This window comes from Deminuibacter soli (genome assembly GCF_003412455.1).
GTDB lineage: Bacteria > Bacteroidota > Bacteroidia > Chitinophagales > Chitinophagaceae > Deminuibacter > Deminuibacter soli.
The window spans coordinates 1-57,671 of record NZ_QTJU01000016.1; the positions used below are offsets into that span (position 1 = coordinate 1).

42 protein-coding genes (1 of these 42 running past the window's edge) are annotated in these 57,671 nt (G+C 47.1%); 26 read left to right on the plus strand and 16 right to left on the minus strand.

Features of this window, described 5'->3' with window-relative positions; all coding sequences use genetic code 11:
* Positions 1–150: 150 nt before the first annotated feature.
* Positions 151–411, minus strand: a complete 261-nt coding sequence (locus DXN05_RS23490) for a hypothetical protein (RefSeq protein WP_116849761.1) — start codon at positions 409–411, stop codon at positions 151–153.
* A gap of 203 nt (positions 412–614) precedes the next feature.
* On the opposite strand from DXN05_RS23490, the gene rpsA reads away from it, so the two are divergent.
* Positions 615–2,513 (plus strand): 30S ribosomal protein S1, encoded by a 1,899-nt coding sequence (gene rpsA, locus DXN05_RS23495; protein WP_245975290.1) that lies wholly within the window; start codon positions 615–617, stop codon positions 2,511–2,513.
* Positions 2,514–3,054: 541 nt separating this feature from the next.
* Positions 3,055–4,365, plus strand: a complete 1,311-nt coding sequence (locus DXN05_RS23505; protein WP_116849818.1) for a cryptochrome/photolyase family protein — start codon at positions 3,055–3,057, stop codon at positions 4,363–4,365.
* A gap of 40 nt (positions 4,366–4,405) precedes the next feature.
* On the opposite strand, the gene DXN05_RS23510 is transcribed toward DXN05_RS23505, so the two are convergent.
* A complete protein-coding gene (locus tag DXN05_RS23510) occupies positions 4,406–5,293 on the minus strand; it encodes a 1,4-dihydroxy-6-naphthoate synthase (RefSeq protein ID WP_245975291.1) in 888 nt (295 codons plus the stop codon).
* Positions 5,294–5,301: 8 nt separating this feature from the next.
* On the minus strand, positions 5,302–5,970 hold the full coding sequence (gene mqnB / locus DXN05_RS23515; protein ID WP_147314072.1) for a futalosine hydrolase: 669 nt from the start codon (positions 5,968–5,970) through the stop codon (positions 5,302–5,304).
* 84 nt (positions 5,971–6,054) lie between these two features.
* On the opposite strand from mqnB, the gene DXN05_RS23520 reads away from it, so the two are divergent.
* The 4 genes from DXN05_RS23520 to fabD are packed head-to-tail and all read left to right on the plus strand — an operon-like array spanning position 6,055 to position 8,518.
* Positions 6,055–6,462: a 6-pyruvoyl trahydropterin synthase family protein gene (locus DXN05_RS23520; RefSeq protein WP_116849764.1), complete on the plus strand. Its 408-nt coding sequence runs from the start codon at positions 6,055–6,057 to the stop codon at positions 6,460–6,462.
* 26 nt (positions 6,463–6,488) lie between these two features.
* A complete protein-coding gene (locus DXN05_RS23525) occupies positions 6,489–6,908 on the plus strand; it encodes a 6-pyruvoyl trahydropterin synthase family protein (protein ID WP_116849765.1) in 420 nt (139 codons plus the stop codon).
* Between the two features lie 60 nt (positions 6,909–6,968).
* Complete coding sequence (folE, locus tag DXN05_RS23530) at positions 6,969–7,565, plus strand: GTP cyclohydrolase I FolE (protein WP_116849766.1); 597 nt, start codon at positions 6,969–6,971, stop codon at positions 7,563–7,565.
* Between the two features lie 59 nt (positions 7,566–7,624).
* Positions 7,625–8,518, plus strand: a complete 894-nt coding sequence (gene fabD / locus DXN05_RS23535) for an ACP S-malonyltransferase (protein ID WP_116849767.1) — start codon at positions 7,625–7,627, stop codon at positions 8,516–8,518.
* A 112-nt stretch (positions 8,519–8,630) separates the two neighbouring features.
* Here fabD and DXN05_RS23540 read toward each other — a convergent pair whose 3' ends face one another.
* The 3 genes from DXN05_RS23540 to DXN05_RS23550 all read right to left on the minus strand — a co-directional run bounded on the left by DXN05_RS23540 (position 8,631) and on the right by DXN05_RS23550 (position 10,756).
* A complete protein-coding gene (locus DXN05_RS23540; RefSeq protein ID WP_116849768.1) occupies positions 8,631–9,083 on the minus strand; it encodes a GNAT family N-acetyltransferase in 453 nt (150 codons plus the stop codon).
* 42 nt (positions 9,084–9,125) lie between these two features.
* Positions 9,126–9,569, minus strand: a complete 444-nt coding sequence (locus tag DXN05_RS23545) for a DUF2147 domain-containing protein (RefSeq protein ID WP_116849769.1) — start codon at positions 9,567–9,569, stop codon at positions 9,126–9,128.
* A gap of 191 nt (positions 9,570–9,760) precedes the next feature.
* The gene (locus DXN05_RS23550; protein WP_116849770.1) at positions 9,761–10,756 is read right to left on the minus strand and encodes a beta-ketoacyl-ACP synthase III; all 996 of its coding nucleotides are present in this window, start codon (positions 10,754–10,756) and stop codon (positions 9,761–9,763) included.
* Positions 10,757–10,896: 140 nt separating this feature from the next.
* On the opposite strand from DXN05_RS23550, the gene ruvA reads away from it, so the two are divergent.
* Together ruvA and sov are read left to right on the plus strand one after the other, a co-directional pair.
* On the plus strand, positions 10,897–11,505 hold the full coding sequence (gene ruvA, locus DXN05_RS23555) for a Holliday junction branch migration protein RuvA (RefSeq protein WP_245975292.1): 609 nt from the start codon (positions 10,897–10,899) through the stop codon (positions 11,503–11,505).
* A 40-nt stretch (positions 11,506–11,545) separates the two neighbouring features.
* Entirely contained in the window at positions 11,546–18,829 is a 7,284-nt protein-coding gene (sov, locus tag DXN05_RS23560; RefSeq protein ID WP_116849772.1) for a T9SS outer membrane translocon Sov/SprA, read from the plus strand.
* A 109-nt stretch (positions 18,830–18,938) separates the two neighbouring features.
* On the opposite strand, the gene DXN05_RS23565 is transcribed toward sov, so the two are convergent.
* Positions 18,939–19,727: a class I SAM-dependent methyltransferase gene (locus DXN05_RS23565; RefSeq protein WP_116849773.1), complete on the minus strand. Its 789-nt coding sequence runs from the start codon at positions 19,725–19,727 to the stop codon at positions 18,939–18,941.
* A gap of 190 nt (positions 19,728–19,917) precedes the next feature.
* Between DXN05_RS23565 and DXN05_RS23570 the strand changes: the two genes are divergently transcribed.
* Positions 19,918–21,291 (plus strand): hypothetical protein, encoded by a 1,374-nt coding sequence (locus tag DXN05_RS23570; RefSeq protein WP_116849774.1) that lies wholly within the window; start codon positions 19,918–19,920, stop codon positions 21,289–21,291.
* Between the two features lie 67 nt (positions 21,292–21,358).
* Here DXN05_RS23570 and DXN05_RS23575 read toward each other — a convergent pair whose 3' ends face one another.
* Genes DXN05_RS23575 through DXN05_RS23585 form a run of 3 tightly spaced genes read right to left on the minus strand, consistent with a single transcriptional unit; the run spans position 21,359 to position 23,953 of the window.
* Positions 21,359–21,856 (minus strand): PaaI family thioesterase, encoded by a 498-nt coding sequence (locus DXN05_RS23575; RefSeq protein WP_245975293.1) that lies wholly within the window; start codon positions 21,854–21,856, stop codon positions 21,359–21,361.
* A gap of 3 nt (positions 21,857–21,859) precedes the next feature.
* Complete coding sequence (locus tag DXN05_RS23580) at positions 21,860–22,363, minus strand: thioredoxin family protein (RefSeq protein ID WP_116849775.1); 504 nt, start codon at positions 22,361–22,363, stop codon at positions 21,860–21,862.
* A gap of 3 nt (positions 22,364–22,366) precedes the next feature.
* The gene (locus tag DXN05_RS23585; protein WP_116849776.1) at positions 22,367–23,953 is read right to left on the minus strand and encodes a C1 family peptidase; all 1,587 of its coding nucleotides are present in this window, start codon (positions 23,951–23,953) and stop codon (positions 22,367–22,369) included.
* 193 nt (positions 23,954–24,146) lie between these two features.
* Here DXN05_RS23585 and DXN05_RS23590 point away from each other — a divergent pair, with 193 nt between their 5' ends.
* Positions 24,147–29,705 (plus strand): alpha-2-macroglobulin family protein, encoded by a 5,559-nt coding sequence (locus DXN05_RS23590; RefSeq protein ID WP_116849777.1) that lies wholly within the window; start codon positions 24,147–24,149, stop codon positions 29,703–29,705.
* 283 nt (positions 29,706–29,988) lie between these two features.
* Complete coding sequence (locus tag DXN05_RS23595) at positions 29,989–30,471, plus strand: hypothetical protein (RefSeq protein ID WP_147314073.1); 483 nt, start codon at positions 29,989–29,991, stop codon at positions 30,469–30,471.
* 37 nt (positions 30,472–30,508) lie between these two features.
* Here the strand turns inward: DXN05_RS23595 and DXN05_RS23600 are convergent, their stop codons facing one another.
* On the minus strand, positions 30,509–31,633 hold the full coding sequence (locus DXN05_RS23600; RefSeq protein ID WP_116849779.1) for a family 16 glycoside hydrolase: 1,125 nt from the start codon (positions 31,631–31,633) through the stop codon (positions 30,509–30,511).
* 184 nt (positions 31,634–31,817) lie between these two features.
* Between DXN05_RS23600 and DXN05_RS23605 the strand changes: the two genes are divergently transcribed.
* The 4 genes from DXN05_RS23605 to DXN05_RS23620 all read left to right on the plus strand — a co-directional run bounded on the left by DXN05_RS23605 (position 31,818) and on the right by DXN05_RS23620 (position 35,205).
* Complete coding sequence (locus DXN05_RS23605; protein ID WP_116849780.1) at positions 31,818–33,116, plus strand: hypothetical protein; 1,299 nt, start codon at positions 31,818–31,820, stop codon at positions 33,114–33,116.
* Between the two features lie 245 nt (positions 33,117–33,361).
* Entirely contained in the window at positions 33,362–33,754 is a 393-nt protein-coding gene (locus tag DXN05_RS23610; protein WP_147314075.1) for a hypothetical protein, read from the plus strand.
* 177 nt (positions 33,755–33,931) lie between these two features.
* Positions 33,932–34,429, plus strand: coding sequence for a DUF6978 family protein (locus tag DXN05_RS23615; RefSeq protein WP_116849782.1), 498 nt, complete (start codon positions 33,932–33,934; stop codon positions 34,427–34,429).
* Positions 34,426–35,205, plus strand: a complete 780-nt coding sequence (locus tag DXN05_RS23620) for a DUF1828 domain-containing protein (RefSeq protein ID WP_116849783.1) — start codon at positions 34,426–34,428, stop codon at positions 35,203–35,205. The genes DXN05_RS23615 and DXN05_RS23620 overlap by 4 nt, the downstream gene beginning before the upstream one ends.
* A 66-nt stretch (positions 35,206–35,271) precedes the next feature.
* Here the strand turns inward: DXN05_RS23620 and DXN05_RS23625 are convergent, their stop codons facing one another.
* Positions 35,272–35,652, minus strand: coding sequence for a VOC family protein (locus tag DXN05_RS23625; RefSeq protein WP_116849784.1), 381 nt, complete (start codon positions 35,650–35,652; stop codon positions 35,272–35,274).
* A gap of 137 nt (positions 35,653–35,789) precedes the next feature.
* Between DXN05_RS23625 and DXN05_RS23630 the strand changes: the two genes are divergently transcribed.
* From DXN05_RS23630 to DXN05_RS23640, 3 genes are all read left to right on the plus strand, one after another.
* A complete protein-coding gene (locus DXN05_RS23630) occupies positions 35,790–38,162 on the plus strand; it encodes an ABC transporter permease (RefSeq protein ID WP_116849785.1) in 2,373 nt (790 codons plus the stop codon).
* A 361-nt stretch (positions 38,163–38,523) separates the two neighbouring features.
* Positions 38,524–39,231 carry a hypothetical protein gene (locus tag DXN05_RS23635; RefSeq protein ID WP_116849786.1) on the plus strand — a complete coding sequence of 236 codons (708 nt, stop codon included), beginning with the start codon at positions 38,524–38,526 and terminating at the stop codon, positions 39,229–39,231.
* 164 nt (positions 39,232–39,395) lie between these two features.
* Positions 39,396–41,846, plus strand: coding sequence for an ABC transporter permease (locus DXN05_RS23640; protein ID WP_116849787.1), 2,451 nt, complete (start codon positions 39,396–39,398; stop codon positions 41,844–41,846).
* Between the two features lie 464 nt (positions 41,847–42,310).
* On the opposite strand, the gene DXN05_RS23645 is transcribed toward DXN05_RS23640, so the two are convergent.
* The 3 genes from DXN05_RS23645 to DXN05_RS23655 all read right to left on the minus strand — a co-directional run bounded on the left by DXN05_RS23645 (position 42,311) and on the right by DXN05_RS23655 (position 47,676).
* Positions 42,311–44,659: an ABC transporter permease gene (locus tag DXN05_RS23645; protein WP_116849788.1), complete on the minus strand. Its 2,349-nt coding sequence runs from the start codon at positions 44,657–44,659 to the stop codon at positions 42,311–42,313.
* A gap of 22 nt (positions 44,660–44,681) precedes the next feature.
* Complete coding sequence (locus DXN05_RS23650) at positions 44,682–47,060, minus strand: ABC transporter permease (RefSeq protein ID WP_116849789.1); 2,379 nt, start codon at positions 47,058–47,060, stop codon at positions 44,682–44,684.
* Positions 47,061–47,412: 352 nt separating this feature from the next.
* On the minus strand, positions 47,413–47,676 hold the full coding sequence (locus DXN05_RS23655) for a hypothetical protein (protein WP_116849790.1): 264 nt from the start codon (positions 47,674–47,676) through the stop codon (positions 47,413–47,415).
* Between the two features lie 414 nt (positions 47,677–48,090).
* On the opposite strand from DXN05_RS23655, the gene DXN05_RS23660 reads away from it, so the two are divergent.
* Entirely contained in the window at positions 48,091–48,450 is a 360-nt protein-coding gene (locus DXN05_RS23660) for a hypothetical protein (RefSeq protein ID WP_116849791.1), read from the plus strand.
* A 42-nt stretch (positions 48,451–48,492) separates the two neighbouring features.
* On the plus strand, positions 48,493–48,816 hold the full coding sequence (locus DXN05_RS23665; protein WP_147314077.1) for a hypothetical protein: 324 nt from the start codon (positions 48,493–48,495) through the stop codon (positions 48,814–48,816).
* Here DXN05_RS23665 and DXN05_RS23670 read toward each other — a convergent pair whose 3' ends face one another.
* Positions 48,817–49,506 (minus strand): aspartate/glutamate racemase family protein, encoded by a 690-nt coding sequence (locus DXN05_RS23670; protein WP_116849793.1) that lies wholly within the window; start codon positions 49,504–49,506, stop codon positions 48,817–48,819.
* Positions 49,507–49,685: 179 nt separating this feature from the next.
* On the opposite strand from DXN05_RS23670, the gene DXN05_RS23675 reads away from it, so the two are divergent.
* The 6 genes from DXN05_RS23675 to DXN05_RS23700 form a co-directional block, all read left to right on the plus strand.
* On the plus strand, positions 49,686–50,255 hold the full coding sequence (locus DXN05_RS23675) for a YceI family protein (RefSeq protein ID WP_116849794.1): 570 nt from the start codon (positions 49,686–49,688) through the stop codon (positions 50,253–50,255).
* Positions 50,256–50,430: 175 nt separating this feature from the next.
* Positions 50,431–50,985, plus strand: coding sequence for an RNA polymerase sigma factor (locus tag DXN05_RS23680; protein ID WP_116849795.1), 555 nt, complete (start codon positions 50,431–50,433; stop codon positions 50,983–50,985).
* A gap of 78 nt (positions 50,986–51,063) precedes the next feature.
* Positions 51,064–52,101 (plus strand): FecR domain-containing protein, encoded by a 1,038-nt coding sequence (locus DXN05_RS23685; RefSeq protein WP_116849796.1) that lies wholly within the window; start codon positions 51,064–51,066, stop codon positions 52,099–52,101.
* Between the two features lie 73 nt (positions 52,102–52,174).
* Entirely contained in the window at positions 52,175–55,456 is a 3,282-nt protein-coding gene (locus DXN05_RS23690) for a SusC/RagA family TonB-linked outer membrane protein (RefSeq protein ID WP_211330136.1), read from the plus strand.
* A 17-nt stretch (positions 55,457–55,473) separates the two neighbouring features.
* On the plus strand, positions 55,474–57,258 hold the full coding sequence (locus DXN05_RS23695) for a RagB/SusD family nutrient uptake outer membrane protein (RefSeq protein ID WP_116849798.1): 1,785 nt from the start codon (positions 55,474–55,476) through the stop codon (positions 57,256–57,258).
* A gap of 40 nt (positions 57,259–57,298) precedes the next feature.
* Positions 57,299–57,671, plus strand: partial view of an endonuclease/exonuclease/phosphatase family protein gene (locus DXN05_RS23700; protein WP_116849799.1) — the 5' portion only. Its footprint extends 464 nt past the window's final position; 373 of the gene's 837 nt are visible here — the first part of the coding sequence; it begins with the start codon at positions 57,299–57,301; its stop codon lies beyond the right edge, outside the window.

A 57,671-nucleotide genomic window follows, 5' to 3' on the forward strand; every position in this document is an offset into this window, starting at 1 on the left:
ACTGCTGCAACGAAAAAATATCCAGATCAGGTGTATAACTATAAAAACAAAATGAGGCTGCCTCTTTCTTGAAGTGCCCCCTAAAAGCGTCTAACTTTAAGGGGGCACTTCATCTTTTGAGACAGCCCGCATTTTTTATAAACTTGTTCTCTATCCTTTTTTCTTTGCTGCGTCTTTATTGGCCTTGTAACGCATATCTGCGGTGCCGTCTTTCTTGGTAGGGCCTGCAGGTTTAGCGGCTGCTTTGGATGCGTCTTTGTTTTCTTTGTAACGCATGTCGGGCGTGCCGTCTTTTTTGGTCTTGGCCGTTTGCGCAGTGGCAGCCTTATCTTTTTTGGGTGCTGTTGTTTGCGCGAAATTGGCCACTGTTAACAGGCAGGAGGCGATTACGGCAAGTAATAACTTTTTCATAATTGGGATGGTTTTGAAGCAATTAAGATACAGCTTCGGGATGCAAAAAACTGTTAATGCCCGGCTTAAATTTCTGTTTAAGGGAATACTTGTTTTAATGTTTGGGCCGGCAGTGGCATTAGCACGTTGAATGCGGCGGAAACGTAGGAAAATCGCGGAATAATTTGTATTTTTGCACCCCCGAAATTAAATCCCTTCGGGAAATGGTTATGTTTCAAAATTTGTTTGTTAAACAATTAAACGCAGATGCACAGGAGAGTGCCGCGCCCCAGGCCGAGCCTACTGCGACAACAAATGCACCTGTGGCAGCAGCACCTGCTACTGCGCATGATGATTTTGACTGGAGCATTGATAAACGCAATGTTTCTCATTACGCTCCGGCTGAAAAAGTTAAATATGACAAGGTTTATGATGACACTTTCATCACAATCGGTGATGGTGAAATCGTTACCGGTGGTGTTGTGGCTTTAACTAAAACAGACGTTGTCATCAACATCGGTTTTAAAAGCGACGGTTTGATTTCTTTGAATGAATTCCGTGACTTACCTACACTGAACATCGGCGACGAAGTTGAAGTAATGGTAGTTGAGAAAGAAGACAGGCAAGGTCATCTGCACCTGAGCCGCAAACAGGCACGTATTCACCGCGCATGGGAAAGAATCGTTGAGGTTCATAAAACAGGCGAAGTGGTTACCGGTACTGTTACCAGCAAAACCAAAGGTGGCTTGATCGTTGACGTATTTGGCATGGAAACCTTCCTGCCAGGTTCTCAGATCGATGTTAAACCTGTTACCGATTACGATCAGTTCGTAAACAAAACAATGGAGTTCAAAGTGGTGAAGATCAACGAAGCCATCAAGAATGCCGTTGTATCACACAAAGCTTTGATCGAAAGCGATATCGAAGCACAGCGTGCAGAAATCATCAGCAAACTGGAGAAAGGCCAGGTACTGGAAGGTACTGTGAAAAACATCACAGACTTCGGTGCTTTCATGGATCTGGGTGGCCTCGATGGTTTGTTGTACATCACAGATATCAGCTGGGGTCGTATCTCGCACCCAAGCGAAGTACTGAAACTGGATCAGAAATTACAAGTGGTGGTACTGGATTTCGACGACGACAAACGCCGTATCAGCCTTGGTCTGAAACAATTAACTCCTCACCCATGGGATGTGCTGCCTGAGTGGATCCACGAAGGTGCTACTGTGAAAGGTAAAGTAGTGAACATTGAAGACTACGGTGCATTCCTCGAAATTCAGCCTGGTGTTGAAGGCCTGGTACACGTAAGTGAAATTACCTGGGCTAACACACCAATCAATGCAAAAGAATTCTTCAAGCTGGGCAACGAGCACGAAGCGAAAGTGGTAACACTGGACAAAGATGCGCGTAAAATGAGCCTGTCTATCAAACAGCTGTCTGAAGATCCCTGGAGCACTATCGAAACTAAATTCCCTGAAGGAAGCAAACACAAAGGCCTGGTTAAAAACATCACTCCTTACGGTGTGTTTGTAGAACTGGAAGCTGGTATCGGTGGTATGATCCACATCAGCGACCTGAGCTGGCTGAAACGTTTCAACCATCCTTCTGAATACACTAAAGTTGGCGAGCAGATCGATGTGGTTATCCTGAGCATCGACAAAGAAAACCGCAAACTGCAGTTGGGACACAAACAGCTGGAAGAAGATCCCTGGAATGCCCTGGAAGATACTTTCGCTGTAGGTACTATCCATGAAGGAACTGTTACCCGCAAAGATGACAAAGGTGCTATTGTTCAGCTGCCTTACGGCCTGGAAGGATTTGCTCCTAACCGTCACCTGGGTAAAGAAGACGGCAAAAGCATCGGCGCCGACGAAACTGCACAGTTCATGGTGATCGAATTCGATCGCAATGAAAAACGCATCGTTGTTAGCCATGCACGTATCTGGGAACAGCAGGCTATTGAAGAGAAAGAAGCTGCGAAGAAAGAAGCACGTGCTGAAGCAGATAAAACCAAGAAAGCTGTTAAAACCATCCAGGGTAAAGTTGAAAAAGCAACTTTGGGTGACTTAGGTGCACTGGCTGAAATCAAAGAAAAACTGAAAAAAGAAGAAGGCAACGGTTAATTCCGGAACCACTGATTTTTTCAAACTATAAAGGCGGTGATGCTCTGCAAAGAGTGTCACCGTTTTTTTGTTTGGGCGATACCCTGCGGGATGATGGGTGAATAGTGAGTAGTGAGTAGTGAATTTTTTAGAAGCAGGAAATGTAGTTATGCGGAAAGTTTGTAATTTAACTGCAATTCATTTGTTATGACCAGCTGGCTGCTACGAACTGCGATTTACTTACTTGATTCTGCTGCTGTGATAGTAGTATTGTTTACTATCCCTAGTACTTTTCACTACAATAGCCAAACGTTGCTGGATGCTGCCTGGGGCTGGCGCGTACTTTATTTTACAGCGGCATTTGTATACAGTTTTGTTTGCCTTTTTAATATGTATGCCATAGATGTGGTGCGCTTTGTTGTGCGTTTTATAGCGTTTAGCGTTGCGAAAAGCAAACGGTGAGTACCTTTACCTTATAGTTGTATTGCTGCTTCTGTTTAGCCTGTTGGCTGTGATCTTAAACATTTACATTCGCGGCTTGTTAAGTATTCAAACTGAACTGATGAAGCCAAAAGTAAATGTAATGTGGTTTAGGCGCGATTTGCGTTTGCATGATAATGCCGCGCTGTACCGCGCATTGAAAGGCAATAATCCTGTGCTGCCGGTATTTATTTTTGATACGCATATTCTCAGCGACCTGGAAGAAAAAAAAGATGCACGCGTTACGTTTATCTACGACGCCATTGCGCATATGCAACAACAGCTTGAAAAGCTGGGCAGCGGTATGGAAGTGTTGTACGATACACCCATAGAGGCTTTCAAACATTTATTGCAGCATTACGATGTTGAAAAGATATACACTAACCGCGACTATGAGCAATATGCTATTGACCGCGACAAATCTATCGCAGCGTTAATTAAAGAACATGGCGGCAGCTTTCATCATTACAAAGACCAGGTAATATTCGACGGTAATGAAGTGTTGAAAGATAACGGTGAACCATACACGGTATTTACCCCTTACAGTAAAAAGTGGAAAGCGCAGCTCACCGATTTTCACCTGCGTTCCTACCCAGCTAAAAAATACTACTCCCATTTTTACCAACACAAGGCAAAGAAGCTGCCCAGCCTGCACAGCATGGGTTTTGAACGTACGGAAGATGATTTCCCGGCAGCTCATGTGAGTGATAACCTGATTAAACAATACAAAGACCAGCGCGATTTTCCCGGTATTGCAGGCACGTCGCGTATGGGCGTGCACCTGCGTTTTGGTACGGTAAGCATACGTGAGCTGGCCAGGCAAGCCATGGAGAACAGCGAAGTATATTTAAATGAACTGGTATGGCGCGAGTTTTATCACATGATACTGGCACATTTTGAGCATGTGCGCAAAGGGCATTCGTTCAGGAAGGAATATGACCATATTAAATGGCGCAATAACGAAAAGGAATTTGACCGCTGGTGCAGGGGCGAAACCGGTTATCCTATTGTAGATGCAGGCATGCGTGAATTAAATACCACGGGTTTTATGCACAACCGGGTACGTATGATTGTAGCCTCTTTCCTGGCCAAACATTTACTGATTGACTGGCGCTGGGGCGAAGCCTATTTTGCTAAAAAACTGCTGGATTATGATTATGCTGCGAACAACGGCGGCTGGCAATGGGCTGCGGGCTGCGGCTGTGATGCTGCGCCTTATTTCAGGGTGTTTAATCCCTCGTTGCAAACCCAACGGTTTGATAAGGATTTACAATATGTGCGCAAGTGGGTGCCTGAGTTTGAAAGCTTCAATTATCCCGAACCCATTGTTCCGCATGAGCTGGGACGCAACAGGGCTTTGGATGAATACAAAAAGGCACTAAAAAAGGGATGAAGCTTTGCAGCCATCATCCCTGTATCATGATTAAGTGTATTTATGCAAATACCGGTGCTGTTGGCGCAGGCTGACCGGGGTGCAGCTGTTTGTATACTTCCATTAAACGGTGTATGGCATCGCGGCCGGGCTGCTCCAGGTCGATAGAGAAATTGTTTACATACAAATCGATGTGCTGGCGCATCACATCTTCACTCATTTCCTGTGCATGACTGCGCACATATTCCGATACATCGGGATAATACGCGAAGGAATTACCAACACTCACGCGGATTAATTCATCTACCTGCTGAATCAATGACAGGGGCAGGCTTCTTTTGGCTACAATGCCACCGAGGGGGATGGGCACCCCTGTTTCTTTTTCCCAGAAATCACCGAGATCCATCCATTTTACCAGTCCGCGCTGCTGGTAAGTAAAACGGTTTTCATGAATGATGACACCGGCATCTGCTTCACCGCTCAATACCGCATCTTCTATTTCGTTAAACACCTTGAACTTTTTAGTCTTAATGCCGGGGTAGGCCAGCGAGAACAGCATGTGCGCCGTGGTGTTTTCGCCGGGAATGGCAATCGTGAGCTGTGATACATCGGTACCGGGCTGCAATGGCTCACGGGCAATAAGCAGGGGGCCTACACCTTTACCAAGTGCACTGCCGCTGTTAAGTACAATATAGTTGGGCAATATAAGGGGCAGCACGCCATAACTTATTTTGGAGAAATCGAGTTTGCCTTCGAGCGCCCATTTGTTGAGGGTTTGCACATCTTCGAGCACTACGTCGAATTCGAGGTCACCGGTATCAATTTTTTTGTTAACCAGTGCGTCGAAAATAAAGGTATCGTTTGGACAGGGACTAAAGCCGAGCGTAAGTTTCATATCGTACTGTTTGATGGTTCCGTTGTTGAATGGTTTGATGGTTAAAACAGCCATAAAGCCATTTAACCATTTTTATCAATTGCTTCTATTAGCTGCAGCAGGCACTGGTTCAGGTTAATGATGGCGTCTTTTATTTTCCACTTTGATTTGTCGCGTTCGCCGATGTAGTTGCTTACGCTTCTCAGCTGGATAAAAGGTGTCCGGGCCATTCTGCATACATAATGCAGCGCGGCGCCTTCCATGCTTTCGAGGGTGGGGCGGTAGTGTTGCTGCAGCTGTTGTATACGTTCGGGCCGGGTGGTGATGGTATTGATGGTAACCGCATGGGCCTGGGGCAGGTGCAGCAGGTTGTACTGTTGAAGCCAGGGGTTGGGCAGTTCCCGGTTTTCGAAGGGGGGGGTATCGGGGCCATCGAGCTGCAGGCTGAACAAATCGCGCCACTGGCCGTTTTCTTCTACACCGGTATCACCAAAGTGTTCGCTGCTGATGGCCATAACTGCGCCAAGCGGCACCTGGTGGTCAAAGCAACCGGCAATACCCGCCTGGATAACCAGTTGTGGTTGCTGTTCGCTGAGCAGGCGCGTAAGCGACCAGGTGGTGGCCACCATGCCTACGCCTGCAGTATGAAATTGCACAGAAACAGGGGCATCTGCACCGGAATAACGGGCGGGGAGGGTTTCTTTAACCGGGGCAATTTCGCCTGCTGTGGCAGCTGTAATTACAACACGCATAAGTGTGGGCAAAGGTCGGGTAAAAAAGGAAAACTACCAGCTTTGCCTGCTATCTGTTAACTTTGCAAAAATTTTTGGAGCGGAATGGTTTATCTCACGAGACTGGAGCATTTTAATGCAGCACACAAATTATACAACCCCGCCTGGAGCAAGGAAAAGAACGAAAGTGTATTCGGGGTTTGTGCCAATGAAAACTGGCATGGGCATAACTTTGACCTGTTTGTAACCATTAAGGGTGAAGTGGACGAGGACACCGGTTTTTTGATGGACGTTAAGAAACTGAGCAAGCTGATCAGGGAGAAAGTGATTGCCAAAGTAGATCACAAGAACCTGAACTTAGATGTTGATTTTTTGCAGGGCAAAATATGCAGCACCGAGAACCTGGCTATGGGTATTTGGCACCAGCTGGCACCTCATTTGCCGGAGAATGTGCAGTTACATTGCATTAAGCTTTACGAAACGGCCCGTATTTATGTAGAGTATTTCGGGTAATACATCAACGTTAAAAACATTCAACGATGCCCGGCTATAAAACAGCGGTTTACAGGAAAGAACATTTTAATGCGGCGCACCGTTTGCATGTACCTGCTTTTTCTGACGAGAAGAACCAGCAGGTGTTTGGTAAGTGTAACAATGCCAATTTCCACGGGCATAACTATGAGCTGGTAGTAAAAGTTACCGGCATGCCCGATGCTGCTACCGGTTATGTAATTGACCTGAAATTGCTGAGCGATATTGTAAGGGAAGAAGTGCTGGACAGGTTTGATCACAAAAACCTGAACCTCGATACGGTGGAATTCCGTGAGCTGAACCCCACGGCAGAAAATATTGCCCGGGTAATTTACGACCTGCTGCGGCCGCGGATTAATGCTGCGCTCGACCTGCAGGTACGCCTGTATGAAACAGAAAGAAACTTCGTGGAATACCCGGCATTGTAGCCGGAGAAAATGCCATTATACATTGGCATTTGTTGTTGATAACAGATTAAATATGTAGCAATGGCCTATACCAAAACAGAACATTACGACGAGGATGTAACCAACGATATGATGGGCAGTTACCGCAAGGTAATTGAATTGATAGGTGAAAATCCCAACAGGGAAGGATTGCAGAAAACGCCCGAGCGTATTGCCAAAGCAATGCAGTTTTTAACGCAGGGATACCAGCTTGATGCGGTGGATATACTCAACTCCGCCAAGTTTCACGAAACCGTGAGCGAGATGGTAATTGTAAAAGATATTGAATTGTACAGCATGTGCGAGCACCATATGCTGCCTTTTATAGGTAAGGCTCATATAGCCTACATCCCCAACGGGTGGATCACCGGCTTAAGCAAAATAGCCCGCGTGGTAGATGTGTATTCCCGCCGCCTGCAGGTGCAGGAACGGTTAACCACCGAAATACTCGGCGCCATTAAAGAAGCGCTGAATCCCATTGGGGTGGCTGTGGTAATTGAGGCCCAACACCTGTGCATGATGATGCGTGGTGTGCAGAAACAAAATTCTGTTACCACTACCTCTGCTTTTTTTGGTGAGTTTGAAAAAGAAACCACCCGCAGTGAATTTATGAAGCTCATCAGTGCCACACTGAGTTAATTGCTTTTACTATTATTTTTGCGCCCTGTTACCAAAACCCCCAAACAAATCAACAAACTATGGGCAAACACGCGTACGTATTTCCAGGCCAGGGAAGCCAGTTCAGTGGAATGGGCAAAAACCTGTACGAATCCAATACCGCTGCCAAACAATTATTTGAGCAGGCCAATGATAGCCTGGGTTTTAAAATAAGCGACGTCATGTTCACCGGCACCGAAGAGGCACTGAAACAGACTGCAGTTACGCAACCTGCTGTTTTCCTGCACTCCGTAGCTGCCTATCAAACCATTGAAAACGCGGTACCTGATATGGTAGCCGGTCATTCGCTGGGTGAATTTTCTGCACTGGTAGCCAACGGCACACTACTGTTTACCGATGCATTGAAACTGGTGAGCCTGCGCGCAAAAGCCATGCAGAAGGCCTGTGAAATAACGCCTTCAACCATGGCTGCCGTACTGGCCCTGGATGACGCGAAAGTAGAAGAAATATGCGCCGCTGTTCAGCAGGAAACCGGTGAAATAGTGGTGGCTGCCAACTATAACTGCCCTGGCCAGCTGGTAATCAGCGGTACGGTAAAAGGGGTTGAAATTGCCTGCGAACGCATGAAAGCTGCAGGTGCCAAACGCGCGCTGGTGCTGCCTGTGGGCGGTGCTTTTCACTCACCCCTGATGGAACCTGCACGTGAAGAACTGGCTGCTGCTATTGAAGCAACCACGTTTAACACGCCTAAATGCCCGGTTTACCAGAATGTGGTGGCCAAAGCCGTAACAGACGCGGCTTCCATTAAGCAAAACCTGATTAACCAGTTAACCGGCGCCGTGCGCTGGACACAAAGTGTACAGGCAATGCTGGCTGATGGCGCAACTGAATTTACAGAGGCTGGTCCTGGTAAAGTATTACAGGGACTGGTTGCGAAGATTGATAAGAATGCCGTGGTAAATGGTGTAAACTAGAGCGCAGCTTTTAGCGGATAGCGGATAGCGATTAGCTTTCCCAAAGCGGATTTTATAAGAAACGGATGATCTACCTAGCGGGATCATCCGTTTTATTTTATAATATATTATACTAAGCCACGGTAAGTGCGCAATTCACCCATTCGGGATCGAGGGTGGCATTGAGTTTTTTGTAGAAGCGGATGGCGGGCTCATTCCATTCGAGTACCTGCCAGGCAATGCCATTGTAGTGTTGTTTTTTAGCTTCTTCAATCAGGGCATCAAACAGCAGGGAGCCGATGCCTTTGCCGCGCCATGCTTCGGTTACCAGCAGGTCTTCGAGGTACATGCGCTGCCCTTTCCAGGTAGAGTAGCGGATGTAATAGAGTGCGAAACCGACTACCTGGTTACCGGCTTCGGCTACAAAGGCCCACCATACCGGTTTGCTGCCAAAGCCGCTTTCTTCAAAATGTTCCTGGGAAACGGTGACTTCCTGCGGGGCTTTTTCAAAAACGGCGAGTTCGTGCACCAGTTCCATCATGCGGGCGCAATCTTTTCGCTCTGCTTTGCGTATGGTTATGCTCATGTTTGGTAAAAATACTTTCCACGAAGTTAAAAGAACAGCGGCTTATGGCGCCACCGTCCATACAGAAGTGCGGCCCAGCATAGAGAAACTACAGATATATCCTTTCAGTTTTAATTCATTACCACCTGCCTGCAGGGTAAGTTTGCCGCAATAGGTTTTACCGGTCTTGGGGTCGTACACAGTGCCGCCTTCATACACGCCTTCTGTTTTGCCTTTGGTGAAGCCTTTGAGAATGGGATAGTTCATGAGCGGGGTATTGCGGAGGCTTTCGTTGGGATTTTTGCTATCTGTTCGTGGTTTGCCATTTGCGTCGGTGGCATCCTGCATCCACACCAGTTTGCCGTATAATTTGCCATCTACCGCTTTGTATACTTCAATTTTGGCGGTCTTTTCCTCGTTAAACCAGGTTTTTTCAATGGGCTCTTTCTGGGCAAATGCAGCAAGTGTGCACAGGCAGAGCAAGGCAGCTAACAGGTAATTTTTCATGTATATATAAAACGTAATGTACGTGCAAAAGTTGCCCGCTCAATTTGAAAATTTGAAAGTGCGCTAATTTGAAAATGGCATACAACTGCCTGATAGGTAGATTACTAAATGGCTATTAACAAGCAAAGCGCCGGGCAGGGCCGGCGCTTTTTTTATTTTGTATTGCATTTTCAAATTGTCACATTGTCAAATTAGCCGTTGTAGGCCCATTTGATCCAGGCGGCGCCCCAGGTGAAACCGCCGCCGAAGGCTGCGAGTACCAGGTTGTCGCCTTTTTTGAGCTGGTTTTCCCATTCCCACAGGCAAAGGGGGATGGTACCTGCAGTGGTATTGCCAAAGCGATGGATGTTGATCATCACCTTTTCTTTAGGCAGTCCCATGCGGTTGGCAGTTGCGTCGATAATGCGCAGGTTGGCCTGGTGGGGTACCAGCCAGGAAATATCATCGGCAGAGAGGTTATTGCGTTCCATAAGCTGAGCGCTTACATCGGCCATGCCGGTTACGGCAAATTTAAACACGGTTTTACCTTCCTGGTAAGCATAGTGTTCGCGGGCGGTAACGGTTTCAATAGTGGCTGGTTTTAAAGAACCGCCTGCTTTCATGTGCAGGAAATCGCGGCCGCTGCCGTCGCTTTTGAGGATAGAATCCAGTAGGCCTTCGCCTTCGTTATTGGCTTCGAGCAGCACAGCGCCGGCGCCGTCGCCGAAAATAATGCAGGTAGTACGGTCGGTGTAATCGATAATAGAGCTCATTTTATCTACCCCAACCACGATTACCTTTTTATAGCGGCCACTTTCGATAAAGCTGGCACCTGTGGTAAGGCCATATAAAAAGCCGCTGCAGGCGGCACTCATGTCAAAACCCCAGGCGTTGGTAGCGCCTATTTTGTCGGAAATTATATTGGCAGTGGCAGGAAACACCATATCGGGCGTTACCGTGGCACAAATGATACAGTCAATTTCTTTGGGGTCGAGGTTTCTTTTGCGGAGGATTTCCTGGATGGCTGGAACGGCCATATCGCTGCTGGCCTTGCCTTCTCCTTTTAATATTCTGCGTTCTTCTATACCCGTACGGCTCTTAATCCATTCGTCTGAGGTTTCTACAATCTTTTCAAGTTCAGCGTTGGTAAGCCTGTATTCCGGCACATACCCGCCTACGGCGGTAATGGCTGCTGTTATTTTATTCATGCGAAAATAATTCAAATGAGGTGGGCAAAGGTAGTTGATTTACGAATTGCTTGCAGGTTTCAGGGTTCCAAGTTTCCTTTGCGTTAAGGCCTGCACACTGGCTGGGATGAATATTGGTTTTGTGGGGAAATACCCTATTTTTGAGTTTCCAGTATATGATAGCATTTGTAAGAGGTAATTTTGTGCACAAAACACCGGCACAGGTGGTGGTAGATGTAAATGGCGTTGGGTATGACCTGCATATAAGTCTGCATACCTATTCATCGATCAGTAATATTGACAAAGGTCAGCTGTTTACCTATCTTCACATTACTGAAAATGCGCAAACCCTGTATGGCTTTTTTGAACAGTCTGAGAAGGAATTGTTTTTACAGTTGATCAGTGTATCCGGAATAGGGGCTTCTACAGCCAGAATGATGCTGTCGGGTATGAAACCAGAGGAAATTGTAAAAGCCATTGTACAGGGAAATGCCAAACTGCTTGAAAGCATCAAGGGTATTGGCCGGAAAACAGCCGAAAGGCTGATACTGGAACTGAGGGAGAAACTGGCCAAACAGCATATGGACAGCCCGCTGACCACCACCACTGCTGCACATCAACCCGTTGAAAACGACGCACTGCAGGCCCTGGTAGCGTTGGGGATAGCTCGTAATGCCGCTGAAACAGCCGTACAGAAGGTTTTAAAACAACACGGGGATAATGCACCCGGACTGGAGCAATTAATCAAATCAGCACTTAAAAACCTGTAAGCTATAGCGAGAATTCTACTTAAACAGAGCTAACTAGAAATTGACTCAGCAATCTTGTTTTACCCGTATACTCCTTTTAACAGCAGTTACCTGGCTATGCTGTGCCGTACCCGCTTTTTCCCAGAAGAAAGACAGTACTGCGCGCAGGTCAGACTCGTTGCATTTTCCATTACAAGACCGCCGCGGCGACCCTTTTACCTGGAAAAACAGGAACCCTTTTGACCTCAAAGATACCAGTTACCTGAAACGCACCATCGAGTACGACCCTGTTACCAAACAATACTATATTATTGAAAAAGTAGGCAACCAGTACTTCCGCAAGCCTACTTATCTCAGCTTCGAAGAATTCTGGAAACTGCAGAGCCGGCAGGCAGAAGATGATTATTTTAACCAGCGCGCGAATACCCTCTATGATCTGAATAAAAAGGTGGCAAGGCCCAGGATGCAGATGTACAATAAACTGTTCGATCGCATTTTTGGCGCTGATTCCAATGGATTGAAGATAGATATCCGCCCTTCCGGTACAGTAGATCTTTCGCTTGGTTACCAGGGGCAGAATATTAAAAACCCCACACTACCTGAAAACGCACGCAGAACAGGCGGCCTGGATTTTAACATGAACGCCAACGTGCAGGTAATTGGCAATATCGGTAACAAACTGAAGCTGCCGATTAATTATAATACCCTCGCCAACTTTGATTACGAAAACCAGCTGAAGCTTGATTACCGCGGTATGGATGATGAAATCATCAAATCCATTGAAGCAGGTAATATTTCGTTTCAAAGCAAGGGTACACTGGTGAGCAGCGTGCAAAGCCTGTTTGGTATAAAAACCCAGTTGCAGTTCGGTCGGTTGCTGATAACAGCCGCGCTGGCCAACCAGCGGTCGCAAAAACAATCCGTGGCATTGAAAGGCGGGGGGCTTACCCAAACGCTGAACAAGAAGCTGGACGATTACGAAGAGAACAAACACTTTTTGCTGGCGCAGTACTTCCGCAACAACTATAATAAAACCATGAGCAAACTGCCCGTGGTAAACAGCCAGGTACAGATACTGCGTATGGAAGTATGGGTAACCAACCGTACCGGTACGGCTACGGATGCGCGCTATGTGGCAGGTTTGATGGACCTTGGTGAAGCACATCCGTACAACCCCATTAACACACCTACTACCACCAACGAACTGCCGCAGAATGGCGCCAACACATTATACAGTTACCTGGTAAGCAACCCCAATAACCGCAACCCGAATTTTGTAAACAGCCTGTTGCAGTCAAGGGGATTAACACCGGTAAACGAATACGAGAAAACATTTGCGCGCAAGCTGAATACCACCGAATATTACTTTAACCCGCAGGTGGGCTTTTTGTCACTGAACCAGCAGCTGCAGCCGGATGATGTTTTAGGTGTAGCCTATCAATATACCTATAACGGCCGCACCTACCAGGTGGGTGAGTTTTCGCAGGACGTAACCGTTGATTCAACACAGGGAGTGCAGAAAGTACTGTTCCTGAAATTGCTGAAAGCTACATCACAGCGCACCAACCTGCCTATCTGGGACCTGATGATGAAAAACGTTTACTCGCTGGATGTAAACAACCTGCAACAGCAGGACTTCAAACTCAATATCCTGTACCAGGACCCCAGCGGCGGTACCAAACCATACCTGCCTGAAAGTGCGCCCGCTGTTCAGGGTAAAACACTGCTGAACGTATTGAACCTTGACCGGTTAAACAACCGCAATGATCCATTGCCTGATGGTGTGTACGATTACGTGGAAGGATTTACTGTTTTATCACAGCAGGGCAAAATCATCTTCCCCGTACTGGAACCATTTGGCCGTGACCTGGATTCACTTGCCTTCCAGGGGCAGCCGCAGGCATTGAAAGATAAATATGTGTTTTACGCTTTGTACGATTCTATCAAAGCCATTGCGCAAACACATGCTAACCTCAACCGCTTTGTGGCACAGGGTACAGCCAAGGGCAGCACCACGAATGAAATATCGCTGAATGCCATTAACGTACCGCCGGGATCAGTGACGGTAACAGCAGGCGGGCAACTGTTGCGGGAGAACGTGGATTATGTAATTGATTACAGCATCGGCTCACTCAAAATAATTAACCAGGCCATTCTTAACTCGGGCGTGCCGGTAAATGTGCAGTACGAAAACAACGCAGGCTTTGGGTTGCAGCAACGCAACTTTATGGGATTGCGCCTGGACTATAAGGCCAGCAGTAAACTGAACATCGGTGCCACCATTGAACATTTGGGCGAACGCCCGTTTTTTACAAAGATGGATATTGGTGATGACCCCATCAGCAATACCATTTATGGTGTTGACTTCAACTACCGCTCTGAATGGCCGGGCCTTACGAGGTTGCTGAATAAACTGCCGTTTTATAAAAGCAATGCCATGAGTAGCATCAATGCTTATGGTGAAGCAGCGGCGTTAAAACCCGGTCACGCTTCACAGATAGGTAAGGGCAACCAGGGAGCTGTGTACATTGATGACTTTGAAGGAACGAGCACCAACATCGATCTGCGTTACCCGTTTGTAAACTGGACGCTGGCCTCTACACCGGCAGGTAATGGCCTGTTCCCGGAAGCAACGCTGGTAGATTCATTGCCCTATGGTAAAAACAGGGCCAAGCTGGCATGGTACAGCATTGAACCGGTACTGCAGGATAAAAACAATGCCAACAACCCGCTGCGTAAAGACCTGGATGCATTGAGTGACCCGCGCACGCGTGCGGTGTTTACCAACGAACTGTTTCCGCAGCGTACCACCAACATTACTGACGTACAGACTTCCACATTTGACCTTGCTTATTATCCAACAGAAAAAGGTCCGTACAACTTTGAAACCGCCACTTCAGAACTGGATGCCAATGGCCGTTTCCGTTTTCCGAAAAGAAAATGGGGTGGTATTATGCGCAGCATTGACCAGACAGACTTTGAAACAGCGAACATAGCCTTTGTTGAATTCTGGATGCAGGATCCGTTTGTGCTGAACCAGGCGAGCACCGGCGGTAAGCTGATGATTGACCTGGGTAATATCAGCGAAGACATCCTGAAAGATGGCCGCCGCTTTTATGAAAACGGGTTGATTACACCGTCACAACCCGCGGCCGTTGACAGCACCGGTGTTTGGGGTGTTACACCTGTTAACCCGATACAGATTACACAGGCATTCAGCAATGACCCGGCAGAACGCCCCTACCAGGACGTTGGTTTTGATGGTATGAACGATGCGCAGGAAAGAAACAAACGCAGCCAGTACCTGAGTGATCTTTCTGTGAACTTCCCACAGGGCTCATCGGTTTACCAGGGTGCATTAAACGACCCCTCGAACGATAACTACAAATGGTACCGTGATGCCAGCTTTGATGCTGCCAACACCGGAATACTCGGTCGTTATAAAAGTTACAATAACCCGCAGGGCAACTCACCTGTGGCAGACCAGAACAACTCACAGTTTTCACCTGCTGCAACCCTGTATCCTGATAACGAAGACCTGAACCGCGACAACACCCTCAACGAAACAGAAGAATACTACGAATACCAGATTGACCTGAAACCCGGTATGGATGTGGGTTTAACGCGTTATATCACTGACAAGCGTGTGATTACCCCGAACGTACCCAATGGCCAGCCAAGACCGGAGAACTGGTATTTGTTCCGCATACCGGTTGAGAACTTTACTACCAAAGTGGGCCAGATACCTGACTTTAAATCTATCCGTTTTGTAAGAATGTATCTCACGGGTTTTGAAGATTCGGTGGTTACACGTTTTGCCACCCTGAACCTGGTACGTAACCAGTGGCGTGGTTTTACCTACGACCTTGACACAACCGGAAGCTATACACCCATTGCCACCAATACAGCCACCACGCTGGATGTGCTGGCTGTTAACGTGGAAGAAAACAGCAGCCGTCAGCCGATTCCTTACGTAATCCCCCCGGGCATTGAACGTGTACAGGTGCTGAGCAACAACGGCGTAAACCTGTTGCAGAACGAACAATCGATGAGCCTGCGTATTAAAAACCTGGCAGACGGCGATTCAAGGGCTGTGTTCAAAACCATGAACCTCGACTTCAGGCAATATGGTAAACTGTCGATGTTTATACATGCCGAAGCATCGGGTACGCAGCTGCGCGATAATGACCTGAATGCAGTTATCCGCATTGGCCAGGACTTCCTGAACAACTATTATGAAATTAAGATACCACTGAAAGTAACTGTTCCGGGTAATGCACTTACAGCAGACCAGGTATGGCCTGCAGACAACAATCTTGACTTCTCGCTGCAGCAGCTGGTGAATCTTAAATTAACGCGCAATGAAAGTGGCGCAGCGGTGAGCCAGATATACCGGCAAATTATCGGTAACAGAACGTACTCTATTATGGGTAACCCGAACCTGGGGCAGGTAACCAGCTTTTTGATTGGCGTGGAGAATCCGAAAGACCAATCGGGCATGCCGCTGAACACGGAAGTATGGGTTAACGAACTGCGTTTATCAGAAATTGATGAACAGGGCGGATGGGCTGCACTGGGCCGTGTGGATGCGCAGCTGGCAGACCTGGGAACCGTATCAGTATCGGCCAATACCTACACCGCGGGGTTTGGTAGTATTGACCAGCGTGTAACCGAACGCGCCATGAACGACATGTTCCAGTTTGATGCGGCTACACAGCTCGACCTTGGTAAACTGGTACCACGCAAAGCAGGCTTCAGCATACCCGTATATGCGAGCATTAACCGCACTGTATCTACACCCAAATACGACCCTTATAACCTTGACGTAAAACTGAAAACAGAACTGGGCAGGGTGAGGGATAAGCATGTGCGTGATTCTATTAAAAGCACGGCGCAGGATATAACCACCATTAAAACACTGAACTTTACCAACGTGCGGTTTGCGAAACCCACCATGCGACCAAAGTTGTGGAGCCTGAGCAATTTTGACTTTACTTATTCCTATACCAAGTTTGAACAGGTGAATCCTGTTATTTTAAAGAACGATGTAACCAAGCAGCGGTTTGGGCTGGGCTATACCTATAACGGGCAGGCTAAATTTATAACACCGTTTACGAAACTCATCAAAAACAAAAGTAGCTGGCTGGCCTTTCTGCGCGACTTTAACTTTAACCTGAACCCGGCATTACTGGGCTTCAGGGCAGATGTAAACCGGCAGTTTGGCATGTACATACCACGTATTGTAAACTCTTACGATAACAAGGTAGAACGTGTAGATACTACATACGACAAGTATTTCACCTTTGACCGTTATTATAACCTGCGCTGGGATTTGTCGCGCTCACTGAACCTTGACTTCAGCGCCATTAACAATGCCCGTGTAGACGAACCTTATGGCAGGCTGGATACCAAGGCCAAACGCGATTCGGTATGGAAGAACTTTTTTAAAGGCGGCCGCAACACCATGTACCAGCAAAAAGGAACCTTAACCTATAACCTGCCTTTACAGAAGTTCCCGTTTGCAGACTGGATACAGGCACACTACAGTTACTCAACCAACTACGATTGGGTAGGCGCAAGCCTGCTAGCCACCAACCTGGGCAATACCATTGAAAACGGCCAGCAGAACAGCTTTACGGGTGAATTTGATTTCAGCAGGCTGTATGCAAAATCAAAACTGCTGCGCAGTATAGACATGCCTGCTACACCCAAACCGAAAGCACCGGCCAACAACAACCCTGCAGCAAAACCACAGCAGGTAAACCCGCTGGATACGCTGCCTACACGCGAGCAGGTAATCAAAGGATTGAAAGGAAAACAGAAAAGAGAAGCATTGCGCAAATGGCGCAGGCAACGCCGTGAAGCCAAACGGGCAGCGCGACTGATGCGTGCCAACCAGCCGCAGGAAGTAAATGGCTTTGTACGTACTGCGGGCGGATTGTTGCTGATGGTGAAACGGGTATCTATTAACTACACGGCCAACCTTGCCAGCCGTGTGCCGGGTTATATGGACAGTACCAAATTTATTGGCCAAAACTGGCACAGCATGCAACCGGGACTGGGTTACGTATTTGGTAAACAGCCCGATACTGCCTGGCTGAATGATAAGGCCCGCAGAGGATTGATTACGCGCGATTCAACTTTCAACCTGCTGTACAGGCAAAACTTTGACCAGCGCTTAAACCTTACTGCGAGCCTGCAACCTATCCGTGAACTGAACATTGACCTGAACATTGAGAAATCTTATTCAAAAGAATACACCGAGTTGTTTAAAGACACCACGGGAACAGGCGACCACTTCGGGCATTTAAGTCCGTATGCGAGCGGTGGCTTCACTGTATCGTATATTAGTTTGGGCACCTTGTTCCGGAAATACGATCCCAACCAGGTATCGCAAACGTTCACCGAGTTCCAGAATAACCGTTTGATCATATCACAACGTGTGGCTGCCAAAAACCCTTATCAAAGCGGGAACAAAACACCGGATGGTTATTACGAGGGTTATGGCCGTTACTCACAGGATGTACTGATACCGGCCTTCCTGGCGGCATATGGCAAACGTGATCCGAATAAAATTGCGCTGATTGGCGAATCTAACGGAAATATTAAATCCAATCCATTCAGCGGGATCAAGCCGCTGCCTAACTGGCGTTTAACCTACACCGGTTTAAGTCATGTGCCTGCGCTGAGTTCTATTTTCAGCAGCGTAACCTTAACGCATGGTTATACCGGAAGCCTGAGCATGAACAGCTTTACCAGTGCACTCAACTATTATGATCCGCTGCACCTGGGCACGCCTGGTTTTATAGATACCATATCAGGCAACTTTGTTCCGTTCTTCCTGGTGCCGAACCTTACCGTGCAGGAACAGTTTGCCCCGTTGATTGGTATTGATGTAACCACGCTCAATATGCTGAACGTGAAGTTCGAGTTCCTGAAAAGCCGCCAGCTCAGTTTAAGCTTAAGCGATTACCAGCTGAGTGAGGTACGCAGCACAGAATGGCATATGGGATTGAGCTGGCGCAAACGCGGGTTAAACCTGCCGTTCTCTTTGCCGGGTATGAAAAAAGGAGCGAAGAAACTACAGAACGATCTCAACTTTACCATTGACCTCGGCGTTCGTGACGATACGCAAAGCAACAGCCGTTTAGACCAGGCAACAGCCTATGCTACCGGCGGACAAAAGGTAGTGAAAATACAACCGTCTATCGACTATGTACTGAACAACCGCATTAACATAAAACTGTTCTTCGACCAGCAAAAAACCATCCCGTACATATCGAGTACGGCCCCTGTAACCAATACCAGGGCGGGGGTACAGGTGAGGATATCACTTGCACCATAAACAAAAACGCCGCTCAGTTGCTGAGCGGCGTTTGGCTGTGTCCCCATAGCCAGTACATTGAGCCCGCGGCTGTGAGGACACAGCCGCGGGCTACAAAATTGATTCCCGATCACGGTTTCACCTGGATAAGGTAATACACACAGGTGGTAACAAAATTGCGTAATACGGGCACCTTGCTGATGACTGCATATTGTTTCTTAGCCTTCCAGCCAAACTTCCATTCATAAATGGGATTAATAAGATAGTGCAGCTTATTAACAATCGTATAGCCTTCTTTTTTTACGATGCGTTCAAAACGTTCAATGCTGATGCGTGTGTCGCGTATTTCGAGCAGTTCGCGTACCGGTTCTTTGTAATGGGTGAGAATACCGCGGTACATAAAACGTGGCAGCAGGTGGTACCAGGGTAATTTGCCCAGCCACTTGTTGTGACACAGTTGCTGGTGACCACCAAAGGGCATTTGCCATGGCGGAAAACCAAAGAAAATGGTGCCGCCCTGACGCAGGTAGCTTTTCATCCAGCTGATGAGTTTGGGCTGGTCGTATATGTGTTCAATAACATCTTTCAGGATAATAATGTCGAACGCGCCTTCCAGGTCAGTGTCAACATCGGCGTCATAGATGTTTTTGGAGATGAATTTGGCTTTGCCCGCTGCAATTTCTTCTTTTAACCAGATGGCGGCATTTACCAGGCGTGTTTCATCGAGATCGATGCCTACGCCAGTGCAGCCGGCATCAATAAATGCCTTGAGCACACCGCCTTCGCCACAGCCTATTTCCAGTACACGCATGCCTGGTTGTATGGGTTTAACAGCATTGATAAAGGGTATAACATGCTGCTCCGCATTAATCACCTGAATATCAAAATATCGTTTGCGGTCGCCGTGAAATTCAAACATGCTGTAAATGTACTTTTTTTAATAAAACGCCGGTTTGGGGCCGGGAAGGCGCAAATTAAGTAAAAAGATCATCGCCGGAGCGTGCACCATTACCTGTAAACCGGTATTTTCCATTATTTCAGTCGTAATTGCTTGGTAGTGTAGGCGGTTGGTGCCTATATTTAACGATAACCCAACAATCCCCGCACATATGAATGTATTTAACCCAAATCAACAAAAAACGATCACCACCCTGTGGATTCCCGCGCTGGTACTTGTAGCGCTACGTTTCATCAGCGCAGCTTATTTCGATTCATTGGATAAAATGACGGCGCACCGTATGTTGTACGAACTACTGCGGTATGGCGGCATGTTGTTTTTGATAGGATGGGATTTGCTGCTCACCAAAAAATGGATGCGTTACGGCATATATGCTGCCGGCAGCGTGGCAGTTACACTGGCTGGTGTTTTCCTGCAAAAAGGCGGAATGATCGATGAGTTCGACCTGCTGCTTGTTTCAGGTGCGGCATTGTTACTGCGATCGTACCTGTTGTATGGAAACAGCAAACTGAATGCTTTGCCTGCTACCATCGCCGCATACTTTATTGGTGCAACGGCCTGCTATTTTATTTATTTTCTGCCTACACTACCATACGGTTTAAGGGAAACAGTGGGGAACAATTATACCATACACCTGTTGATGATCTTTGTTCCGTTTGTTGCTTACCCGGTTATATACCTGGTTGAAAATATTGTTGCCGACAAGGAGTATCACCGTTCGCTGATAAGCAAAACAACTGTATTCAGCAAATGGGCTTTTGCGCTTATCCTGTTTTCGGCATGCAATGTATTCTGGAACAGTACAAAGGATATTGCTTTTTTCCTGGAAGTATTTGTATTCGGCCACATACCTGCACATATGCCGTTTTTCCTGCTGGCGTGTTTAGTGAAATGCGGCCTGGGTATCTGGCTTGTTACGCAAACACTGCCCGTGTTGTGGAATGTACTGGTGGCGCGTATGTTAACCACTCACCGTACCAATTATTTATTGCTGGTACTATGCCTGTTTCCGGTTATTAATTTGATTGGTATAGCCGTATTGTTTTTTGCGAAAGAGCAAAATACAAATGCAGCTGAAAACACGGCATGGTATATTGGCCGCAACCGTAGCCTGGCAGTTAAATTACTGAAGGGTTTTGTAGCGCTGATATCGCTGTGGGGCGTGTATGAAGCCTTGCAGCCACTCATGGGCTATACACCGCCTATGCCCTACGTCTTGTTTGTTATATTATCGCTGGCGGTGAGTGCAGGGCGCATTATTGCATTGCTGGCGGCAGACCAGCACAAATTGCCCAAGATACTGTACCTGCTGAATTTTGGTGTGCTGTTGTGCAACCTGCTGCTCAATTTTTCAGATGAACGTTTACTGCTTGAAATAAACCTTGGGCTGGCTGTGCTGAATATCATACTGCTGACCGAAGTATTTGCACCTGCCATAAACGGGCAATCGGTACATGAGTTAACAGCTACGCAAATGGAAGCAGAGAGCGGGCAGCTGGCAGATGATGCGGCACCTGCAGTGTAGTTGTATTTGCACGTTACTGCAGTAATCTTATAAAAATGGCGTACACCAATGATTGTACGCCATTTTTTTATGACTGTCGTGGTTGTTTGGCTTTAAAGCTCCAGGTGAATAAGAAGCTTGCTACCAGTTCACCTGCTTCGTTGTGTGCTTCGCTGAGGCAGGTAATGGTTTGTCCCTCGCCGGTGCTGATAGCTGTGGCAACAGTTTGGGCAATGGCCTCACCGGCCTTGCAGGTGAAGCGGATGGTGCCGGTGGCTTTCTTAAAAAACTGTGCTTCATTTTTTACGATGAGCATACTCACCGGCGGATTGTTTTTGTAAATCATTGCCATGCCCAGTATGCCGGTGCTTATTTCCCCGGCAATACTCAATATGCCGAAGTACATCGAATGAAAAGGGTTTTTGTTAAACCATTGCTGTTTTACTGTAACAATGGCACTCTTCTCATCTATATGAACTATACGCACACCTGCAAACCAGGCAGAAGGCAGTTGCGTAAACAAAAACAACCGGAAACGCAGCGGGTGCATAACCAGTTGTTTGAATGATTGCATATTTTGCGGCATGGGCTATTGTTTGTAGTGCGAAGGATTCAGCGCATCGGGGCTCCATGATTGCAGGAAGTCGAGAACCTTTGTTTTGCTGTATCCTTTTCCTTCTTCAAGATACGCAGAGTTTTGCGTATGCAGGCGGTTGCCGTTTTCATCCAGGATAATAAATACCGGGAACCCGAAACGCTGTGCATAACCATATTGCGCAAACACCGGCAGGTTCTTGTTCTCTTTGCTGTAGTTTAAATGATATACCACATAACCTGCTTTAATGGCAGAATCAAGTTGTGCATCCTGCGTAGTGAGTGCATTGAAGCGCATACACCAGCTGCACCAGTTGCCGCCTGCCTGTATCAACACATTCTTGTGTGTTGCTTTGGCTTCGGCAACAGCGCGGGCTATATCGGCAGCAGCACTGGCTTCCGGGTGATAGATGTGTGCGGTTGTGTCGCCTGCATGTACTTTGGTGAGCAGGCTGAATAAAATTGCGGCGGTCAGCAGCAGTTGTTTTGTTTTTCTCATGTATTACTGTTTATCAATTTCTACTACGCAACCCACAGCCACCCTGTCTTGCACGGGTGTTTTAAAGCTGATGGTACCTTCGGCTGTGTTGCTGAAAGGTACATCTGTTACACTTCTTCTTTTAATGGCCGAGGCCACTGCTGCAGGGAAACCCATATTCCTGTTGCGGTTAATGGCCTCGTTCAGCTGAAACACGTTCAGTGAATCTTTGCTTATAATTACTGCCATATAATCCTTGGTGCCGATACTGTCTGCCGCCATGCTCATACCACGCGGGAACAACCGGTAACCGGTAATGCCGCAATAGGGTGAGAACTTGGTTTTAGTGGGATCGTTTTTAAGCGGGTAAGGAAACAGCACATAACTGCTGTTATCTGTTTCGAGGCCTACCACGTACACATAACAGGCTGCGCTGTTTCTTACTTCCATCTTAAAGGTAGTGCCTTTCCTGATGGGTGCATTGGTTTGAAATACGTTACCGGCTGTAAAATGCAGCGGGATGTATTTCTTTGTTTTGGCCTCTACCAGGCCGATGGAACAATCCAGCTCCTGCGAAGCAGCAGCGCCTTTCAGCGGCATGGCGTTTAAACCGTACGCCTCGCGCACAAAGCGTTTGAAATCGTTGTAACGCACCCAGGCCACACCATTGCTGCCCCATTCCGGTCCCCAGCTGTTCATTATCTGGAAAGCGCCTCCTTCCCTGCGGTCGTCGTAGCCAATTACACACATGGCATGGCCACCAAAGCCCATTTGTGAATAGTCATCATCAGTGGGGTGCCACATATCGCGACCCATCATATCGTGCATAAAACTGCCGCCTACCATCATGCCGATAACAACCGGCACGTCTTTAGACAAATGTTCCTTGATGGCATGCAGGTCGATATTGTTGATCTGGTCGCCTTCGGTTAAACGGGTAAAGCCAAGCATGCGGTACTGTGTGGCTTCCTGTTTTAATGAACCGGGGGGCTGGCGGCTGCAGTCCTGGTCATCGTAAGGGAAATCGTTGAAAGGAACAGCGCCAACGCGCGTCATGTTTTCCATGGCGCGGATAATATAACTGCCCTGGCAGCCGTCGAGTTTAATCTGGTTATACAGGAACGAGGGACTGAATGCAAGCTGGTTGGGATTAGCGCCTGTACTGGCGGCTTCCAGCACGGTGCGGGCGCCATAGGCACTGCTCCATGCCACGCAGCTGCCCTGCTGGCCCTGGTTTTTGCGGTCTGGCGCAAACTTCAGCAGGGATACTGCTTCGGGTAAATCTGTCTTGCTGGGGTCGAGGCCCTCGTAAATCTGTGCCTTGTCAAATTGCTTGGGGTCAAGCACGCCGCCGGTTCTGAAGTCTTCGGCAGATGCCTGCTGGCTGCCGCCCTGCAAACCGCTGAAATTGCACCCGCCTTTGAAATACAATACGGCGCCAACGGCCAGTACTACCAGCAGCAGGATAGGTTTGCGGATAAGGAGGCCGATAAGGAGCGGCAGAAACTGGAACAGGCCACCACCGCCGCCTGGTCCGCGGCCGCCGCCACCACTATTGTCATCTGAATTGTCCTGCTGATCATCGGGATCGTCTACCATGCGTATGGGCATACAAGGGAAGTTTTGATTACGCTACTAATATAATAAAAAGCGGGCGTCCATTTAAAACAGCCCGCAAGGTGGCCTCAGCGCAGCGCCTGCTGTTTACACCATGTTCCGTTAAAACACCGGCTGCCTTGCAGCGAAAAAAAGCAATGGCAAGTCACGGGGTTTGAGTATTTTTCACTTTATAAATTGCAACCACATGTTGACGCCAGTATGGCCCTCCCTTTTCAACAGGTACCTGTTATGGGTATTGTGTGCAGGTATTTTATTTGCCTGTAACAAAAGCCGCAAGGTAATTGCGGTAGATCCTGCCTTTAGTCAGTATATCAGCGCTTACAGTTCGGGCGTGGTATCTAAAAAAAGTACCATCCGCATACAGCTTGCCGCAGATGCCGGTGTAACCCATGCGCTTAACGAAACGGTAAAAGAAAACCTGTTTGACATTTCGCCGGGTGTTAAAGGAAAAGCATACTGGACAGATGCCCGCACCATCGAGTTTAAGCCTGAAGAAGACCTTAAACCCGACGAGTTGTATGAAGTGCAATTCAAGCTGGGAAAGGTAATGAATGTGCCCTCCAAATTCAGTGATTTTACTTTTAGCCTGCAAACAATTAGGCCTTCTTTTGAAGTGCAGGATAATGGTCTGCGTGCGTTTAACAAGGAACGCATGAGCCTGAGCGGGCAAATTGTAACTGCCGATGTGGAAACCTCCGCCAATATTGAAAAAATACTGCAGGCATCATTCAACGGCAGCGGTATAAAAATAAGCTGGCAGCACAACGAAGCCAACAAAACACATGCATTCGTAATCGACAGCATTAGCCGCACCCATAGTGCAGGCAAATTGTTGCTGCAATGGAGCGGTGCTGCACTGGGTATGCAGCAGCAGGATAAAAAGGAAATTGAAGTGCCTGCCATCGGTGATTTTAAAGTAATGCAGGTGCGTGCTGTGCAGGAAGAAGAACAATACGCGCTGGTACAATTCAGCGAACCGCTTGCTGTGGGGCAAACACTCGACGGACTGATCGCTATCAGCAACCAGGAGCAACTGAGTTATACCATACTGGGCAGTGAAGTAAAAGTATACGCCTCTAACAGGCTGGAAGGTGATTACACGGCAACCGTACATGCAGGTATTGAAGACCAGTATGGCGAAAAGCTTCCTGGTTCTTTTTCTGCCAACCTGTTTTTTGAGAACAGGCTGCCAGCTGTAAAAATTCATGGCCGTGGTGAAATACTGCCCAACAGCAGCGGCAAACTGGTACTGCCTTTTGATGCAACGAACCTGAAGGCAGTAGATGTGGCCATCATCAAAATTTATGAGAACAATGTAGCGCAGTTTTTACAGGACAATAACCTGGGCGGCGATCAAAACCTGCGCCGTGTAGCCAAACCACTCGTAGAAGCCACGTTAAAGCTGGATGATGACAAAACACTGAACCTGCACAAGAAAAACCGCTTTTCGCTGGATATAGACAAATACATCCGCACAGAGCCGGGCGCTATTTACCGCGTGTTTATCGGTTTCAAACCTGAATATTCCCTGTATACCTGCACCACAACAGTTGATGCGAAAGACGGGGAAGAAGGTGAATATTATGAGGATGATAATAACAACGGCGTTGATGATGACGATGCATTCTGGAAACGTTATGATACGTATTACCCTTATGGCTATAACTGGGAGCAGCGCGACAATCCCTGCTCAAAATCGTACTTCAACAAAGAACGTTTTGCCAGCCGCAACATTATCGCAACCAATATCGGTTTAACTGCCAAACGCAGCAATAACAACAACCTGTTCGTATCAGTTAACAATATCATTACCACCGAGCCCATGGGTAACGTGGAACTGCAGGTGCTCGATTACCAGCAGCAGGTTATTGCCAAAGCATCGAGCGATAAAGATGGCTGGGCGCTGATACCTTTTAAACGCAAGCCTTATTTGCTGGTAGCCAAAAGCGGTACGGAGAAAAGTTACCTGAAACTGGATGACGGCAGCAGCCTGCCATTGGGCCGTTTTGATGTGAGTGGTGATGAAGTATCGGGCGGTATCAAGGGCTTTATATTTGGTGAGCGTGGTGTATGGCGGCCTGGTGATAGTTTGTACCTGGGCTGTATTGTAGAGGACAAAGACAACACATTGCCCAAAGATCATCCCATAGAAATGGATTTGATTTCACCCCGCGGCCAGCTGTATAAGCGTATGGTGCAAACCAATGCGGCCAATGGCTTTAATATCTTTAAAACAGTAACCGATGCAGATGCGCCTACCGGCAACTGGTTATGTAAAGTGAAAATAGGTGGCGCCAGTTTTGAGAAGAAACTGAAGATAGAAACCGTGATGCCCAACAGGCTGAAGATTGATCTTAATTTTAACGGGCTGGATGCATTGGGTAAAAATGCAGCGGTAACCGGAGCGCTCAGTGCACGCTGGTTGTTTGGCGCTACGGCAGAAAACCTGAAAGCAAGGGTAGATGCGCAGCTGTATAAAAGAACCACCACTTTTCCCAAGTTTAAAGACTATGTATTTGATGACCCTACGGCCGGTTTCACGGGAGAATCAAAAACCATATTTGATGGTGCGCTGAGTGCAACGGGCACTGCATCTATCAGCCCTGCATTTGAAGCGGGTGACCATGCACCGGGGCAGCTGCTGGCCAACCTGGTAGTAAAAGTATTTGAGCCGGGAGGTAATTTCAGCATTGATAATATCGCCATGCCGTTTAACCCGTTCAGCAGTTATGCAGGTTTGCATATGCCTGAGGGAGATAAAACCTGGGGCTATCTTGCAGCAGGTAAAACCCATCGCTTTGATTTGGCTGATGTAGATACCAGGGGTAACCCGCTCAGTGGCAGCAGCGAACTGAAAATAGAACTATACAAAATACAATGGCGCTGGTGGTGGGATAACAGCGGCGAGGGGCTCAGCAATTTTACACAGAATGAATACAACAAGCTGGTGAAAGAAGCAACTGTTACCATCAGCAATGGCCGCGGCAGTTACGATGTAAAACTGGATGATAGTTGGGGCCGTTACCTGCTGCTGGTAAAAGATACCCACAGCGGGCATGTAACCGGTAAAACATTTTACGTGGATGATGACAGCTGGCAAAGCCGTGCAGGTAATACCGATGCGTCTGCTGCAGCCATGTTGTCTTTTACTTCCGATAAAGAGAAATACAATGTGGGTGATGAAGTAAAACTCACCATACCCAGTAGTAAAGATGCACGTGCATTGATCAGCATTGAAAATGGCAGCAAGGTGATTAAAACCTACTGGGTTAAAACGGAGCAGGGACAAACCCGCTTTTCATTTAAGGCAACAGCCGATATGGCCCCGAATGTATATGTAAACGTAAGCCTGATACAGCCACATGCACAAACCGTGAACGACCTGCCGATACGCATGTATGGTGTAATACCTGTTGCAGTAGAAGATAAAAACACGGTGCTGCACCCGGTAATACAGATGGCGAATGTGATAAGACCTGAGCAGCCAACCAATATCACGGTTTCTGAAAGCAATGGTAAAAGCATGACTTATGTAATTGCCCTTGTAGATGAAGGCTTGCTCGATCTCACCCACTTTAAAACACCCAACCCGCACGATGGCTTTTTTGCCAAAGAAGCGCTGGGCGTAAAGAGCTGGGATTTGTATGACGATGTAATCGGTGCGTGGGGTGGTGAGCTGGAACGCATTCTTACCATTGGCGGTGACGGTGAAGCCACGCTGGCATCCAAAACACGCAGGGCCAACCGCTTTAAACCGGTGGTACGTTTTATGGGGCCGTTTACCACAGGCGGCGGCAGTAAAACACACCAGTTTACTTTACCGCAATATATGGGCAGTGTGCGTGCTATGGTAATTGCAGCAGGTGAACATGCATATGGTATGGCAGAGAAAAGTGTGCAGGTGAAAAAGCCGCTGCTATTGCTGGCTACCTTGCCGCGTGTACTGGGCCCCGGTGAAGAACTGAAGATACCGGTAACGGTGTTTGCTACTGAAAACAATATCCGCACGGTGAACCTGGGTATACAAACCAATCCGTTTATTGAAGCGAGCGGCACACAAACCGTAAGCTTTACCAAAACAGGTGAACAGCAAACCTATTTCACAGCAAAGGTAAAACCGAACACCGGCATCGGTACTGTGCACATTACTGCTACCAGCGGTAATGAAAAAGCAGCCTATGATGTGGAGCTGGATATACGCAATGCGAACCCTTACATTACACAGGTAACTGAAGCCACGCTGCGTGCAGGGCAAAGCTGGAACACCAATATCGGGATGATTGGCGAGGGCAGCAGCAGTAAGGCTGTACTGGAAGTATCCAGCATACCTGCCATGAACCTGGAGAAGCGGCTTAGCTACCTTATTGAGTACCCGCACGGGTGTATTGAACAAACCACTTCAGCGGTTTTCCCGCAGCTGGTGCTGAACAGGCTAACTGATTTGAGCGATAAGCGCAAAGGCGAGGTAGAACGCAACATTAAAGCAGGTATTCAAAAGATACAGAACTTCCAGACCAGTGACGGCGGGTTCAGCTACTGGCCAGGCATGGGCACCAGCGATGAATGGGGTACCAGCTATGCCGGTAACTTTTTGCTGGAAGCATCTGCAGCAGGCTACAATGTGCCGGCAGCATTGTTACAGCAGTGGCGTGCATACCAGCGCAGCAAGGCATTGGCCTGGAATGTAACAGAAGCACCCTGGTATGGTACAGACTTATTACAGGCTTACCGCCTGTACCTGCTGGCACTGGCTAAAGCTCCGGAGCTTGCTGCCATGAACCGTTTGAAAGAATTTAAGTTCCTGTCGCCCGAAGGTAAATGGCGCCTCGCGGCTGCGTACCAGCTGATGGGGCAGCAGCAGGTTGCATTACAATTAATCAGCGGGCAGCCAACTACATTCCAGCCGCGACCATATACAGGTGTCACCTTCGGCAGTGACCTGCGTGATGAAGCCATGGTGCTGGAGACCTTGACGTTGATGGGGCGCAAGACAGAAGCTGATCAGCTGGTGCGTACCGTGGCAGCCAGTCTGTCGCAGGAAAGCTGGTACAGCACGCAAACCACGGCCTATGCGTTAATCGCGATCGCTAAATACAGCGGCATTAATGGTAATGGTGAAAAAATTACGGCAGCTGTCAACGCCGGTTCTGCGTCTGCAAGCATTAACAGTAAAACGGCTTTGTCTCAAACAACGGTTGGCTGGCAAAACGGGAAGGCCGGTATAAAGGTTACCAACAAGGGCAACAACATTTTGTATGTACGCGTGATTAACCAGGGGCAGCCGCTAATGGGTGATACAACACCGGTAAATAATAACCCTGCGGTGTTGCAGGTTACTGTGAACTATACTGCCACCAATGGCCAGCCTATTAATCCTGCCAGTATTAAACAGGGAACTGATTTTGTTGCGAAGGTAACAGTACGTAACCCGGGAGCACGTGGGGCTTATTCACAAATGGCTTTGTCGCAGTTGTTCCCCGGCGGATGGGAGATTCTCAATACCCGTTTGTACAACAGTGAAGGTGCCTTTAAATCATCTCCCAGCGATTATATGGATATCCGAGATGACCGGGTGTACCAGTATTTCAATATTAAAGCCGGTGAAACACTTACGTATTATGTGCAGCTCAATGCGGCTTACCCGGGTAAGTTTTTCTGGCCGGGTGTTTATTGTGAAGCTATGTACGATCATACCATTAGTGGTGGCGTGAGCGGCAGGTGGGTGGAGGTGCTGGCGCAGTGAGGGGCGTGAGCCGGTGAATAGTGAATAGGCAAAATATCCTGCCCATGCCGGTGTCCTCACCGGTATGTTCTTCCGGCACAAGAAACAAGACATAACAAAGAGCGTAGCGGGCATGCCCACTGCGCTCTTTTTATTTCCTGGTTACATAGATGTTTGTGAATTTAGCAGCAGTAAATAGCGGGCGGTGAGGAAATATCTCCCGGCAGGCGCTATTCAACAGCCAGAAATTGAATGCGATAACTTGTGGCAGGAGATTTGGCACTCATCCGTAAAGCAATTAACTATGTTCAGGAATCTGCATATCTTATCTTATCTCAAATATTCAGTGGTAGCAGCGCTATTGTATTGCATACCGATGTTCTTCTTCCTAATGAAAGCCGATTACGAAAAGGCATGGTTGCTCTATCTTGGCAATGCTTTGTTCATGGCGTATATGTTTGTATTTGCTATGATGTATAATATCAGCAAACGCGATCCACAAGCTATCAGCTCCATCGCCGCAGCGCATGTTGTTACGTTCCTGGCCATTGCAGTTATTTTTGTTGTTTCACTGCTGCTGGTATTTATCATGGTGCCGGGATTGGTATCTGCTGGTCCGGCGGACAGAACTATGTCAGATACACCTGTCAATATGGTGCATGGCAAAACCAATGGAATGCTGTTTATCCTGTACATTGATATGTTGCTGGGTAACTTTGCAGCGGGTTCGTTCGTGGCGATTATTACTTCGTATATGGCGAAGAAGGGCCGACCCCAAAGTGAGTAGTGAGTGGTCATAAACCATCAAACCATCATCTCTGCTATTATTCGAGGTGAATGCCGGGTAACTGATCTAACCGCGCTACAATGCCCCATCCGTAGAAGTTGTTTGCTACACCTATGAGTAACGTATTATCGCCTGCCTTTAACGGAACGCTGAAACTGGTATTGTCGATGGTGCAGCGGCCTTCGGGTTCTTTCATAATGGGAGAGCCATAGGTGTTCCTGTCTACATATAAAAACCTGCCGTTGAGCAAAATCCATACATCATCACTGAAGCCCAGCTGCATTTTGCGCGTTTGCGCAGAATCTGCGTGTATATTGGTTTGCAGCCATACCAGCCTGCGTTGTTTGCTGCCGCCAAACTGGCGGGTAAGGTTAATTAATCCGCGGCGTTCTGCCCAAATGGTATCCCAGGCAGCATTGGCTGCGGGAATATAATGCTGGCTGAACTCTACCGAATCGGGCACTACAATGGGTTTGCCGAGCAACCATTTGCGCAGGTATTGGGGATCGTTGGCAGTAGGGTCTGGTCCGGGGAAGGCGGGTAAATTGCCTGTTGCACCGGGCTGTATTACCAGGTTGGCGATGTTTACGGTACCCTGAAAGGCAAGCGCGCCGTGCGGACTATCACCTTCCAGTATGGGTATATTAAGGGTGGGTGTGGTGCTGTTTACATAAACCTGCATCTGCCTGCCGTTGATCACCAGTTTTACGTGGTTCCACTCATTGGCGGCAAAGCGGGCATTGCCCTGGTAATGAAATAGCATATCCCATAAATTCACACCTTTTATTGTGGGTGTATATTGTATGGCATCAATGGCGCTGTTATTGCCTGCACGCTGGGTGCGGAAATAGAAACACTCATTGTTGTCTTTCCCGGCATAGCGGAAATAAAACGAACTGAAATACCTGTCAGACGGCTCTATGTCGAACTCGATGGTGCCGTCGGTGAAATCAACATCTTTTAACACGGCCGTAGTGGCACCGCCCTGTAGCTGCATGGCTTGCTTCGATTTGTATTCGCCAAAGGTGACTACGCCATGGGCCGTATCCCAATTGCCGGCAGTTAAGGCAACGTTAATAACGGAAGGCTGGGCTTTGTTTTTCTGGGCAATGGCCTGCAGGGATAAAAACAATAAGAAAACTGCGGTTAATTTTTGGAACATGAGAAGTAAGGTTTGAACTTTAGAGAATGATACGTACTTCACAAAAGTGAAAAACCTGCACAGCAATGCGGCAACAAGGCCGCGCCAAGTTGATGCAAGTTGATGCAACACCGTAACCGGTTGATTTGCAAACGGGTATCTCGCTTTCACATGCACACCAGGGGAAACAAACAATGTTTGTTTTATGACGCAATATGCCGATGACATTTGCCTGCCTTATTGTTTGCAGGCGGTTGAAGTCAAATTGGGCCGCGGTGACAGCACCGGTTGGTCAGGTTATGACTTTGAAAAACTGGGCGAAGCCATTCTCGCCGATACCGGTGTGAACCTCAGCATTACCACACTCAAACGGTTGTGGGGAAAACTGAAGTATGATAACCTGCCCACCGTTAACACGTTGAATACGCTGGCACGTTATGCAGGGCATGCAGACTGGCAGGCTTTTAAGCAACAGTGTGCAGTAGAAGCTGCCACCGTGCCCCCACCTGTACCGGCAATGGATAGGCCATTGCCTGGCCCGCGCGCGGCGAAGCTTGTTAAAAAGCGCTGGCTGTACCTGCTGCCGGGATTAACAGGTTTGTTACTCGTGGTGTATGTAAGCATTGCGTATAAAAGTCATGCACCTGCCGGCACACTGGTAAACACGGCCGGCTATAGTTTCAGCAGCAAAACAACGGTGGCATCCGGAGTACCCAGCTCGGTGGTGTTTAGTTATAATGCCAGTGAAAGCCCGAGCGATTCGGTGTTTATTGCCCAAAGCTGGGATGTAAGCCGTAAGGTGGCGGTGCCTAAAAATCAAACCCGTTATTCTACTATTTATTACTACCCCGGTTATTTCAGGGCCAAGCTGATGATTGGTGCACAGATTGTTAAAGAACATGATCTTTTTATCAACTCCGGCGGCTGGATGGCGTTGGTGCATCGTGATCCCATTCCCTTGTATCTTAAACAGGAAGAATACCTGCGCAGCGATCGCCTCGAGGTAAATGCTGCAACGCTTCAATCGCACAACCTGGATATGCAGCCATTGCCACCGCAGCTGCAGTTTATTAATGTAAAAGATATGGGGCCGCTGCGCACAGACAATTTTGTTTTTGAAACTGCTGTTAAGAGCGATTATAAGGAAGGAGCAGCTGCCTGCCAGTATGTGCGCGTTTTGTTGCTGTGTAAGAATGATGTGTTTATTATCCCCTTGTGTGCAAAGGGATGCGTGGGTGATATTGGTCTGGCTGCAGCAGGTGTCCAGGTAACCAGTGCCAATGCTGATTTGTCGGGCTTTGGCTGCGACTTAAGCAACTGGGTAAAGCTGCGCGTAGAAGCACACAATAAGCAGGTGCATTTTTATGTGAATGATCACGAGGCTTATAGTTTAACCTTTCCCAATGCACCCTGTGATATTGTGGGGGTGCAATACCGGTTTAATGGTACGGGGGCGATAAAGGATACGAGATTTATAGATGGGAAGCGGGTGGTGCAGTTGTGAGGAAAAGCGGGTGAATAGTGAATGGTCAGTAGTGAAATACAAAGCAAATGTGAATTGGAATCGGTGCAGAAATTTAAGAATCGGCAGTATGATAAAGAATTAGTTATGAATGAATGATGCGATCACTATAACCTGGCCTATTAGCCTGGGGTGCCTGTACTGTTAGCGTTACGTTATAATGAAACCTGCCATGTAATTTCTGCCTTGTGTTTGCGTCTCATATATAAGAACAAAAAGCACGAGATATGAAAAAGATGATGATAGTATTGCTTTCCCTGGCATTGGTTACAGGCGCTTCTGCCCAACGCGGCGGTCATTTTTCAGGCGGATACCACGGCGGTGGTTTTGTGGGTCCGCGCACAACTGTGGTGGTAGGGGCTGGTTATTACAGTCCGTTTTACTCACCCTGGGGCTTTTATTATGGCTACCCCCTGTACCCTTACGGAGAAGCATACCACAGGCCAACCAGGCTTGACATACAGGTATCGGATATTAAAAATGATTATGCCGATAAGATTTCTTCGGTAAAACTGGATAACACTTTATCAGGCAAGGAAAGAAGGCAAAAAGTAAGACAGTTGAGGCGCGAACGCGACGAAACTATTTTACAGGCGAGAAAAGATTATTACAAGTCATAGGTATAGTTTGAATAGGTTTTGGTTTAATGCACAGTTTGCACCGCAGTCGTTTGGCTGCGGTGTTTTTGTTTTAATTGGAGTGTTATCTCAATTTTATTATTTTGCCCATCTGTTCCCCCCAATTAACCAATGGCCTGCGTTGATGTCGCCGGCTGTGTAAATGTTTTATAGCTATCAATGGAACAGTACCTTGCCGATTATTTATTAAAACTACCCAAGCAGCTGGCGTCTTCTTCAAGTACTATTAATCCACGGGATGAGAAAATCAGGTTACAGTTAATAAGTCCTGATGATGATCAATGGCGTTTTATAGTAGACATAACGAACAACCAAAAGAAAGTCTTTAAAATTTCGTTGCATCACCAGGAGGATACAATGAAGAGTGGATTAATCCGTGTTGATTTTAACAGCTCTCACCGGAACCCGGAAGAGATAAACCCGTTTGTTCCTGCAAAGCTTTTGCCTTATGCGGGACGTACTTTTATAAATGAACCTCACATTCATTTTCATGTGCAGGGATATAAAGACCTGGTATGGGCTGCTCCACTTGACGGGTATGACGGCTTTAAGGTGAAAAGCATTGCATCTCACGAGCAATACTGCGGTGCAATAGTTGAATTTACGAGGTATATAAACTTAAATGGTAAATTTGTAATACAACAGCGTTTGTTATGAATTGGATTAATCCATTGATAGACGACTATCACAATTGGTTGCGTTCTAAAACGGCAGTTGCTGCAGATAGCGGAACTGGCTGGGCTGCTATAAGTACGCCCTTCACTGGGTTATTCAATGATCTGATTGAAATATATGTTCAAAAAAATCAGAACAAAATTACTTTATCTGATAACGGGGAAACCGTTCACAACCTGGAGTTAACGGGCACTAAGCTAAACCGTGGTGAAAGGCAGGAGATTGCGAATAAGATACTGCAGACGTATGGCGTATTCCTCAAAAATGATGAGCTACTGATTGAAGCTAACGAACAAAACTTCCCTCAGCGAAAGCATAACTTTATTTCTGCTATCATTGAGCTGAATGATATGGCAATGCTGTCGTCTCACCAGGTATCAACGGTTTTTAAAGAAGATGTAAGAGATTTTCTGAATGAGAAGCAAATCATCTTCACCCCTGATTTTATTTCGAAGGGAGTAACCGGTTTAGAGTTTACGTTTGATTTCCAGATTGCTCATAAAAATGAAGAGATTGTTTTAAAATCGTTTAACAGCTTAAACACCATGAATCTTCCCAGCTTTCTTTTTTCCTGGCAGGATATTAAGCCAGTGAGAGAACGAATTAGTAAGAAAGAAGTAAAAGCTGTGGCTATTATAAATGATACGGAAAAAGAGATAAAGCCTGAATTTTTAGAAGCCATTACTTCAAAGAGTGCCGAGTTTATATTATGGTCTGGAAGAAATGAGCAGGAAGCATTTGATAAGCTTGTTGCCTGATATAGCATCTTCATAACCAAACAGCCCCGCTTCAGCTGAAGCGGGGCTGTTTGGTTAGTTGGCCACTTAGTCGAGGGTGGCGGTGTGTTGTTCTTCGAGGGACTGGCCAAACTGGAGTATGTAGCCGTTGTTGTCGTAAATGGCGAACTCGCGCATGCCGTAAGGGAAATCTTCTATGGGGTATACGACTTGTGTGGTGTCTTTCAATTGCTCCCACAAGGCATCCACATCATGCAGCCGAAAATAAAAAGACCCGGTAAAATGTGCTTTTTCAAAAGGCAGGTGGGCATTGGGCAGGGAGAGCATGATCGCTGTTTCGCCGTGATGTATGGTGGCCCGGTTGTCGTCGGGGAAGGGGCAGCTGAAGCCCAGTACACCCACATAAAGATCGATGGTTGATCTTACATCGGCAGTATATAAAACCGGTGTGAGGCTGATAATTTTCATATGCGTTGTACCAAAACAGGCAATTGGTGTGCGTTAGTGTACACCCTGTATGGTTATTACTAAGTTACGTAATTGATAGTCAGGATGCTGTGATATGGCATTGTATTTAGTGTTTTTCTGCTGACTAAATCTGTTACATGTACCAGAACTACCTCAAAATTGCCTGGCGTAACCTGCTGAAGGATCGCCAGTCTACGATGTTAAACCTTGCCGGACTGGCTACAGGGCTGGCCTGTGTGCTGTTTATTTACCTGTGGGTGATAGATGAGCTGCATGTTGACCGCTTTTACGATAACAGCGACCGGCTGATGCAATTGATGGAGAAAAGAAACTACAACGGGAAAATTGGTGTATCAGAAGAATCATCGGGCTTGCTGGCAGCTGCGGTTGCCAGGGATGTGCCGGGTGTACAATATGCGGTAACAGTGATACCTGCGGGCTGGTTTCCCAAATCAACTTTGACTGAAGGAGAACATAATTTCAATGCCAGCGGACAGTATGCAGGCAAGGATTATTTCCGGGTATTTTCCCTCCCCCTGCTGGAAGGGCAGAAAGACCAGGTGCTTGCAAGCCCGGACAGGATTGTTATTTCCGATGAGCTGGCACAGCGCCTGTTTAACACCACCAGCAATATTACGGGTAAAACCATACAGCTGCAACATACGCATACGTTCACAGTTTCAGGTGTGTTTAAACGCATGCCTGCAAATGCCACCGAACAGTTTGATTATATCTTATCGCTCGAATACTTTGCCGCACAATCACCCTGGATAACCTATTGGGGCAATACTGGTCCGCACAATTTTGTACTGCTGAAAGCAAGGATGCAACCGGCTGCATTCAATAAAAAGCTGGCAGATATTGTTACACGCAATACCGGTGATTCTTCGCGCAGCGTAATGGCCACGCCTTATGCAGACCACTACCTGTACGGAAAATATACAGACGGTGTGCGCAGTGGCGGCCGTATTGAGTATGTGCGTTTGTTTTCGCTGATCGCATTGTTTATACTTTTAATCGCGTGCATCAACTTCATGAACCTGAGCACGGCCAGGGCTTCGCGGCGTTTGAAAGAAGTGGGCATCAAGAAGGTGGCCGGTGCTACCCGTACCAACCTGGTGTGCCAGTTTCTGTGTGAATCAGTGATGCTGAGCATGCTTGCAATGGGTTTTGCCTTTGTGCTGGTATTGTTGCTGATGCCGCAGTTTAACCATTTAACGGGTAAGCAAATTACATTGCGGTTAAGTACCGGCATTGTATTGCCTGCTGTGTTGATTGCAGTGGTTACCGGCGTGCTGGCGGGCAGTTACCCTGCTTTTTATTTGTCACGCTTTAAACCGGTGGCCGTACTTAAAGGCAAGCTGCGTACCTCAATGGGCGAGTTGTTTGCGCGCAAGGGTTTGGTGGTATTCCAGTTTACCTTATCGGTGGTGTTTATTGTTGCGGTAGTGGTAGTATACCAGCAAATGAAATACATACAATCAGGCAACCTGGGTTATAACAAAGACAATGTGCTTGTAATTGCTTCTGATGGCAAGCTGAATGGCAACCAGGCGCGTTTTACGGAAGCATTGCGCCGCATTCGGGGTGTGATAGATGCCGGTGGCACTTCGCACAATATCGTGGGACACAATTTTGCAATCGGCGGAGTGCAATGGCGTGGTATGACTGCCGATGATGGGAATATTTATTTTGAAGCGGCAGGGGTAGATTACAACCTGCTGCATACGCTGAATATTCAAATGGCTGAAGGCCGTAATTTTTCAAGGGAGTACGGTACAGACAGCACGGGTATTATTTTAAATGAAGCGGCGGTAAAAACAATGGGTTTTAAAAATCCGCTTGGCGAAACAGTGCGTGTAAGCAATGAGAACAAGCATGTGGTTGGTGTGGTAAAAGATTTTCATTTTGAATCGTTTCATGAAGTAGTGAAGCCGATGTTCCTGTCGCTGCAAACGGGTGATTCTGCCGGTAATTTTAAAATGATGGTGCGTGTGCAACAGGGCAAAGAAGCTGCTGTAATAGAACAGATACGTGCCTTGTACCAGCAGGTGAATCCGGGCTTTGTATTTGATTATCATTTCCTGGATGAGGCTTTTCAACGGCAGTACCAAGCCGAAATGCAGGTGGCTTCCTTGTCTAAATACTTTGCGGCTTTGGCGATTATTATTTCCTGCCTGGGTTTGTTTGGCCTGGCTGCTTTTACTGCCCGCCGCAGGCAAAAAGAAATCGGTATCCGCAAAGTGGTGGGTGCAACTGTGCAGCAGATTGCCTTGTTATTGTCAGTTGAGTTTTTGCAATTGGTGGCAGTGGCTATTTGTATTGCATTCCCGCTTGCATGGTGGATGATGAGCCGCTGGCTGCATTCGTTTGCTTACCAGGTGCACATGGGAGCGGGGATATTTATCGGTGCAGGTGTGGCAGTTATATTCATCACATTGTGTACGGTGAGTGTGCAATCTATTAAGGCTGCGATTACCAATCCGGTGAAGAGTTTGAAAAGTGAATAGCACAGCGAATAGCTGATAGCGGTAGTTTATGCTTGTTTGTGTTAATCGCCTGCGGCAGTGCATTGGTTACAAATAAAAGGCGAATCATGCCGGGTGGAGACACCGGCATGGGCATCTTAAACAAAAAAGGGCATCATGCCCTTTTTTGTTTTTTACTATTGCTGCATGCATATTCCATTTGATAGCCCGGTGTAACGGTGGAAGTTTGCCGGGGAATATGGCGGCATTTGTTATATTTGCCGCATTGCCGGTGAAGGAATAAACGATTGCGGGTTATGCAAATGGCCCTTTTACTGAAGCGAAAGCACAGGATATCATCAACCTTATTTTTCATTTTATACAATCTTGCTCTACTGTTGCCATGGATGAACAGCTTGTGCATACCAAACGATATTACCCGTTAAGGGGAACGCTTTTCTTTCTGTCGATGTTTATTTTCAGCGGATTACTGGCGGTGATAATCCCGGGCGTAGCGGGGCATAGCGAGCTGGTGCGTTTTATTACCACCATCCAGTTTTTCGTGGTGCCTATGCTGGCTTTCGTGGTGATGAAACATAAATTCATCAAATCGGTTGATCTTGAGTTAAAGCCGGAAGGTTTTACGGTAACAGGTTCCGGCAGGCCGTCGCGGGTGTTGTGGGAAAAGGTAGACAGCTTCAAAATCATTTTCTCCCGCGATGGTTATATCCTTATACTGATTGATGACTACGGTAAAAAACGCCAGTTTTCTTTTGTGGAGCACGGTGTTAGAAACAAGGCAAAAGAAGTAACCGAAACATCTTCCCTGTACCATGTGTGCAGCGGTATTCAGCAATACAACCAGCATACCGCCAAGAAAAAATTAGTATTGCTGCCGAGCCTGTTTGCAGCAGGATCGGTGAAAATATTTACCGGTGTTCTGCTCTCCCTCATTCTTATTGATATGGGTATACATATGGTGCACCCGCTGCGTATCAGGGATGAATTTGCCCTGTTTTTCCTCACGCTCGGCTCAACCATTACCTTGCTCGCCTTTAAGAAAAACCGGGAGCATGCCTGCCAGAAATTGTTGCAACTGCAGGAAACATAGCCCTGCCCCGGAGATGATAAAACGTACACCGGGCGTATCGAAAGCGGACAGTTATTCCTTTTTTATTCATCTTAAATGACTGATAAATAATTAATTATCAGCTGGTATTGTATTGGGCACACCATGTGCTGCTATACATAGCAGTAACCTAATATTCAGCGCGTATGATCAGGAATTATTTGCGGGTGGCGTTCCGCAATCTCAAAAAGAACAAGGCTTTTGCATTTATTAACGGCATTGGTCTCACGGTAGGGCTCACCTGCTGTATGCTTATTACGCTGTACCTGTTGCATGAAACCAGTTACGATACACAGCATGTGCATGGCGACCGATTGTACCAGGTAGGTACTGTTTTTACTTTAAACGGGGCTGATCAGCGTACCGGCAACACGCCTTCACCAATGGCCAATGTGTTGCAGCAGGTGTATCCGCAAATTGAAGGCACAGCCCGTATAATGCGTTTGTTTTCGGAAGATAAAACCCTGTTTCAATACCAGGCACCCGGTGGCGAGCGCAAAGCCTGGTACGAGCAGAAGGGGTTTACGGCAGATTCTGGTTTCTTTAAACTGTTTACTTACCAGTTTACAGAAGGGAATGCTTACACGGCGATAACAGGTCCGTACGATATTGTGATCTCAGAAGACATTGCACGCAAAATATTCGGCAACCAGCCTGCGCTGCATAAAGTGATTCATATAGGCAGCAATACCAACGGTGATCACGATTACCTGGTAACCGGCGTGTTTAAACCTGCTGCCACACCTTCGCATATTGATGCACGTTTCTTTTTGTCGATGTACGGCGGTTCATACGGCGATTTTGTGCGCAACACTACGAACCTTGCCAACAACAACATGTTTTATACATACCTGTTGCTGAAACCGGGTGCCAATGCAAAACAGCTGGAAAGCCAGTTGCCGCGGTTTGTAGAGGAATACGAAGGTAAAGACCTGCAGGCTGCGGGCTTTTCCAAAAAACATTTTCTTACGCAGGTAAAAGATATTCACCTGCACGCCAATATGCCCGATGATGTAACACCCTGCGGCAGCACGATGTATTTGTATATACTGGCATCTATCGCATTGTTTACCCTGCTTATTGCCTGTATCAATTTTATGAACCTCGCTACGGCGCGTTCTACCAAACGTTCGGCCGAAGTAGGCATCCGCAAAACATTGGGCGCTGCAAGATCCTCGCTGGTGGCGCAGTTTCTTGGTGAGGCTGTGTTAATGGCATTTATGTCGTACGTGCTGGCCTTGCTGTTTACGTACATGTTGCTGCCTTTGTTTGAAAAAGTATCCGGTCAGCACATTGTGTTAACCAATGGCCGCATGATTGCGCTGTGTGCGGGATTCCTGGTGCTTGCGGTGATCACCGGTGTACTGGCTGGCAGTTATCCTGCTTTTTACCTGTCGTCGTTTAAACCTGTAAAGGTACTGAAAGGCAAGCTGGCCAATTCATTTGCTGCGGTTACGCTGCGCAGGGGGCTGGTAGTATTTCAGTTTGTGATATCCATTATACTCATCATTGCATCGGCCGTTATTTTTAAACAAATGCGTTACCTGCGCCAGGCAGACCTGGGTTTTGATAAAGACCAGCAGGTGATTCTTTCGCTGCGCAGTGATGAATCAAGGCGTATGTTCCCTGCGCTAAAAGAAGCGCTGGAGAAAAATTCGCATATACTGTCTGTAGGCGGTTCTGCTTTTTATCCTGGCATTAACAATGTAACAGATCAGAATTTTTATGCTGAAGGAAAAAGCATACGCGACGGGAAAGAAATAAAACTGAATTTTATTGATTTTGATTATCTCAAAACACTGGGTATCCGCTCCATTGCAGGCCGCATCTATTCCGCACAATTCCCGGCAGATAGCACGGATGGTATTGTACTGAATGAAAAGGCCATCAGCCTGCTGGGTTATACTACCGGTAATGCTGTTGGCAAGCGGGTGTATACGGAATTCCAGGGCAGCAAAACCACGCTGCAGATTGTGGGGGTGGTAAAAGACTTTCATTACGAAGACCTGCATGTGCCGATTGGTCCGTACGGGTTCAGGTTAAATGACCGGTTTGATGATTTCAGTTATGCGGTAGTACACATTAATTCACAAGACGTGCAGCATACCATTGCTTCTATTCAGCAAACCTGGCGCCGCTTAAACAACAATGATCCATTTGAATTTAATTTCCTTGACGAGCAGTTCCAGAAAAATTATGAAGCGGAAAACCGGTTGTCTGCTATCGTTGGTTATTTCACTGGTGTGGCTATTTTGATCTCCTGCCTGGGCCTGTTTGGTTTATCTGCTTTCAGTGCAGAACAGCGTACCAAGGAAATCGGCATCCGCAAGGTATTGGGTGCAAGTGAAAAATCAATTGTTGCGTTGTTATCCATCGACTTCCTGAAGCTGGTTGCGCTGGCGGTGGTGATTGGTTCACCCATTGCCTGGTGGTTAATGAACCGCTGGCTGCAGGACTTTACTTATAAAACCAGCATCGGCTGGATCATCTTTATTTACACTACGCTGGCCACAATGTTAATTGCCTTTTTCACCATCAGCCTGCAAGCCGTGCGTGCGGCGATAGCCAACCCGGTGAAGAGTTTGCGGGCGGAATGAGGAGGATTGTGCGTGGTGAGTGGTCAGTGGTGAGTGATCCAAGCGGGTACGATTCGTGAATCGTCAGTCGTCAGTCGTGAGTGATCTTAGCGAGTTTGTGACCAGAGCGAATTTTATACAGCAAAAGCCCCGCAGTAGTGATTGCGGGGCTTTTTTATGATGCTCATGCCGGTGTCCTCACCGGCATTTGTATTTGTGAAGTTATTGTTGCGGGCTTTAATGGCTTTAATGCCCAACAAACCCGTAGCCCGGGGGCGCTCTACTCCGTTCTCAGGCTTTTAATGGGATTGGCAATGGGGAAGGAGATGAAACAGGAAACTCCCCTGTACACCAGGGTCCGTTAAACCAAGCCTGGGGCACAAGGGAGTTTTATGTATGTGATGCGGACGGATTTTTTACCGCAAAGAAACACAAAGGTAAAACCCGCAAAGGTCACAAAGAGACTGTTTACTAACTCACATTTGCTATTCTGTCCGCAATGCTTTAACCGGGTTTGACAGTGCGGCTTTAATACCCTGGTAGCTTACGGTTGCAAGTGCAATCACTACTGCGATAACGCCTGCCAGTGCAAACATCCACCATTGCAGGAAGATACGGTACTCTACCATGCGCAATAGCTGTTCCATGGCAAGACCGGCCAATGGTGCGGCAATTAAAAATGCAATGAGCACCGGCTGCAGGAACTCGCGCGACAAGGTATACCATACACGCACACTGCCTGCACCGAGTACTTTACGGATACCGATTTCTTTGGTGCGGCGTTCGGCTATAAAGGCAGATAATCCGAATAACCCAAGGCACGAAATAAGAATGGCCATACAGCCCATGGCATTGGCAAACTGGCCTGTTGAGCGGATGCCGGTAAACCTTTTCTGGAACTCGGCATCTGCGAAGTAGAAGAAGAAAGGAAATGCCGGTTCAATGTTTTTAACAGTATGCTCAATTTTATTGAGTGTTGTTTGCCAGTGCTCATCGTTTTGAATACGCACCAGTATATTGCTTAAGCCTGCTTTGCTTAAGGAAGCCATCATTGGTCGGGGGGCATTGAATGGGTTGTTGTACAGGAAATCTTTCACTACACCAATCACTGTTTGTGTACCTATTTTAACGCCCACATAAGGTTTGCTGAGACCCATGCGTTTGGCCAGTGCTTCGTTGATAATGCAGTTGGCTGTATCGCTGCCATAGGCTTTGCTGAAGTCGCGGCCTTCTATTAAAGTGAGGCCGGTGGTATTAATCCAGTTATAGGATACCGATGTGACTGATACGGAGAAATCATCACCCGGCTTTTTGCCTGCCCATTCAATACTGCTAACAGCGCCGTTAAAGTTCACCAGGTTGTCTGAGCCTGATGATACCTGTGTAACACCGGAAATTTGAGACAGGGCATTTTGCAGCAACTCTGCCCTTGACAGCATGTTGCCGCGTGCGGGTATTACCAGCAGGTTCTGTTGGTTATAACCGATGGGCCTTGCTTCTGAATAAGCCACCTGCTTGTATAAAACGATGGTGCTTATAATAAGAAATATAGAAATAACAAACTGGAAGGTAACCAGCACTTTGCGTAAGCGGCCGCTGCCCTTGGCGCCACCTGTCAATCCTTTCAATACCAGTACCGGTTTAAAGCTGCTGAGGAAGAAGGCCGGGTAGCTGCCTGCCACAACGGCCGTGAACAGGGCAATGCCCAGCAATAATAACCAGGTTTGTATATCCCCCAGGTTAAACACCAGTTGTTTGCCGGCAATTTTGTTAATGAAGGGAATGCTCATCCAGGCAAGCAATATGCTTAGTGCCAGTGCCAGCAACGTCATTAGCAGGGCTTCACTTAAGAATTGGAAGATCACTTGTTTCCTGGCGGCACCCAATACCTTACGCACACCCACTTCACGCGACCGGCGTTCTGAGCGGGCTGTAGACAGGTTCATGAAATTGATACAGGCAATGAGTAACACAAACAAGCCAATGGCACTCATGAGTTGCACCACGGTAATACGGCCGCCGCTTGGTTTGCCATTTCTGAAATCGCCATGCAGCCATAGCCGCGTAAAGGGATAAGCGAAAATGCTGCCCGTAGTGTCTGCCGTTTTCTGTATGAATATTTTATTGATCTTGTTGTTGAACGCGGCATTATCTGTACCTGGTTTTGTTTGCACCCAGGTCATCAGCCGGTTGTCGTCCCATTTGTACAGCCAGTTTTTATTATCCTGCTCAAAAATTACAAAGGGCAGTACCACATCAAACTGCCTGCTGCTGTTGGCTGGTATATTTTTAAGAATGGCTGCTACTTTTAGCTGGTGCTGCTGGTTGTGCACCAGGGTTTTGCCAATAGCATGCGGTGTGCCGAATAAACGCATGGCAGCCTGCTCGGTTAGTACGATGGAGCCTGCGTCTTTCATGGCTTCTGCAGGGTTGCCTTCCAATGCAGGGAAGGTAAGCATCTTGAAATAATCGGGGTCTGCATACAGGCCCTGTTCGTAAAAGGTTTTATCGCCGCTCTGCAGCAGGTGATTGTCTGCAAAGGTTTCACGGGTGGCATACTGCACTTCGGGTACTTCTGCACGCAGTACGCCTGCCAGCTGGCCGGGTACTACATCGCCTGAATATAGTTCACCATGCTCTTTGTGCATGGTCATTATTTTATAGATATTGTCTTTGTTGGTGTGAAAATTATCATAGCTCACCAGGTCGCGCAGCCACAACAAAATAATAACGGCTGTTGCGAGGCCCAGTGCCAGTCCGCACACATTGATAACAGAGGCCATCCGGTTTTTCAGGATTCCGCGCCACGCAGTTTTTAAATAGTTTCTCAGCATAAAATGGTTTTGTTCATGGATGTTATTCTGATTTCAGACTTTTAACCGGGTTGGCCACGGCTGCACGCACGGCTTGTATGCTCACGGTGAAAACCGTAATCAGCAATGCCAGCGCAGCGGCAACAACAAATACCAGGGGGCCAATGCTGATGCGGTAGCTGTATTTGTGCAGCCAGTTGTTCAAAAAATACCAGGATACGGGCGATGCAATCACGCAGCTTAACAGTACCATCAGCACAAAATCTTTCGACAGCAATAACCAGATATTACTTACGGATGCACCCAGCACCTTGCGTATGCCCATTTCCCGGGTGCGCTTGTGTGCTACATATGCAGCCAGGCCAAACAAACCAATGCACGAAATAAAAATTGCCAGTGCTGCAAACAGGGCAGACAATTTGCCGATGAGCACTTCTGTCCTGAACTTGCGTGCATAGCTTTCATCAGTAAAAGTATAGTTGTACGGGTAAGCTGCGTTGTATTTATTAAACAATTTGCCCAGTTTGGCGAGGGCTTCTGCAGTGGGCATTTTATCATTCAACCGGTACAGGATATTACCGCTTTCCTGTGGATTGTAGACAAAGAAGGTAGGCTCTGCGGCAGAGAATGGGGAGGCCATCAGTGCATCTTTTACCACACCGATGATGCGAACAGGTTTTTTGCCATTCCAGATTACCTGTTGGTTAATGCCAGATTTGAAGCGCATCCGTTTTACGGCTGCTTCATTGGCTATTACATCTACGGTATCTATGTGCAGGCCGGGCGTAAAGTTCCTGCCTTCCAGCAACTGCATGCCTACGGTTTTAAAGTAGTCATCTGAAATATCTACGGCTGCCAGGTTTACTACTTCGTTGGGGTACATGCCTTCAAAATTATCAACACCTACCCACGATCCCAAACCTGTTATGGTAGAAGAAGAAGAGGCAACGTCGCTAACAGCACCACTCGCCAGCATGTCTTGCTTTAAGGCTGTGAAGTTGCGCTGCAGGTCGCGGCTGTCTGGCGTGCTTACCAGTCTTTCGGAATTATATCCCGTAGGCCTGTCTTTCACATATTGAATCTGCTGGTAAATAATAATGGTGCTAATGATGAGCGCAACAGAACTGCTGAACTGCAATACCACCAGCACCTGTCTTGTAAAGGCTGCAGGTTTGCCTGCCTGGAATGTGCCTTTCAATACTTTCATCGGTTGAAAGGAAGAGAAATAAAATGCAGGTCTGCCGCCTGCAAGCAAGGTAGTGATTACTACAAAAGCTGCGAGACATGCCCAGAATGCAGGCTGTTGCCAGGGTATTTGAATGGTACTGCCCGTAAGTGTGTTAAATGCAGGCAGTGCAAGTTGTACCAGCAATAAGGCAAGAATAAGGCCACAACAGGTAATGACCAGCGTTTCCATTAAAAACTGGTACACCAGGCTGCCGGTGCCTGAGCCAATGGCTTTGCGCACACCTACTTCACGGGCGCGTTTTTCTGATTGCGCGATAGATAAGTTGGTGAAGTTGATACAGGCAATCAATATTACCAGCGCGCCGATAATGGCAAACATGCGCACGTACTCAATAAAACCGCCAGAATAACTGCCATTGCTGAAGCTGGAATAAAGATGCCAGTTTTTCATGGGATGCAGTTTCACAGAAGGCTGCACTACTTTCCAGTTATCGGGAAAATGGCTGTTGATTAGTTTCAGTTTGGGTTGTACCTGTTCAAAGGTAGTAGCAGGTTTCAGTGAAAGGAAGGTTTGAAACGAGTTGTTGTTCCAGGTAGTGGAGGCGATTTTGATCCATTCGGCATTCAGTATATTATAACTGAAGGGAATGAGGTAATGAAATGAAAAAGAAGAATTACCGGGTAAATCTTCCATCACGCCGGTTACTTTCATGTCATGTGTGTTATCGAGGCGTACTGTTTGGTTAACCGGGTTTTCTTTTCCAAACAATGCGGTGGCTGTGCTGCGGGAAAGTACGATGGAGTAGGGATCGTGCAGTACGCTGCCGGCTGTACCGCTGAGTAAGTTGAATGGAAAAACATGAAAGAAGTCTTTCCCGGCTGCCATGCCTTCCTGGTAAATTTTTTTGTCGCCCCGCATCAGGCTGTGGTCATTGCCCCAATCGGTTTGAACGGTATAGGCTATTTCAGGAATTTCTGATTTCATTACATCTGCCAGTAACAAAGAGGTGGCGGTTTGCCCGGCAATTTCGCCGTTCCGGTTCACTACATAATAAGCCTGGTACACGCTCTGGTAGCCTGGTACAAAGCGGTCGTACGAAAACTGGAAGTAAATCCACAGGCCTATCAGCAGGCCAACAGCCATACCGGTTGCCAGGCCCAGTATGTTCAGCAGGCTGTAGCTTTTGTATTTTACAATATTGCGCCAGGCTGTTTTGAAGTAGTTTTTAAACATAGCGGCTGTTTTAAAGTGATGCACCAAAAGTCAGCAGTAGTTCTTATATGCCCGCGCGCAGCCACACTGCAGGGCAGGGGCTGTAGCACAAGCATATATATACCGGAACCAATGCGGTGCCGGAAATGTATACGATTAGTAATCAACTAATTAATATATATATGAAAGCAGGGAATTGTCCGGTTTTGATACGCAGCATGTGTCACTAGCGTACTCCTGTAAAATAGGTTCTCACAAGCGATGCCCATGCAAAGGGGTTGCCGGAACGGCGTGTTAAATCAGTAAGAGGGAGAAGGGAAACTGGGGTTAAAACGTAAGCCTGGGGCGGCTTTTGAAGGGTAGGGAAAACCGGTTAGTCAAACTGTTCTGAAATGTAGCGGTAAATATCGCGGGATATAAACTTGCTGACGCCTTCCAGCATATTGCGTTTGATGTTGAAGCCGCCTTCGAGCGTTTCAACGATTTCTAATACGCCGCACGGGTAATGCGGGGAGCGGAATATTTCCACATCATAACGGGCGTCGCGATGTGTACCCTGCTCCCTGATGACATCGGCTTTTACCCTGGCAAAATACTTTTCGCCCTGGTAAAAAAACTCGGGTACGTTAAAATTCATGGCAATGGATTAATAACAGCAAATTAAAAAAACACTGCGCTATTTCAATAAATATCGCGGTGCTATTAAGCCGTATTTAATGATATTTATTATTTATATATGAATTAATCATATTATTCAGCTTAATACTTGGTGCGCAGAAAAATATTATTTAAATTCATTCATCGACCGAGACAATTTCCCTGAAAACCCTACTTTAATGAAACCGATAGTCCAATCCTGTTCAGTACACATTGTGAAAAACAATAGCTCCAGTCGTATAGGTAATTATGCTGTGCCCGCGTCTGACAAAGCTTATCCGTATTTATCTGTATCATTGCGCCCCTGTGTGCAAAAATGCGTTGTACCGGCATTATAGATATGGTGGCCTTGCAAAACAAGATCAATTGCCATGCATTTACCTAAAATATACTTATGCGTGAGTGGAACATAACTTGTGACCTGAACTATATTGACCAACATGGGAGAAAGCAAATCATACACGTTTCGGGGTGTGCCGTACCCGCGGCTTCTGCATCTGATGAATACCCGCCTATTGATTCGCTGTATGTAATTTACTGGGCCAACGATCCGTTTTCAGCCAATTCAACACACCGGCCTACCTTTAATTCCTTTCTTACCAAAGATTCAGGAGACTGGCAAATCGGCTATATACTGCACCGGAACTTTACTCCGCAGAAAAGTCATTTTTTTGACTGGCTGAAAGATGAAATCATTGCGTTATATGAACGCGAAATGGTTATTAACGAAGAGGTATTGCAGGGTTTGATGTAAATGTTTTAATTTACAGCACACGTTTATACTAAACCCTGAACCATGAATACTGAATATAGCCGTACTTCTTCCATGAAGTATCATATAATGGGTGTTGATATTGTTCTCAAATCAATAGCCCTTCCTGTTGCGGGCAACAACAGCGTATACGAATTTACCGGCAGCTCCAGTCTCCGCGAAATAGGCCTTGCAGAAAAATTTTACTTCCAGGCGCCTGATAAATTTGCCGTAATGTTATCCAGTTTTGGTTTCCATACTTCGCTGAAACCCACGCAGCAGCCGCACCAGCGCGCATTGGCCGCATACCTTTGCCGCAGCATAGAACTGGGCAGACTGGTGGAACCATCTGCCATGGCCATAAAATAATTACTGCAGCATAAACTGTACGGCTGCCTGCACATGCAGCTCCAGCGTGTTAAAAACAGGAATGCTTACATCTCCCGGTTTTATCAGCATCGGTATTTCTGTGCAACCGAGTATCACGCCCTGTGCGCCTTGTTCAGCCAGTTCGTTAATGAGCCGGATATATTTTTCTTTAGTGGAAGGCAGCAGCACATTACGTCCCAGCTCCTCATAAATCGTATACTGTACAAATTCGCGGTCTGCATCGCCGGGTATAATGGTGCGTATACCGTGTTGTGCCAGGCGGCCGGTAAAAAAATCTTCTTCCATGGTAAAGCGTGTGCCTAACAGGGCCACGGTGTGTAATTGCTGCTGTACAATGGCCTGCGCCGTAGCTTCGGCAATATGAATCAGGGGCAGCTGAACATTTTCCTGCACCGCGTCGGCAATCAGGTGCATGGTGTTGGCACAAAGCACGATGGCCTCTGCACCACCCTGTTTCAGCTTTTGGGCAGCAGCGCTTAGCATTTGCGTAGTGCTTGCCCAGTTGTTGGTATCGTTGTTACGTTTAATATCTGCATAGTTAAAAGAATACACCAGGCATTCTGCAAAATTCAGCCCGCCCAGTTGCGCGTTCACGCCTTCATTCAGTAAACGGTAATAATCCTGTGTAGATACCCAGCTGGTACCGCCCACCAATCCAATGATCCGCATAGCTAAAACGTTTGATTTAATAATGGTCCGCAAATGTACCCATAGCAGGTGCTATTTATTTTACCGCTGGTACTATTTCTTATCATACATCAAGTGGCAGTTTCGCCAAAACTGCCCATTTTTGTGGCCGATTCCGCAAATAGAAAACCAGTCATGCGGGCCCGATAAAACACACTACAATGAAAAAGGCAGTACTTTTTTTTGCAGCCGCATTAATTACGCTGAGCAGTTTTGCACAAACCTGGAAAGCAGATCCTGCGCATTCCAAACTGGCATTTACCGTTACCCATATGGGTATTAGCGATATTTCCGGCATCTTCGGAAAATTCGATGTTACTATTATTGCTGCCAAAGCTGATTTCAGCGATGCAGTTGTTGAACTGAGCACTGATGTAAGTTCTATCAACACCAACGTTGACATGCGCGACAACCACCTGAAATCTCCTGATTTTTTTGATGTGGCCCAGTTCAGCACCCTAACTTTCAAAAGCACTTCACTGAAAGCAAACGGTAACAATCAATACACCATCTCCGGCAACCTTACCCTGCATGGTGTAACCAAACCTGTAAGCCTTACCCTGGTATACAGGGGCACTACCACTAACCCGATGAGCAAGGCTACTACAGCCGGCGTACAGGTTACCGGTACCATCAAACGTTCTGATTTCAACATCGGCGCCAAATTCCCAAGCGCAATGGTAAGCGACGAAGTGCGTATCAAGGCAGACGGTGAATTTATCAAACAATAATAGTCCGTTTTATTCTCAATCCGTACGGAATAACATGCATGCAGTGGTTTCACTGCATGCATTTTTTTTGCTGCCACAGTTTTTTGCTAACAGCTGTTATTGTGTGGTAACAATCAGTTAACACATACGTTTGTAGCAAGCGCTGTAATTTGGCTGCCTATTATAACCCCTGTGAATGAACAGTAACAGTATTTCTGCGCTTCGTGATGGTTGTGAAAGCACATTCGAGGAAGCATACTATGCTTTTCATCAAAAGCTGTATGCCTACTTCGTAAAGAAAACAGGCTCTGTTACGGTGAGCGAAGAACTTGTGCAGGTAACTTTCATCAAACTGTGGCAATTCAGGTCTGGTTTGAATACAGAACTGCCATTGTCTGTTCAGCTTTTCCGCATTGCCAAAACCAGTGTCATCGATATACTGCGCAAAGAAGCCCGCAACAGGGTAGTTGCTGCCATTGATGAAGAAGCGCATAATATACCCGTGAATGCAGCTGATGAACTGGTGCACGACCGGTTATTGCTGGTAAAACAGGGCATGCGGCATTTATCTCCCATGCGCCGCAAAATTATTGAAAGCAGGCTCGAAGGTTTAAGCAACCACGAAATTGCCGTAAGCCTGTCTGTATCGAAAAAGACGGTTGAAAACCAGATCAACAAGGCAGTGCGTGATATCCGCAAAAATATGGATGTACCGCTGATCGTGATCAGTGTTACCTTACATCTCCTTTAATCTTCATCCATTTTCCTTCCTGTATTAACGAATTGTTAAGCGTAGGTGTAAATGTTTTCTGCAGCGTATTACTGGTGAATGGAAATCTCTACATCACAGATACGTGCATTTTTAGAAAACAGGTGTTCAGCTGAAGAGGCTGAAATAATTCATCGCTGGCTGCAGCAGCATCCTCATGCGCTCGATGCGCTGCTGGATGAAAACGAGTGGCTGCAGTTTGAGGATGATGATCTGCTGCCGGCCCGGCGCTCGCAGCAATTGTTTGCCTCCATACAACAACGGAAGAAAGCGCGGGTGTTGCGTTTACACCGCATGCGTGTGGCTTTGCGCGTAGCGGCTATAGTTGCGGTGATGGTAACAGCAGCCGGTTTTTTGTATGGTATAATGCAGCGTACTGCCGATACAACTGCACCTACCCTTGCTGCTGCCACAGCAACACGCGATTCAGTAGTAATGAATTATTCCGCAAAGCAGTTGCAGATACGGCTTGAGGACAGTTCTGAAATTACCCTGCAACCCAACAGCGCAGTGCGTTACAACTGGCCTTTTGGTAAAAACGACCGCAACATCAGTTTAAACGGTGCAGCAGCTTTTGTGGTGCACCATGCCGAAAAGCAGCCCTTCACGGTATATACACCGGGCTTTTCTACCACGGCCCTGGGCACTGTGTTCCAGGTAAATGCTTTTAAAGGAGAACATACTGCTTCCGTAAAACTGTTGCAGGGAAAAGTGCTGGTGCGCAACCTGGTACACCGGCAGCAACAGGCTTATCTTAAACCAGGTGAACAGTATGTATTCAGCAATACTTCTTTCAACCTTACCCCTGTAAATGCTAACCCTTCCGCGCCAGACCAGGGTGCTGTTGCAGCACACAGGAAGGATGTTGATACAGGACTAACGTTCAGCAACATGCCGGTACCGGTAATTATGCAGCAACTCACTGCAGCTTACCATGTGCATATTATGTGTGCAGATACCACGCTGGTCAGGAGAAAATTCACAGGCCATTTCAGCAGAAATGATTCGCTGGAAGACATCCTGCAAACCATTGCCCAGTTAAACGATTTAACGGTGAACAAAAAGGGAAGTGGTTACGAAATAAAACCCATGCCGTAAAGCCTGCTGGTTCATATGAAAAAACTCATTGAAAAATGAGATGGAAATGTATTGTCCATAACTACCAATAAAAATGAAAAAAAGAATGCACTGCAAATTGCTTACGCTGCTGCTCTGTTCAGTTCTGCTGGCCTTTACGGCCGGGGCGCAGACTGTGAAAGAAGCTGTAAGAGGCGTAGTAAAAAATGAGAAAAACCAGCCCATGGGGCAGGTGTCGGTTATTGTAAAAGACAAGAATGGTTTGTTCAGTAAGGCAACACAAACCAACGATGCAGGGATGTTCAGCTTTCGACAGCTGGAAAATGGACATACCTACAATTTCACCTTCAGCTATTTAGGCTACCAGTCAAAAACCATGGACGGTTATTTGTACAATGAAGGTGATATGATTACACTGGCCGTTAAAATGGACAGTGCACAAACAAGTTCATTGAATGAAGTGGTGGTAGTAGGTTATGGCACACAACGCAGGGCCAATGTTACCGGTGCGGTAACACAGGTTGGTGGCGAAGTGCTTGACAACAGGTCTATCCCCAACATTACACAGGGGCTGCAGGGTGTTGTACCCAACCTGAACCTGGTAATGGGTGATGGTAAACCTATTCAGTCGCCCGCATACAATGTACGCGGTACTACCTCAATTGGCCAGGGCGGTAATGCACTGGTGTTGATTGATGGTGTGGAAGGTAACCCTACATTAATCAACCCCAACGATGTGGCAAGCATTACAGTATTGAAAGATGCATCTTCTGCTGCCATTTATGGTGCAAGAGCTGCATTTGGTGTGGTATTGATAACAACCAAAACGCCGGCCAAACAAAAAACGACTATCAGCTATTCATCCAACTACTCTTTCAAAAAACCTACAACTGTACCGGATGTAGTAACCAACGGCTACCAGTATGCATCTATGTTTAATGAAGCCTGGAGTGCGTGGAATGATTATTCACAAACGCCGCAGAACATCAATAAAACACAGCCTTTCTCCCCAACCTATCTTGCTGAACTGAAAAGAAGAGACGCAGATCCCAGCCTGCCGAAAGTAGAAGTTGGTGCCAACGGCAACTATGTATATTATGGCAATACCGATTGGTATCACCTGCTGTATAAGGATCATACCTTTTCTACTGATCAGAACCTGTCTGTTTCAGGCAGCTCAGACAAAGCGGGTTATTATATCACCGGCCGCTATTTTGGCCAGGATGGTATCTTCCGTTACAATTCTGATGATTTTAAAATGTATAACTTCAGGGCTAAAGGTTTTATCAACCTCACTTCCTGGTTACAGATCAACAACAACACAGATTTCTCTTACCGCTCGTATCACAACCCGCTGAACGTAGGTGAAGGCGGCAGCATCTGGAGAAATATGGCAGATGAAGGTCATCCTTCTTCTATGCTGTACAACCCGGACGGCACTTTCACACAGTCTGCAGCATATACGGTGGGTGATTTTGTATACGGTAAAAATGGTATTGATACCACCAACCAGCTTATTCGCAATACAACCGGTTTTACCGCGAAGTTTATGCATGATCACCTGCGCATTAAAGGTGATTTCACTTTCCAGAAATCAAACAACACAGAAAAGCAACGCAGGGTACAGGTGCCTTACAGCGTTACTCCAGGTGTAATTGCCTATGTAGGTACAGGTACCAACGACCTGCAGCAGCGCAGCGCGCAAACACAGTACCTCGCATCGAATATCTATGCAGAGTATGAAACACGTTTTGGCGCGGATCATTACTTTAAGGCACTGGCTGGTTATAACTATGAGCAGTCAACCTTTCAAACATTTCTTGCTGCACGCAATGGTATTGTGTACAGCGATGCCAACAATATCAATCTTGCGCTTGGACAAAATATCAATACTTCAGGCGGTTATGAAAAATGGGCCATACTCGGCGGCTTCAGCAGGTTGAACTATGCTTATAAAGACCGTTACCTGGTTGAAGTGGACGGCCGTTATGATGGTTCATCGAAATTTCCTGCAGATCAGCGTTATGCCTTTTTCCCATCAGTATCAGCCGGCTGGCGGGTTTCCAAAGAAGCTTTCTGGCATGTACCGGCAAGCGTGATCACCGATGTTAAAATCCGTGGTTCTTATGGTTCACTGGGTAACGGTAATGTGGCTTCTTATACTTACCAGGAAAAATTCGGCATCACGCAGCTGGGCCGTGTAATTAATGGTGTGTTGCCACAGCAAACAAGTCAGCCCAACGTACTGCCTGATGGCCTTACCTGGGAAACAGCTACTACAAAAGACCTGGGACTTGACCTGGTGTTACTCTCTAACCGCTTTACCATTACAGGCGATGTGTACAAACGCAATACCACCAATATGTTTACCGTTGGTCAAACCTTGCCTGCGGTGTTTGGAACAGACGTGCCCAAAGGCAACTATGCTGATTTGAAAACAACAGGCTGGGAATTGTCGCTTGCATGGAAAGACCTGTTTATGCTGGGTGGCAAACCTTTCCACTACGGCATTTCAGCCTGGATGTCTGACTACCAGAGCACCATTACCAAATACAACAATGCTACCAATTCTTTGACCGGCGTAAACGATGGCACCAATTATTATGCAGGTCAGAAAGTAGGAGAGATATGGGGTTATACCAACGATGGTTACTGGACTGCAGATAACGTTGCCGGTGCTAAAGCTGCGCAGGCTTTGTTCAAGGCATCTACCAGCGGACAGTACCTGCCCGGCGATATCAAACTGAAGGATCTTAACAAAGATGGCGTGATCAACAACGGTGACAATACCGTAAGCAAACCCGGCGACCTGCGCGTAATTGGCAACAGCACACCGCGCTACAGCTATGGTTTTAACCTGAGCGGTGACTGGAACAATTTCTTTATCGGCGCATTTTTCCAGGGCGTAGGCAAACAAGACTGGTGGCCTGGTGGTGAAGCTGATGTGTTCTGGGGCCAATACAACAGGCCTTACAACTATGCCATGAAATCACAGCTGGGTAAAATATGGTCAGAATCTAACCCGGATGCCTACTTCCCGAGGTACCGCGGTTATATTGCACAGGGTGGCAATATCCTGAACCAGCAGCAGAGCAAGTACCTGCAGAATGTACGTTATATCCGGTTGAAAAATATCCAGATTGGCTACAACCTGCCGCAGTCACTGCTTGCCAAAGCACATATCACCGGTGCACGTGTGTATGTTTCAGGTGAAAACCTGTGGTCACATTCACCGCTGTATAAAATTACCAAAGACCTGGATGTGGAGAACATTGGTAAATCAGACGTACTGCTCACCGGCAATTCCAACAATGGTAATGGTAACAACTATCCTATCCTGAAAAGTGTGACCGTTGGTTTATCTATCAATTTATAACAGTTAAAGTTTCAGTCATGTACATACAGTTGAAGAAACAGATTTTAATCCTGCTGCTGGGCTTTACAGCGCTGGTAGCGTGCAAAAAGAACCTTGACCAGCTGCCGCAGGACACTGCTACCAATGCCGCCATATTCGGCAGTGTAGACGGTATGAAATTATATACCAATTCATTTTATAACATTCTGCCTGATATTAGCACGCCTTATAAAACAGACTGCGACCTGTCTGACTATGGCGCGCGTAATGCGGTGAGTGATTTCCTGCGCAGCGGCGCCTACACCTCACGCCAGGAAACAGGCTGGAAGTGGAACGACCTGCGTAATATCAACTACTTTATTGCGAACTGCAATAACCCCGCTGTTCCGCAGGCCGCACGTGAAAACTATGTCGGTCTGGCGCGCTTTTTCAGGGCCTGGTTTTATTTTGAAAAAGTAAAGCGCTATGGTGATGTACCCTGGATCAGCAAACCGCTGGCTGTTGGTGACAGTGCATTGTACAGTGGCCGCACGCCGCGTGCACAGGTAATGGATTCTGTGATGGCAGACCTGAACTATGCCTGTGAGCATATTTCAACCGCTGATGATGCAACCCGCAGCACCATTACCAAATGGGTAGCTTATGGGTATAAATCAAGGGTGTGTTTGTTTGAAGGAACATTCCGCAAATACCAGAAAGATTTTGGCTTAAGCGGTTCGGCCGAACTGTGGCTGCAAAGCGCTTCAGACGCTGCAAAGAAAGTAATGGACAGCGCAAAGCTTAGCCTGAACCAGGGCGGCGATCTCGCTTACCGCAACCTGTTTATCAGCAACTCACCTGTTACAAGTGAAATAATGCTCGCAGATGTAAGCAGTTCTTCACTGGCTAAATTCAACGATGCCAACTGGTATTTTACCAGTGCAACCTATGGTGTGCGATTCAGCTTTACCAGGACGTTTATCAATACTTATCTTACCATTAACGGTACACCTTTTACTGATATTGCCGGGCATGATACCATCACGTTTGCCAATGAAGTAAAGAACCGTGACAAAAGATTGCAGCAGACCATCCGCATGGGCGACTATAAGCGCGTGAACAGCGGTGCCCCTGTTGCGGCACCGCCTGTATTCTCTTATACCTATACCGGTTACCAGCCAATAAAATGGTGCCTGGATGATACGTATAACGACAATGGTACTACCAATACCAATTCCATCAGCCTGATGCGTTATGCAGAAATACTGCTGAACTATGCAGAGGCCCAGGCAGAATTGGGTAAGCTGTCTGCCGGCGACTGGACAAAAACCATTGCTGCATTGCGTACACGCGCAGGTATCTCCGCCAATCTTGGCCTGCCTGCCGCTGCTGATACTTACCTGCAGCAGAATTACTATCCTGAAATTGCTGATGCCGCATTGCTGGAGATCAGGCGTGAAAGAGGTATTGAGCTGGCGCTGGAAGGTTTCAGGTATGCTGACCTGGTGCGCTGGAAACATGGCGATTTGCTTACCAAACAATGGAATGGTTTGTATGTACCTGAGCTGAACAAGCCGATGGACTTAAACGGTGATGGTGTGCTGGATGTATGCTTTTATAAAGGCACAGCTCCCACTGCAGTTCCGGGTGTTACTTATGTGAACGTATCTGAAACAGTAGGTGGTGTTACCAACCCGCAGCGTCTCAGCAACGATACTTATGGTGAATTGCATTGGCTGGATAACGTGCCGCGTGAATGGAAAGATTATAAATATCTTTACCCCGTTCCGTATAACGAATACCAGCTGAACCCGAAACTGGGACAAAACCCGGGCTGGAACTAAACGTCCGGTATCGTGCGCATAAACATAAACTCACAACAGCATGAAGAAACATTTAGCATTATGGATGGCAGCCCTGCTGCTGGTTGTTGCGGCGCAGGCGCAGCAATATACTTTCGGCACATACAACCTGCGTTACGATAATCCCGGTGATACCGGTAACCGCTGGGTAAACAGGGCGCCTGTTGTTGCAGCACTGATACAGTTTCACGATTTTGACGTACTGGGCACACAGGAAGGTTTGTTAAACCAGCTGGATGATCTCAGCAAAGCCCTGCCTGCTTACAACCGCTACGGGTTAGGCCGTGATGATGGTAAAGATGCAGGTGAACATTCTGCGATCTTCTATAAAAAAGACAAGTTTGAATTACTGCAGAAAGGCGATTTCTGGTTGTCTGAAACACCTGACCAGCCTA

Bases quoted from the DNA above. Each gene is read 5' to 3' on its own strand.
- DXN05_RS23595 (WP_147314073.1), top strand. From the start codon at position 29,989: ATGTTCAGGAATCTGCATATCTTATCTTATCTCAAATATTCAGTGGTA.
- DXN05_RS23490 (WP_116849761.1), bottom strand. From the start codon at position 411: ATGAAAAAGTTATTACTTGCCGTAATCGCCTCCTGCCTGTTAACAGTG.
- DXN05_RS23675 (WP_116849794.1), top strand. From the start codon at position 49,686: ATGAAAAAGGCAGTACTTTTTTTTGCAGCCGCATTAATTACGCTGAGC.
- DXN05_RS23665 (WP_147314077.1), top strand. From the start codon at position 48,493: ATGAATACTGAATATAGCCGTACTTCTTCCATGAAGTATCATATAATG.
- DXN05_RS23580 (WP_116849775.1), bottom strand. From the start codon at position 22,363: ATGAGAAAAACAAAACAACTGCTGCTGACCGCCGCAATTTTATTCAGC.
- DXN05_RS23550 (WP_116849770.1), bottom strand. From the start codon at position 10,756: ATGAATAAAATAACAGCAGCCATTACCGCCGTAGGCGGGTATGTGCCG.
- DXN05_RS23640 (WP_116849787.1), top strand. From the start codon at position 39,396: ATGATCAGGAATTATTTGCGGGTGGCGTTCCGCAATCTCAAAAAGAAC.
- DXN05_RS23685 (WP_116849796.1), top strand. From the start codon at position 51,064: ATGGAAATCTCTACATCACAGATACGTGCATTTTTAGAAAACAGGTGT.
- DXN05_RS23670 (WP_116849793.1), bottom strand. From the start codon at position 49,506: ATGCGGATCATTGGATTGGTGGGCGGTACCAGCTGGGTATCTACACAG.
- DXN05_RS23690 (WP_211330136.1), top strand. From the start codon at position 52,175: ATGAAAAAAAGAATGCACTGCAAATTGCTTACGCTGCTGCTCTGTTCA.
- DXN05_RS23630 (WP_116849785.1), top strand. From the start codon at position 35,790: ATGTACCAGAACTACCTCAAAATTGCCTGGCGTAACCTGCTGAAGGAT.
- DXN05_RS23510 (WP_245975291.1), bottom strand. From the start codon at position 5,293: ATGGCTGTTTTAACCATCAAACCATTCAACAACGGAACCATCAAACAG.
- DXN05_RS23570 (WP_116849774.1), top strand. From the start codon at position 19,918: ATGAATGTATTTAACCCAAATCAACAAAAAACGATCACCACCCTGTGG.
- DXN05_RS23680 (WP_116849795.1), top strand. From the start codon at position 50,431: ATGAACAGTAACAGTATTTCTGCGCTTCGTGATGGTTGTGAAAGCACA.
- DXN05_RS23615 (WP_116849782.1), top strand. From the start codon at position 33,932: ATGGAACAGTACCTTGCCGATTATTTATTAAAACTACCCAAGCAGCTG.
- DXN05_RS23620 (WP_116849783.1), top strand. From the start codon at position 34,426: ATGAATTGGATTAATCCATTGATAGACGACTATCACAATTGGTTGCGT.
- DXN05_RS23660 (WP_116849791.1), top strand. From the start codon at position 48,091: ATGCGTGAGTGGAACATAACTTGTGACCTGAACTATATTGACCAACAT.
- DXN05_RS23655 (WP_116849790.1), bottom strand. From the start codon at position 47,676: ATGAATTTTAACGTACCCGAGTTTTTTTACCAGGGCGAAAAGTATTTT.
- DXN05_RS23625 (WP_116849784.1), bottom strand. From the start codon at position 35,652: ATGAAAATTATCAGCCTCACACCGGTTTTATATACTGCCGATGTAAGA.
- DXN05_RS23525 (WP_116849765.1), top strand. From the start codon at position 6,489: ATGCCCGGCTATAAAACAGCGGTTTACAGGAAAGAACATTTTAATGCG.
- DXN05_RS23635 (WP_116849786.1), top strand. From the start codon at position 38,524: ATGGATGAACAGCTTGTGCATACCAAACGATATTACCCGTTAAGGGGA.
- DXN05_RS23565 (WP_116849773.1), bottom strand. From the start codon at position 19,727: ATGTTTGAATTTCACGGCGACCGCAAACGATATTTTGATATTCAGGTG.
- rpsA (WP_245975290.1), top strand. From the start codon at position 615: ATGGTTATGTTTCAAAATTTGTTTGTTAAACAATTAAACGCAGATGCA.
- fabD (WP_116849767.1), top strand. From the start codon at position 7,625: ATGGGCAAACACGCGTACGTATTTCCAGGCCAGGGAAGCCAGTTCAGT.
- DXN05_RS23605 (WP_116849780.1), top strand. From the start codon at position 31,818: ATGACGCAATATGCCGATGACATTTGCCTGCCTTATTGTTTGCAGGCG.
- mqnB (WP_147314072.1), bottom strand. From the start codon at position 5,970: ATGCGTGTTGTAATTACAGCTGCCACAGCAGGCGAAATTGCCCCGGTT.
- DXN05_RS23575 (WP_245975293.1), bottom strand. From the start codon at position 21,856: ATGCCGCAAAATATGCAATCATTCAAACAACTGGTTATGCACCCGCTG.
- DXN05_RS23505 (WP_116849818.1), top strand. From the start codon at position 3,055: ATGAAGCCAAAAGTAAATGTAATGTGGTTTAGGCGCGATTTGCGTTTG.
- folE (WP_116849766.1), top strand. From the start codon at position 6,969: ATGGCCTATACCAAAACAGAACATTACGACGAGGATGTAACCAACGAT.
- DXN05_RS23650 (WP_116849789.1), bottom strand. From the start codon at position 47,060: ATGTTTAAAAACTACTTCAAAACAGCCTGGCGCAATATTGTAAAATAC.
- DXN05_RS23645 (WP_116849788.1), bottom strand. From the start codon at position 44,659: ATGCTGAGAAACTATTTAAAAACTGCGTGGCGCGGAATCCTGAAAAAC.
- DXN05_RS23590 (WP_116849777.1), top strand. From the start codon at position 24,147: ATGTTGACGCCAGTATGGCCCTCCCTTTTCAACAGGTACCTGTTATGG.
- DXN05_RS23600 (WP_116849779.1), bottom strand. From the start codon at position 31,633: ATGTTCCAAAAATTAACCGCAGTTTTCTTATTGTTTTTATCCCTGCAG.
- DXN05_RS23585 (WP_116849776.1), bottom strand. From the start codon at position 23,953: ATGCCCATACGCATGGTAGACGATCCCGATGATCAGCAGGACAATTCA.
- DXN05_RS23520 (WP_116849764.1), top strand. From the start codon at position 6,055: ATGGTTTATCTCACGAGACTGGAGCATTTTAATGCAGCACACAAATTA.
- DXN05_RS23545 (WP_116849769.1), bottom strand. From the start codon at position 9,569: ATGAAAAATTACCTGTTAGCTGCCTTGCTCTGCCTGTGCACACTTGCT.
- DXN05_RS23695 (WP_116849798.1), top strand. From the start codon at position 55,474: ATGTACATACAGTTGAAGAAACAGATTTTAATCCTGCTGCTGGGCTTT.
- DXN05_RS23540 (WP_116849768.1), bottom strand. From the start codon at position 9,083: ATGAGCATAACCATACGCAAAGCAGAGCGAAAAGATTGCGCCCGCATG.
- DXN05_RS23610 (WP_147314075.1), top strand. From the start codon at position 33,362: ATGAAAAAGATGATGATAGTATTGCTTTCCCTGGCATTGGTTACAGGC.